Source organism: Arthrobacter sp. NPDC057388, from assembly GCF_042668165.1.
GTDB lineage: Bacteria > Actinomycetota > Actinomycetes > Actinomycetales > Micrococcaceae > Arthrobacter.
In genome coordinates this window covers 1-56,096 of the sequence record NZ_JBHVBL010000005.1, presented here as the reverse complement: position 1 = coordinate 56,096, position 56,096 = coordinate 1, and the positions used below count along the sequence as shown (strand labels likewise).

51 protein-coding genes (1 of these 51 running past the window's edge) are annotated in these 56,096 nt (G+C 67.1%); 29 read left to right on the top strand and 22 right to left on the bottom strand.

Features of this window, described 5'->3' with window-relative positions; genetic code table 11:
- Together ACFUTU_RS03930 and ACFUTU_RS03925 are read left to right on the top strand one after the other, a co-directional pair.
- Positions 1 to 268: the 3' portion of a histidine phosphatase family protein gene (locus ACFUTU_RS03930; RefSeq protein ID WP_377960868.1), read on the top strand. It extends 491 nt beyond the left edge of the window; the window shows 268 of its 759 coding nt (coding positions 492-759); the start codon falls outside the window, past its left edge; the stop codon is at positions 266 to 268.
- Positions 252 to 1,274, top strand: a complete 1,023-nt coding sequence (locus ACFUTU_RS03925) for an NAD(P)H-hydrate dehydratase (protein WP_377960866.1) — start codon at positions 252 to 254, stop codon at positions 1,272 to 1,274. The genes ACFUTU_RS03930 and ACFUTU_RS03925 overlap by 17 nt, the downstream gene beginning before the upstream one ends.
- Before the next feature lie 15 nt (positions 1,275 to 1,289).
- On the opposite strand, the gene ACFUTU_RS03920 is transcribed toward ACFUTU_RS03925, so the two are convergent.
- Positions 1,290 to 2,708, bottom strand: coding sequence for an ABC transporter substrate-binding protein (locus ACFUTU_RS03920; protein WP_377960863.1), 1,419 nt, complete (start codon positions 2,706 to 2,708; stop codon positions 1,290 to 1,292).
- 555 nt (positions 2,709 to 3,263) lie between these two features.
- Between ACFUTU_RS03920 and ACFUTU_RS03915 the strand changes: the two genes are divergently transcribed.
- Positions 3,264 to 3,686, top strand: a complete 423-nt coding sequence (locus tag ACFUTU_RS03915; protein ID WP_377960861.1) for a hypothetical protein — start codon at positions 3,264 to 3,266, stop codon at positions 3,684 to 3,686.
- Positions 3,687 to 3,868: 182 nt separating this feature from the next.
- Entirely contained in the window at positions 3,869 to 4,285 is a 417-nt protein-coding gene (locus ACFUTU_RS03910) for a CBS domain-containing protein (RefSeq protein WP_377960859.1), read from the top strand.
- On the opposite strand, the gene ACFUTU_RS03905 is transcribed toward ACFUTU_RS03910, so the two are convergent.
- Positions 4,272 to 5,159: an FRG domain-containing protein gene (locus ACFUTU_RS03905; RefSeq protein WP_377960856.1), complete on the bottom strand. Its 888-nt coding sequence runs from the start codon at positions 5,157 to 5,159 to the stop codon at positions 4,272 to 4,274. The genes ACFUTU_RS03910 and ACFUTU_RS03905 overlap by 14 nt on opposite strands.
- 108 nt (positions 5,160 to 5,267) lie before the next feature.
- Between ACFUTU_RS03905 and ACFUTU_RS03900 the strand changes: the two genes are divergently transcribed.
- Complete coding sequence (locus ACFUTU_RS03900) at positions 5,268 to 5,630, top strand: LuxR family transcriptional regulator (RefSeq protein ID WP_377960854.1); 363 nt, start codon at positions 5,268 to 5,270, stop codon at positions 5,628 to 5,630.
- 183 nt (positions 5,631 to 5,813) lie between these two features.
- Entirely contained in the window at positions 5,814 to 7,565 is a 1,752-nt protein-coding gene (gene ctaD / locus ACFUTU_RS03895; RefSeq protein WP_377960851.1) for a cytochrome c oxidase subunit I, read from the top strand.
- 71 nt (positions 7,566 to 7,636) lie between these two features.
- Here the strand turns inward: ctaD and ACFUTU_RS03890 are convergent, their stop codons facing one another.
- Positions 7,637 to 7,975 (bottom strand): hypothetical protein, encoded by a 339-nt coding sequence (locus ACFUTU_RS03890; protein ID WP_377960849.1) that lies wholly within the window; start codon positions 7,973 to 7,975, stop codon positions 7,637 to 7,639.
- A gap of 573 nt (positions 7,976 to 8,548) precedes the next feature.
- On the opposite strand from ACFUTU_RS03890, the gene ACFUTU_RS03885 reads away from it, so the two are divergent.
- The 4 genes from ACFUTU_RS03885 to ACFUTU_RS03870 all read left to right on the top strand — a co-directional run bounded on the left by ACFUTU_RS03885 (position 8,549) and on the right by ACFUTU_RS03870 (position 15,284).
- Positions 8,549 to 10,789, top strand: coding sequence for a S9 family peptidase (locus tag ACFUTU_RS03885; RefSeq protein WP_377960846.1), 2,241 nt, complete (start codon positions 8,549 to 8,551; stop codon positions 10,787 to 10,789).
- A 198-nt stretch (positions 10,790 to 10,987) separates the two neighbouring features.
- Positions 10,988 to 11,755, top strand: a complete 768-nt coding sequence (locus tag ACFUTU_RS03880) for a peptidoglycan-binding protein (protein WP_377960844.1) — start codon at positions 10,988 to 10,990, stop codon at positions 11,753 to 11,755.
- A 7-nt stretch (positions 11,756 to 11,762) separates the two neighbouring features.
- Positions 11,763 to 14,270, top strand: coding sequence for a hypothetical protein (locus ACFUTU_RS03875; protein WP_377960842.1), 2,508 nt, complete (start codon positions 11,763 to 11,765; stop codon positions 14,268 to 14,270).
- A gap of 207 nt (positions 14,271 to 14,477) precedes the next feature.
- Positions 14,478 to 15,284 (top strand): methyltransferase domain-containing protein, encoded by an 807-nt coding sequence (locus ACFUTU_RS03870; RefSeq protein ID WP_377961120.1) that lies wholly within the window; start codon positions 14,478 to 14,480, stop codon positions 15,282 to 15,284.
- A gap of 70 nt (positions 15,285 to 15,354) precedes the next feature.
- On the opposite strand, the gene ACFUTU_RS03865 is transcribed toward ACFUTU_RS03870, so the two are convergent.
- Positions 15,355 to 15,729, bottom strand: a complete 375-nt coding sequence (locus ACFUTU_RS03865) for an STAS/SEC14 domain-containing protein (RefSeq protein WP_377960839.1) — start codon at positions 15,727 to 15,729, stop codon at positions 15,355 to 15,357.
- Between the two features lie 135 nt (positions 15,730 to 15,864).
- Between ACFUTU_RS03865 and ACFUTU_RS03860 the strand changes: the two genes are divergently transcribed.
- Positions 15,865 to 17,589: an ATP-binding protein gene (locus ACFUTU_RS03860; protein ID WP_377960836.1), complete on the top strand. Its 1,725-nt coding sequence runs from the start codon at positions 15,865 to 15,867 to the stop codon at positions 17,587 to 17,589.
- A gap of 130 nt (positions 17,590 to 17,719) precedes the next feature.
- Here the strand turns inward: ACFUTU_RS03860 and ACFUTU_RS03855 are convergent, their stop codons facing one another.
- Entirely contained in the window at positions 17,720 to 17,872 is a 153-nt protein-coding gene (locus tag ACFUTU_RS03855; RefSeq protein ID WP_377960834.1) for a hypothetical protein, read from the bottom strand.
- Between the two features lie 212 nt (positions 17,873 to 18,084).
- Here ACFUTU_RS03855 and ACFUTU_RS03850 point away from each other — a divergent pair, with 212 nt between their 5' ends.
- From ACFUTU_RS03850 to ACFUTU_RS03840, 3 genes are read left to right on the top strand one after another with little or no spacing between them, the layout of a single operon-like run.
- Positions 18,085 to 19,152 carry a tol-pal system YbgF family protein gene (locus ACFUTU_RS03850; RefSeq protein WP_377960832.1) on the top strand — a complete coding sequence of 356 codons (1,068 nt, stop codon included), beginning with the start codon at positions 18,085 to 18,087 and terminating at the stop codon, positions 19,150 to 19,152.
- Positions 19,153 to 19,584 carry a hypothetical protein gene (locus ACFUTU_RS03845; RefSeq protein WP_377960829.1) on the top strand — a complete coding sequence of 144 codons (432 nt, stop codon included), beginning with the start codon at positions 19,153 to 19,155 and terminating at the stop codon, positions 19,582 to 19,584.
- Positions 19,574 to 21,109 carry a putative bifunctional diguanylate cyclase/phosphodiesterase gene (locus ACFUTU_RS03840; protein WP_377961117.1) on the top strand — a complete coding sequence of 512 codons (1,536 nt, stop codon included), beginning with the start codon at positions 19,574 to 19,576 and terminating at the stop codon, positions 21,107 to 21,109. The genes ACFUTU_RS03845 and ACFUTU_RS03840 overlap by 11 nt, the downstream gene beginning before the upstream one ends.
- 69 nt (positions 21,110 to 21,178) lie before the next feature.
- Here ACFUTU_RS03840 and ACFUTU_RS03835 read toward each other — a convergent pair whose 3' ends face one another.
- Both ACFUTU_RS03835 and pta read right to left on the bottom strand, forming a co-directional pair.
- Positions 21,179 to 22,330, bottom strand: a complete 1,152-nt coding sequence (locus ACFUTU_RS03835) for an acetate kinase (RefSeq protein ID WP_377960827.1) — start codon at positions 22,328 to 22,330, stop codon at positions 21,179 to 21,181.
- 8 nt (positions 22,331 to 22,338) lie between these two features.
- Complete coding sequence (gene pta / locus ACFUTU_RS03830; RefSeq protein ID WP_377960825.1) at positions 22,339 to 24,462, bottom strand: phosphate acetyltransferase; 2,124 nt, start codon at positions 24,460 to 24,462, stop codon at positions 22,339 to 22,341.
- A gap of 337 nt (positions 24,463 to 24,799) precedes the next feature.
- Here pta and ACFUTU_RS03825 point away from each other — a divergent pair, with 337 nt between their 5' ends.
- From ACFUTU_RS03825 to paaK, 4 genes are read left to right on the top strand one after another with little or no spacing between them, the layout of a single operon-like run.
- Entirely contained in the window at positions 24,800 to 25,567 is a 768-nt protein-coding gene (locus ACFUTU_RS03825) for a CPBP family intramembrane glutamic endopeptidase (RefSeq protein WP_377960823.1), read from the top strand.
- Positions 25,545 to 26,537, top strand: a complete 993-nt coding sequence (locus tag ACFUTU_RS03820; RefSeq protein ID WP_377960821.1) for a CPBP family intramembrane glutamic endopeptidase — start codon at positions 25,545 to 25,547, stop codon at positions 26,535 to 26,537. Before ACFUTU_RS03825 ends, ACFUTU_RS03820 begins: the two co-directional genes overlap by 23 nt.
- Before the next feature lie 36 nt (positions 26,538 to 26,573).
- On the top strand, positions 26,574 to 27,029 hold the full coding sequence (locus ACFUTU_RS03815) for a hotdog fold thioesterase (RefSeq protein WP_377960818.1): 456 nt from the start codon (positions 26,574 to 26,576) through the stop codon (positions 27,027 to 27,029).
- A 10-nt stretch (positions 27,030 to 27,039) separates the two neighbouring features.
- Positions 27,040 to 28,413: a phenylacetate--CoA ligase PaaK gene (paaK, locus tag ACFUTU_RS03810; RefSeq protein ID WP_377960816.1), complete on the top strand. Its 1,374-nt coding sequence runs from the start codon at positions 27,040 to 27,042 to the stop codon at positions 28,411 to 28,413.
- A 26-nt stretch (positions 28,414 to 28,439) separates the two neighbouring features.
- Here paaK and ACFUTU_RS03805 read toward each other — a convergent pair whose 3' ends face one another.
- On the bottom strand, positions 28,440 to 30,629 hold the full coding sequence (locus tag ACFUTU_RS03805; protein ID WP_377960813.1) for a multicopper oxidase family protein: 2,190 nt from the start codon (positions 30,627 to 30,629) through the stop codon (positions 28,440 to 28,442).
- A gap of 256 nt (positions 30,630 to 30,885) precedes the next feature.
- Between ACFUTU_RS03805 and ACFUTU_RS03800 the strand changes: the two genes are divergently transcribed.
- Together ACFUTU_RS03800 and ACFUTU_RS03795 are read left to right on the top strand one after the other, a co-directional pair.
- Complete coding sequence (locus ACFUTU_RS03800; RefSeq protein ID WP_377960810.1) at positions 30,886 to 31,503, top strand: TetR/AcrR family transcriptional regulator; 618 nt, start codon at positions 30,886 to 30,888, stop codon at positions 31,501 to 31,503.
- Between the two features lie 54 nt (positions 31,504 to 31,557).
- On the top strand, positions 31,558 to 32,394 hold the full coding sequence (locus ACFUTU_RS03795; protein ID WP_377960808.1) for a DUF427 domain-containing protein: 837 nt from the start codon (positions 31,558 to 31,560) through the stop codon (positions 32,392 to 32,394).
- Between the two features lie 308 nt (positions 32,395 to 32,702).
- On the opposite strand, the gene ACFUTU_RS03790 is transcribed toward ACFUTU_RS03795, so the two are convergent.
- A complete protein-coding gene (locus ACFUTU_RS03790; RefSeq protein ID WP_377960805.1) occupies positions 32,703 to 33,110 on the bottom strand; it encodes a VOC family protein in 408 nt (135 codons plus the stop codon).
- Between the two features lie 315 nt (positions 33,111 to 33,425).
- Complete coding sequence (gene paaZ / locus ACFUTU_RS03785; RefSeq protein ID WP_377960803.1) at positions 33,426 to 35,537, bottom strand: phenylacetic acid degradation bifunctional protein PaaZ; 2,112 nt, start codon at positions 35,535 to 35,537, stop codon at positions 33,426 to 33,428.
- 285 nt (positions 35,538 to 35,822) lie between these two features.
- Here paaZ and ACFUTU_RS03780 point away from each other — a divergent pair, with 285 nt between their 5' ends.
- The 4 genes from ACFUTU_RS03780 to ACFUTU_RS03765 all read left to right on the top strand — a co-directional run bounded on the left by ACFUTU_RS03780 (position 35,823) and on the right by ACFUTU_RS03765 (position 38,875).
- On the top strand, positions 35,823 to 36,176 hold the full coding sequence (locus ACFUTU_RS03780; protein WP_377961115.1) for a PaaI family thioesterase: 354 nt from the start codon (positions 35,823 to 35,825) through the stop codon (positions 36,174 to 36,176).
- A 108-nt stretch (positions 36,177 to 36,284) separates the two neighbouring features.
- Positions 36,285 to 37,034 carry an ABC transporter permease gene (locus ACFUTU_RS03775; RefSeq protein WP_377960800.1) on the top strand — a complete coding sequence of 250 codons (750 nt, stop codon included), beginning with the start codon at positions 36,285 to 36,287 and terminating at the stop codon, positions 37,032 to 37,034.
- A gap of 134 nt (positions 37,035 to 37,168) precedes the next feature.
- On the top strand, positions 37,169 to 38,494 hold the full coding sequence (locus tag ACFUTU_RS03770; RefSeq protein WP_377960798.1) for a hypothetical protein: 1,326 nt from the start codon (positions 37,169 to 37,171) through the stop codon (positions 38,492 to 38,494).
- 84 nt (positions 38,495 to 38,578) lie between these two features.
- Positions 38,579 to 38,875 carry an antibiotic biosynthesis monooxygenase family protein gene (locus ACFUTU_RS03765; RefSeq protein WP_377960795.1) on the top strand — a complete coding sequence of 99 codons (297 nt, stop codon included), beginning with the start codon at positions 38,579 to 38,581 and terminating at the stop codon, positions 38,873 to 38,875.
- Positions 38,876 to 38,920: 45 nt separating this feature from the next.
- Here ACFUTU_RS03765 and ACFUTU_RS03760 read toward each other — a convergent pair whose 3' ends face one another.
- Both ACFUTU_RS03760 and ACFUTU_RS03755 read right to left on the bottom strand, forming a co-directional pair.
- The gene (locus tag ACFUTU_RS03760) at positions 38,921 to 41,152 is read right to left on the bottom strand and encodes a S1 family peptidase (RefSeq protein ID WP_377960793.1); all 2,232 of its coding nucleotides are present in this window, start codon (positions 41,150 to 41,152) and stop codon (positions 38,921 to 38,923) included.
- Entirely contained in the window at positions 41,149 to 41,874 is a 726-nt protein-coding gene (locus ACFUTU_RS03755) for a tyrosine-protein phosphatase (RefSeq protein WP_377960790.1), read from the bottom strand. Before ACFUTU_RS03755 ends, ACFUTU_RS03760 begins: the two co-directional genes overlap by 4 nt.
- Positions 41,875 to 42,133: 259 nt before the next feature.
- On the opposite strand from ACFUTU_RS03755, the gene ACFUTU_RS03750 reads away from it, so the two are divergent.
- The 3 genes from ACFUTU_RS03750 (at position 42,134) to ACFUTU_RS03740 (ending at position 43,786) form a co-directional block, all read left to right on the top strand.
- Positions 42,134 to 43,003 (top strand): GDSL-type esterase/lipase family protein, encoded by an 870-nt coding sequence (locus ACFUTU_RS03750; protein ID WP_377960788.1) that lies wholly within the window; start codon positions 42,134 to 42,136, stop codon positions 43,001 to 43,003.
- 92 nt (positions 43,004 to 43,095) lie between these two features.
- Positions 43,096 to 43,527 carry an SRPBCC family protein gene (locus ACFUTU_RS03745; protein ID WP_377960786.1) on the top strand — a complete coding sequence of 144 codons (432 nt, stop codon included), beginning with the start codon at positions 43,096 to 43,098 and terminating at the stop codon, positions 43,525 to 43,527.
- A 28-nt stretch (positions 43,528 to 43,555) separates the two neighbouring features.
- Positions 43,556 to 43,786 (top strand): DUF6480 family protein, encoded by a 231-nt coding sequence (locus ACFUTU_RS03740; protein ID WP_377960784.1) that lies wholly within the window; start codon positions 43,556 to 43,558, stop codon positions 43,784 to 43,786.
- Positions 43,787 to 43,811: 25 nt separating this feature from the next.
- Here ACFUTU_RS03740 and ACFUTU_RS03735 read toward each other — a convergent pair whose 3' ends face one another.
- From ACFUTU_RS03735 to ACFUTU_RS03705, 7 genes are all read right to left on the bottom strand, one after another.
- Positions 43,812 to 44,666, bottom strand: a complete 855-nt coding sequence (locus ACFUTU_RS03735; protein WP_377960781.1) for a 3-hydroxyacyl-CoA dehydrogenase family protein — start codon at positions 44,664 to 44,666, stop codon at positions 43,812 to 43,814.
- Positions 44,663 to 45,541 (bottom strand): enoyl-CoA hydratase/isomerase family protein, encoded by an 879-nt coding sequence (locus ACFUTU_RS03730; RefSeq protein WP_377961112.1) that lies wholly within the window; start codon positions 45,539 to 45,541, stop codon positions 44,663 to 44,665. Before ACFUTU_RS03730 ends, ACFUTU_RS03735 begins: the two co-directional genes overlap by 4 nt.
- A gap of 17 nt (positions 45,542 to 45,558) precedes the next feature.
- Positions 45,559 to 46,770, bottom strand: coding sequence for a thiolase family protein (locus ACFUTU_RS03725; protein WP_377960778.1), 1,212 nt, complete (start codon positions 46,768 to 46,770; stop codon positions 45,559 to 45,561).
- A gap of 189 nt (positions 46,771 to 46,959) precedes the next feature.
- On the bottom strand, positions 46,960 to 47,418 hold the full coding sequence (locus ACFUTU_RS03720; protein ID WP_377960776.1) for a ribose-5-phosphate isomerase: 459 nt from the start codon (positions 47,416 to 47,418) through the stop codon (positions 46,960 to 46,962).
- A gap of 35 nt (positions 47,419 to 47,453) precedes the next feature.
- Entirely contained in the window at positions 47,454 to 49,178 is a 1,725-nt protein-coding gene (locus ACFUTU_RS03715) for a dihydroxyacetone kinase family protein (RefSeq protein WP_377960773.1), read from the bottom strand.
- 33 nt (positions 49,179 to 49,211) lie between these two features.
- Positions 49,212 to 50,516 carry an RbtT/DalT/CsbX family MFS transporter gene (locus ACFUTU_RS03710; protein WP_377960771.1) on the bottom strand — a complete coding sequence of 435 codons (1,305 nt, stop codon included), beginning with the start codon at positions 50,514 to 50,516 and terminating at the stop codon, positions 49,212 to 49,214.
- A gap of 37 nt (positions 50,517 to 50,553) precedes the next feature.
- Positions 50,554 to 51,681 (bottom strand): zinc-binding dehydrogenase, encoded by a 1,128-nt coding sequence (locus ACFUTU_RS03705; protein ID WP_377960769.1) that lies wholly within the window; start codon positions 51,679 to 51,681, stop codon positions 50,554 to 50,556.
- Between the two features lie 160 nt (positions 51,682 to 51,841).
- On the opposite strand from ACFUTU_RS03705, the gene ACFUTU_RS03700 reads away from it, so the two are divergent.
- Positions 51,842 to 52,807: a sugar-binding transcriptional regulator gene (locus tag ACFUTU_RS03700; RefSeq protein WP_377960766.1), complete on the top strand. Its 966-nt coding sequence runs from the start codon at positions 51,842 to 51,844 to the stop codon at positions 52,805 to 52,807.
- A gap of 26 nt (positions 52,808 to 52,833) precedes the next feature.
- Here the strand turns inward: ACFUTU_RS03700 and ACFUTU_RS03695 are convergent, their stop codons facing one another.
- From ACFUTU_RS03695 to ACFUTU_RS03685, 3 genes are all read right to left on the bottom strand, one after another.
- A complete protein-coding gene (locus ACFUTU_RS03695; RefSeq protein WP_377960764.1) occupies positions 52,834 to 54,330 on the bottom strand; it encodes an FGGY-family carbohydrate kinase in 1,497 nt (498 codons plus the stop codon).
- A 215-nt stretch (positions 54,331 to 54,545) separates the two neighbouring features.
- Complete coding sequence (locus ACFUTU_RS03690) at positions 54,546 to 55,235, bottom strand: pentapeptide repeat-containing protein (RefSeq protein ID WP_377960761.1); 690 nt, start codon at positions 55,233 to 55,235, stop codon at positions 54,546 to 54,548.
- Positions 55,235 to 55,693 carry an SRPBCC family protein gene (locus ACFUTU_RS03685; protein WP_377960759.1) on the bottom strand — a complete coding sequence of 153 codons (459 nt, stop codon included), beginning with the start codon at positions 55,691 to 55,693 and terminating at the stop codon, positions 55,235 to 55,237. The genes ACFUTU_RS03690 and ACFUTU_RS03685 overlap by 1 nt, the downstream gene beginning before the upstream one ends.
- Positions 55,694 to 55,878: 185 nt before the next feature.
- Between ACFUTU_RS03685 and ACFUTU_RS03680 the strand changes: the two genes are divergently transcribed.
- Positions 55,879 to 56,055 (top strand): CsbD family protein, encoded by a 177-nt coding sequence (locus tag ACFUTU_RS03680; protein WP_377957539.1) that lies wholly within the window; start codon positions 55,879 to 55,881, stop codon positions 56,053 to 56,055.
- The last annotated feature ends 41 nt before the right edge of the window (positions 56,056 to 56,096 follow it).

Sequence of the window (56,096 nt, the reverse complement as noted above, 5' to 3'; positions counted from 1 at the left end):
TGCGCTGGGCAGCGGCCACCGGGTCATGCTGGTGTGCCATGACGCCGTCGTCATGCTGTTCCGGTACATCCTGGAGGGCATGTCCGAGCGGGAGCTCCTCGACGTGGCTGTCAGCAACCCGGTCCTGAACGCCTCCCTGACCCGTTATGTGCGGCCGGAGGGCGTCGGACCGTGGACACTGGAAAGCTTCAATGTGGCCGACCACCTCATGAAGCAGGGCGTCGAAGTGACCGAACACGCCGGGGACGCCGATGTCCACCCGCGCTGAGTCCTCCGGCACTGCCGCCAGGAAGTCCGCTGCCAACGCCGGCACGCTGATCACTCCGACGCTCCTGCGGAACTGGCCGCTGCCTTCGGCCGGCGCGGACAAGTACTCCCGCGGCGCGGTCCTGGTGGTCGGCGGCGGCCGGCGTACCCCGGGGGCGGTTTTGCTCGCCGGGACGGCCGCCCTTCGCGCCGGGGCGGGCCGGGTGACCTTGGCGGTGGCGGAATCGGTGGCGGTGCAGCTGGCCGTCACGCTGCCCGAGGCCGGGGTGATCGGCCTGCCCGAAGCAGCGGGCGGCTCGGTGGGCGACGCCGGGCTCAAGGACCTGCTCGAGGATTATGATTCTGCGGATGTGGTGCTGATCGGCCCGGGGCTGGATGACATCGGGCAGACCGAGGCGCTGCTCCGGGGTCTGCTGAAGCATGACGCCTCCCGCGAGTCCGGTGATGCTCCTACCCTGGTGCTCGATGCCTACGCCCTGGGTGCCCTCCCCCGGCTGGCCGATAAGCTCAGCCCGTGGGCCGGCCGGCTGATCCTCACGCCGAACCCCACCGAAGCGGGAATCCTGCTGGACCACAGTGCCGACGATTTGGCGGCCGACACCCTCGAAATCGCCGGAAAGTACGGGGCGGTGGTCAGCTGCCAAGGCGTCATCGCTTCGCCATCCGCGGCCGGCACGTCCGGTGCCGGAAATTCCGACGGCGGCCCTTCCGACGGCGGCACCCCGGACGGTGCCTCCCTGGACGGCGCCTCCCCCACCACCGGGGAGCACTGGGAAATCACCACCGGCTACGGCGGGTTGGGGACTTCCGGCAGCGGCGACATCCTGGCCGGTGCTATCGCCGGGCTCCGGGCGAGGGGAACCAGCAACGCGCAGGCTGCCTGCTGGGGCACCCACCTGCACGCGGCGGCAGGCGACAGGCTGGCCAGCCGCGTGGGCAGCCTCGGTTATCTGGCGAGGGAACTTGCCGACGAACTGCCGGCGCTCATGATGGAACTGGCCACGTAAGAAGAACGACCAGCGTTACTTCATCGACTTCAGGATGGACCGCAGTGCGGCGGCGGCCCTGGTGGCTGCGGCCTGCGGCTCGGCGCGGCCCGCTGCGACGTCGCTGACAGCCTTGGCTATCGGCAGCTCGGCCATCGCGGCGCCGGCGAGTTCGCTGTGCCCCTGGACGATCCCCCAGTGCTTCAGGTCGCCGGACCCCTGCAGCAGGGTGGAGAGAACGTCCTGGGCATAGACGCTGTTGAACCGTTCGGAGCGGCCGGCTGTCACGGGAGTGGACATCCAGGCATCGGCGTATTCAGTGGGCTTTGCGGTGCTGCCCCTGCGCACCGGAACGCGCTCCTCCGGGGCAACGGCGAGCCAGTTGGCGTAGCCGTCGGAAAGGAAGTACTCCACGAAGCGGCGGGCCGGTTCGCTGTCCGAATCAGCCGTCACGGTCCACGAGATCACGTCGCCGAAGTGGGCCGGCAGTTGCCCGTCCGGGCCCTGAAGACCGGCCACCACTCCGGTGTTCCGCGCCAGGAACAGAGGGTCCTTGATGCATTCGGGGCAGCTGGGACGGGCATCGGTCCGCGTCCCGGCCAGCTCATCCAGCATGTGGGTCGGCCAGATGGCCATGGCGGCTTTGCCGGCGAAATAGGCGGACCGGACTGAGTCAACGTCCTGGATGCCTGGCACGGAATAGTTCCTGAGCACGTCGCGGTAGAAGCCGAGGGCCGCAACGCACGGGGGACTGTCGAACGTGATGCTTCCCTTGCCATCCACCATCTCGCAGCCGTTGGCCAAGGCAATGTCCTCAAAGGACTGCTGCGTGAAAGCCTGGCCCGTCTTGTTGGCCGCGACGATTCCTGCTCTGCCCGGGGAATCCAGCTTCCTCGCCGCGGCAACGATGTCCGCGTACGTCCGGGGCGCCGCTAGCCCGGCCGTTGCGAAGAGGTCCTTGCGGTAATAGACCAGCTGATGCCAGGCGGCCCCCGGAATGGCCAACTGCTGGCCGTTGTCACGCGTCAGCTCGAGCGCCCTGGCTTCCCACGTCTGCTCACCAAGGCTTTGCACTATGGCCGCGTTGGTCTTGTAGTCGATATGGCCGGATGCCGCCAGGGTCCGGACCTGTCCCAACGTCAGGGCGTTCATCACGTCCGGAAGGTCGCCGGAGGCGGCCGAAGAAGTCAGCACCTGGCTGAAACGGTGCGGCGGAACACCCACAAGGTCGGCCTTCACGCCGGTGGCAGCAGTGAAATTCTCCATGACGACGCGAAGCTTGGCCATGCGGTCCGGGAGCGTCTCGGTGGTCCAGACGGTGATGTTGTGGTGGTCGACGTCGGGGGCGGCCGCGGGAGGCTGGCCGCTGCCGGGCGTGCATCCCGCCAGCAAAGCCGCCGCCATGGCAACTACCGCGAGGACGCCCGCCCTGACCTGGCCTCTGGTCCCGTTCACCTGGCGCTCCTGCCATGCCTTGTCCGCAACACGGACCACGCAGGACGCAAACCCTGCGCACACCTGGGAGACCTGTGTTATTAGCGTAGCCACTTGGTGCCCGGCTGTCAGCACGCCTCGGCCCCAGCACATGGGGGCACAATGAAGGGACGGCCCCCGCTCACTGAGCAGGAGGCCGTCCGCGGAAGGATCCGGATGCTGCTGCCGTGCGCTGACTGGCGCGGTGGCGTGCTCCCGGGCTAACCGCCCCTTCTGGCAGCCATATTGAAGCCCCGGGTCCTCCCGTTTCCCGCCAGCCGCATCGGCTGGCTGTAGATGTTTTATAGCACCGGACCCACCCCGCCACAAGGGTCCCGCCGCGGGCATTTTCCGCTCGGAAAGCGGCGCCGTTTTAGCAGGAAAACAGGGCGCACGACGGCGGGGCGGCCGGCTGCTCCGGCGGCTTCCCCGCCAGCTGGGGGTGCTATTGCTAGGCCCGTCAGGCCGGGAGTATTTTAAGCGTGGGATTGAGCTCAAGCAGCAGGGCGCCGATGCCCCCTAACCAGGAGCGCGTCAATGACGACTATCTTCAACGCCCACCTGCCCGGCGAAGCGCAGCGGCCCTCCGGCGATCCCCTGTGGTGCTCCCAGTGCCAGACGGATGAACACCTGATCGTCGAATCGATTGAAGCCCTCCATCCCCCTCAGGACGGCATGGTCGACGTGTCCTATACCTGCATCGAATGCGACAACTTCTACGCCCACCCCGCCGGCGTCCATGATGTGGCAGGTGTGCTGAACCGCCACGGCCAAATGATGGGCGTGCTGCAGTTCGGCGGCGAGTACTTCCACTGCGGAACCCCGATGGCTTCACTCAGCGTCGGTACCAGCAGCATCTACGGCTCCGAGGCCGGCCGCTTCCCCACCATCCACGACGTGCACCTGCCCACCCGGCTGCTCCGCTGCGTCTGCGGGTTCCAAATGGAAGTGCCGGACTGACCCCGAAACCCCCGAGTTTTTGTACAGATAATGGGCGCTGAAGGGCACTTTGGGGCCATTATCTGTACAAAAACTCGGGAGGGAAGGGCCGACCGGCTGGGAGCGGCGGCAGCCCGCCGTCGTACATGAACCACAAGCGCATGAACCACAAGCGCACACGAACCAACGTGAGGAGAACACCGATGTCCATCCTGGCACGCGACATTATGACGGGTGGGGCCGAATGCATCGGCGTCAACGAGACTCTTGAACAGGCGGCCAGGAAGATGAAGGACCTGGACGTCGGATCCCTCCCGATCTGCGGCGAGGACAACCGGCTCAAGGGGATGCTCACGGATCGTGACATCGTGATCCGCTGCCTTGCCGACGGCGGCGACCCCAGAAGCACCACGGCGGGCGAGCTGGCCGAAGGGAAGCCGGTGACCATCGGCGCCGACGACACGATTGAGGAAGCCATCAGGACCATGCAGCAGCACCAGGTCCGCAGGCTGCCCGTGATCGACGGACACGATCTGATCGGGATGCTCAGCCAGGCCGACATTGCCAGGAACTACCCGGAGGACCGGGTGGGCGAACTCGTGGAGTTCATTTCCTACTGATGCGTTCCGGCGGAGACTCGGGTTCAGCCGGCTCCGTGGGCGAAATCTGGGCATCGGGATACACCTGCTCCGGGCGGTCGCCGTAATAGCGGGCCAGCCAGCGGCAGAGTCCGTCCAAGCCCGGAAACAGCACGCGTTCGGTGACGTTCGCCTGGTCCAGATGGTTGCGGATGGCCCACTTCAGCTCCGCCGGGAACACCACTTTCCGGTACAGCTCGGGATGCTCCGCCAGCCAGTCCGCAAGCGACGCCTCCGGATCCGTCATGATCGAGAACACGGCCGACTGGTTGACGATCCGGTCGTCCAGCGAAGGCGGTTCGAAGAACAGCGGAACTCCGCCGCCGTCGTCGGACCGGTACTCATCAAAGCCTTCCAGCGTCCCTGCGGCGGCCGTGAGGATTTCGGTGGTGAACAGGCCATGGCCGAGCGGCTCCACGTGCGTCCGCAGGCCGGACGGGAGCAGCTCGTGCGCCGCCACGTAGTCGACGCACCAGACCACGCCGGGACGGCCGTAGCCCCGCGGGTTCGAGGTGGCAAAGTGCAGCGCGACGTACGGGGAAAACGTCCAGTCGAGCAGGCGTGTGGGCAGCCCGTGATGCTGCGCCACGCTCAGCCAGTTCCACAGCGAATCCCCCGGGGTGGCGTTGCGGTGGGCGTACTTCTTGAAGTTGCGCAGCAGATGCTGCTCCAGCCCGCTGGCGGCTTCGGCCTGCAGCCGGGCCAGGCCGGTTTCCAGGGGATAGTCGTCAGATGAGAGGCCGCGGTACGCGATGTTAATGCGGTACTTCGCCTCAGAGGGCTGCCACTGGTCCTGCGTCAGGGCATAGATCAGCTCCTGGAGATCTCCAACCTGGACTTCCTGCCCGTTTGCCATGGGACCGCCTCTTGGACCGGCATCAACAAATAGCTAAGGATACTTATCTTTCGATACTAATCATGCTTACTATATTCATGCCAGCACGGGACAACCGCAGGAGAACCTATGCGCAGACTGCTTGCTACTCTCACCGCACTAATCGCCCTCGCCGGCGCCGGGCTTTCCCTCGCCGTGCCGTCATTCGCGTACCCGCCGGCTTCATCGGCAGCGTCCGCCGGCCCTGCAGTCAGCCGCGTGCCGGTGCAGGCCGGCGCGTCCGTTGCGGCCGGAACGCCCGCGCCCACCGGCACGTCGTCCCCGTCCGCCACCCCGTCCGAGCCTCCCGCCAACCCAGGCACGGGAGAACCGGAAGAGTCGGAGACCAACCGCCTCGAGTACGCCCCGTACGTTATCGCGGCGGTCCTGATCATCACTCTCCTCATCGTTTTCATCTGGCGACGCCGCCGCGGCAACAAGACCGTGGTCTGAGCGCCTCCGGAAACGCCTAGAGGAGGATCCACGGCCCCGCCAAGGGCCATTAGCCGGCAAACCTTTTGCGGGGGTGCCGCAGGCGCTATCCTGATGCCGTCGGTTCTGTGAACCGCTCACGGTCCGGCCGGCACCCTCGCCCCAACAGGGGCGTCGAAGCGCGATGCCGGGGAGTGGCAGACGATGACCGCATATCAGCAGCCCACAAGCACCACCGCCACCGAGGTTCCAACGGTGGTGCCCCACCGTAAGGGCAACATGGTGGTCAGGTGGGTCACCACCACGGACCACAAAACCATCGGGTACCTGTACCTGATCACCTCCTTCATCTTCTTCTGCTTCGGCGGCGTGATGGCCCTGCTCATCCGCGCCGAACTTTTTGAGCCGGGCATGCAGGTCCTGGTGACAAAAGAGCAGTACAACCAGATGTTCACCATGCATGGCACCGTCATGCTGCTGATGTTTGCCACCCCCCTGTTCGCCGGATTCACCAACGTGATCATGCCGCTGCAGATCGGCGCACCGGACGTGGCGTTTCCCCGACTAAACGCGCTGGCCTACTGGTTCTTCCTGTTCGGCTCCACCATCGCCGTTTCCGGCTTCATCACGCCGCAGGGATCCGCCTCCTTCGGCTGGACCGTGTACGCGCCCCTCAACAACACCACGTTCACACCGGGCATCGGCGGTGACCTATGGGTCTTCGGCCTTGCGCTCTCCGGCTTTGGTACCATCCTGGGCGCGGTCAACTTCATCACCACCATCATCTGCATGCGTGCGCCCGGAATGACCATGTGGCGCATGCCGATCTTCACCTGGAACACCCTCATCACCTCGGTGCTGGTGCTGATGGCTTTCCCGCCGCTGGCCGCCGCGCTGTTTGCTGTCGGCGCTGACCGGCGATTCGGTGCCCACATCTACGATCCCGAGAACGGCGGGGCACTGCTGTTCCAGCATCTGTTCTGGTTCTTCGGCCACCCCGAGGTGTACATCATCGCCCTGCCGTTCTTCGGCATCGTGTCCGAGATCTTCCCGGTCTTCAGCCGCAAGCCGATCTTTGGCTACAAGGGCCTGGTGTACGCGACCATCGCGATTGCCGCCCTGTCGGCCACAGTCTGGGCGCACCACATGTACGTGACCGGATCGGTCCTGCTTCCATTCTTCGCACTCATGACCATGTTCATCGCGGTCCCCACCGGCGTGAAATTCTTCAACTGGATCGGCACCATGTGGGGCGGCTCGCTCACCTTTGAAACCCCCATGCTGTGGAGCATCGGCTTCCTCATCACGTTCCTCTTCGGCGGCCTGACCGGCATCATCCTGGCCTCCCCGCCGCTGGACTTCCACGTCTCCGACTCCTACTTCGTGGTGGCCCACTTCCACTACGTGGTGTTCGGCACCGTGGTGTTTGCGATGTTCGCCGGCTTCTACTTCTGGTGGCCGAAGTGGACCGGCAAGATGCTCAACGAGCGCCTCGGCAAGATCCACTTCTGGATGCTGCTCGTCGGCTTCCACGGCACCTTCCTGATCCAGCACTGGCTCGGCGTTGAAGGCATGCCCCGCCGCTACGCCGACTACATGCCGCAGGACAACTTCACGGCCATGAACCAGTTCTCCACCTTTGGCTCCTTCCTGCTGGGCGCCTCACTGATTCCGTTCTTCTGGAACGTCTTCATCACAGCCCGCAGCAAGCAGAAAGTGGAGGTGGACGACCCCTGGGGCTTTGGGGCTTCCCTCGAATGGGCCACGTCCTGTCCGCCGCCGCGGCACAACTTCACCTCCCTGCCGCGGATCCGCTCGGAACGCCCCGCACTGGATCTGCACCATCCCGAGCTGCGAGTCCGCGAACACGACGCGGTGCATACCCCGGCTGCCGACGTTCTGGGCGCGGCGGACATCGGCGAGCGCGACGTCAGGAACCCGAACCCGGACGAGTAACGGAAACCCTGCACACACTAAAGGCCCCGGACTCCAGTGGAGTCCAGGGCCTTTAGTGTTGTGTCTGGTCCCTAGGCAGCCGCGGCGACCGCGAAGCGGCCCGCCTTGGCAGCCATTCCGGCGTCGGCCGGAGCCAGGACGCGGACGTTGCATTCAGACTGCTGCGGATCGATGGAACGCGGCAGGTGGTGGGTTTTGGAGCATTCCCGCAGCTGTTCAAGTGCGACGGGCTCCACGCGGGCGTGGCTGACATCGACGACGAGCTGCAGACCCTGACGGAGGTGGTTCGCGCGCTTCATAACGACGTAAAGAGCCTGGATGCTTTGGGCGGTTACGTGACCCTGGGCGGCGACCTGTGCCTCACCGCAGTCGAGGTCAACGCGGACCAGTACCTTGAGCTTCTGGTTCAAAAAACTTCTCCCCTCTGGCGCGGCCGCGACGCTGCGACCAGATACAACCCTAGCGTGCATGTGACTCAGGTAACAGGAAAATTCCAAATGTTGCAGAAATGGGACTTTCACAACTCCAGCAGCCCGGGCGGGGACGTACTCTTTGGTGCGCAGGCACGCAAATGGTCCCGGGACGCGCGGATGAGGGCGTCCCGGGACCATTTGCGCGTCCTTGAAATTAACTCCTGGTCGGGTCAGGACGCAGCGGTTCGGGGCCGGGGTCAGGGACCGGCAGCGGGCCCGGCGGTTCCGGCGCGGGAACAGGGTTCGGCGGTGCGGGGCGGGACGGGTCCGGCCGCATGGGGTCAGGACCGGGTTCCGGCGGGAACGGCTCTGGTTCGTGGACTGGCGGGATGGTCATGCTTCCCCCTCGAAGGCTCTTGTGGGTTCCTTATTGCTGACGCGTGTTCAGGATACGCCCGGCGCCGGAGCGGGGACAGGGCTCCGCCAGCGGTCCATGAAGCGTCAAAAGGCGGCTCTCCCCCGGTAGCGAACGGCGGCCCAAATGTCAGGGCGGCTCTATATATTGAGGGAATGAGCCACACTCCCCTGCAGCAAGCCGCAAGCCCCTCCGCCGCTTCCACGCCCGTGCCGCCCGCCGCCAAGCGGGTGCCCACCGAGCGCACGCACCACGGGGACACCTTCGTGGATCCTTACGAATGGCTGCGGGACAAGGAGTCCGAGGAGGTCGTGGCGCACCTGAAGGCAGAAAACGCCTACCAGGAGGCCCTCACCGCGCACCAGGAACCGCTGCGCGAGGCCATCTTCCAGGAGATCAAGGGCCGGACCAAGGAAACAGACCTGTCCGTCCCCAACCGCAAGGACGGCTGGTGGTACTTCAGCCGGTCCGTGGAAGGCAAGGAGTACGGCATCCAGTGCCGGGTCCGCGCCCGGAACACAGGCGACCCGGTGGCTGACTGGACGCCGCCGGCCGTCGAGGCCGGCGTCGAAATCCCGGGCGAGGAAGTCCTGCTGGACGGCAACGTCGAGGCCGAAGGCAAGCCCTTCTTCTCGGTGGGCGGCACGGCCGTCACCATCGATGGAAACCTCTACGCCTATGCCGTGGACAACGCGGGCGACGAACGCTTCACGCTGCGGATCAAGGACCTGCGGACCGGCGAACTGCTGCCGGACGTCATCGAGAACATCTTCTACGGGGTGTCCTTCTCCCCCGACGGCACCCGCATTTTCTATACGGTGGTGGACGACTCCTGGCGGCCCTACCAGGTCAAGTCCCATGTCCTGGGCACTCCGGTAGCCGAGGATGTGGTGATTTACCAGGAGGACGACGCCGCCATGTGGCTGGGCTTTGAGCTCTCCGCGGACCGGCGCCACCTCGTGCTGGGCATCGGCTGCTCCGAGTACAGCGAAACGCGCCTGATGCGGTTTGATGACCCCGAAGGCGCCCTGACCACGGTCGTTTCCCGCAACGAACGCGTGCTCTATGAGGCCGAACCCTTCCTGCTCGAGGGCCCGGACGGGCAGAAAACCGAACGCATCCTCATCACCCACAACCGGAACGCCGTGAACTCAATGGTCTCGCTGGTGGACCCGGCCGAGCTGGCCAAGCCGCTGTCCGAGCAGCACTGGACCACCGTCGTCGCGCATTCCGACGACGTCCGGGTCAACGGCGCGGGGGTCACCGCCACCCACCTCGTGGTCTCCATCCGGAAGGACACCATCGAGCGCGTCCAGGTGATGTCGCTGTCCGGGCTGGGAACCGCTTCGCAGCAGGCTCCCGTGGAACCGGCGTTTGACGAGGAGCTGTATACCGCTGGCGTTGGCGGTTCCGACCATGAGGCTCCCGTGATCCGGCTGGGCTACACGTCCTACTTCACGCCGTCGCGCGTGTACGACTTTGTCCTGCCCACCGCGGAGCAGCCGGCCGGTGAACTGCTGCTCCGCAAGGAAAGCCCCGTCCTGGGCGGCTACGACTCCGCGGACTACGTGGCCACCCGCGAATGGGCCATGGCACCAGACGGCACCCGTGTCCCCCTGTCGGTCTTGCGGCACAGGTCCGTCAGCCGGGACTCGACGGCGGCCGGCCTGGTCTACGGCTACGGGTCGTACGAGCTCAGCATGGACCCGGGCTTCGGGATCGCCCGGCTGTCGCTGCTGGACCGCGGAATCGTGTTCGTCATTGCCCACATCCGGGGCGGCGGCGAGCTCGGCCGGCACTGGTACGAGGACGGCAAGAAGCTCAGCAAGAAAAACACGTTCACGGACTTCATCGCAGCCACCGACTGGCTGGCGCAGTCCGGGTGGGTGGCGCCGGACCGGATTGCCGCGCTGGGCGGGTCCGCCGGCGGGCTGCTCATGGGCGCCGTGGCCAACCTCGCCCCGGAGAAGTATGCCGCCGTGGTGGCCCAGGTTCCGTTCGTGGACCCGCTCACCAGCATCCTGGACCCGGAGCTGCCGCTGTCCGCCCTCGAATGGGAGGAATGGGGCAACCCGATCACCGACCCCGAGGTGTACCGCTACATGAAGTCGTACACGCCCTACGAGAACGTCCGAGAGGTGGCCTACCCGAAAATCGCTGCGGTCACGTCCTTCAACGACACCCGGGTGCTCTACGTGGAGCCGGCCAAGTGGGTGCAGGAGCTGCGCAACAAGACCACCGGCAGCGAGCCCATCCTCATGAAGATCGAGATGGACGGCGGCCACGGCGGCGCCTCGGGCCGGTACGTGCAGTGGCGGGAGCGGGCCTGGGACTACGGTTTCATCGCGGATGCGTTGGGTGCCACGGAACTCCTGCCCGGCGCCGGGCTCAAATAACCCATCGGTTGCTCCGTAAGTGCCCTTTTGAGGGCCCAGAAAGGCATCTACGGAGCAATGGATGAGGATTTCGCGGCCGTTCACCTGCACGTCAGTGTTTTCAGAAAATAGTAATCCTGCTTACTATTATCGGGCGTAAGGGCTCGGTGCACCTGTCCGCTGGGGGTGGGGAATCCGGGGCCGGAACTGGAGCACAGCGTGAGCAATGAACAGGGATTGACGCCGCTTTCCGACGACGAACTGAACGCCCAGGCGGGGACCGCCCTGCCGGACAAGGAAGTCGCGTCGGTACTGGACCTGAACGCAGACCTCGACCTGGACATCGGAGCGGCGGCCCCGATCGACCTGGCCGTCGCAGCCAATGCGAACGTGGCCGCCCCGATCGATGCGGCGGCGTCCGCGAACATTCTGTCCGCGGGTTCCGAGTCGCAGGCGCTGGCGGACCAGGGCGTCATCATTGAGCAGGGAATCACCGCCGACGCCGCCGCAGACTCCGCCCAGGACAGCACCATCACGCAGGGTGCCGAGGCAGACGGCGGAACTGTCGACGGCGGCACGCCGGATGGCACGTCGGGCTCCGTTGTCGACGGCGGCACGACCGAGGGCGGCACGCTTCCGGATGGAACGCTCCCGGACGGCACGCTCCCGGACGGCACGCTCTCGGACGGAACGCTCCCGGACGCGGGAGTAGGCGCCCTTCCTGTGGACCCGGCCGCGGCCCTCGATGGCGATCTCCTCAACGTGAACGTGGACCTCAATGCCGACGCCGACATCGCCGCCCCGATCAACGGCGCCGTGGCCGCAAACGCCAACGTTGCCGCACCCATCGACGCTGCAGTTGCGGCCAACATCGCCTCGATCGACAGCGATGCCACCGCCGTGGCCCAGCAGGACGCCATCATCACCCAGAACATCGATGGCGAGGCGACCGCGTCGGCCGACCAGCAGTCCGATCTGCAGCAGTAGTACCTGAATGAGTGCCAAACACAGCGGGCCGTCCGCCATGGACGGCCCGCCGGTCTCCCGCACGGCCGGTGGCGGCCCCAGGGCGGCCGGGGCGTCCCCGGCCCGAGGCGCCAGCGCCGCCGTCGTAATGCGCCAGGCCGGCATGGATCCGGCCGGGAAAAACCAACTCGAGGTGCCGGTAAGGGCGGACGGTGTTCTGCTGATCGGGGAAGCCAAGGGATCCGGATACCGGGAAGCGCCCTCGCTGGTGCGCCGCGGGGACGGCCAGACCATCCAGCTCACGCGGCTGCTTTATCAGGTGCTGGATGCCGTTGACGGTGTCCGGGATATCGGTGAGGTGGCGGAAGAGGCGAGCGCACAGTCGGGCCGTCTCATCACGGCGGACAATGTCAGGACGCTGATCTCGGGGCAGCTCCTGCCGCTCGGTCTGCTGCAACTGGCGGACGGGTCGCAGCCTGCGGTCCGCAAATCGGATCCGCTGCTGGGCATGCGCCTGCGGTACACCGTCACGGACCCCGAACGCACCCGGAAGCTGACAGCCCCGTTCAGCGTGCTGTTCAACCCGCTGATCGCGGCAGCCGTGACAGCGGCTTTCCTGGCGTCCTGCTGGTGGGTGCTCATGGTCAAGGGCCTGGCCTCGGCCACCCATGACGCATTCGCCAACCCGTGGCTGCTGCTGCTGATTTTCGCTGTCACCGTTCTGTCGGCGGGCTTCCACGAATTCGGCCATGCCGCGGCCGCACGGCGCGGCGGCGCAACCCCCGGCGCGATGGGCGCCGGACTCTATCTGGTCTGGCCGGCCTTCTACACGGATGTCACCGATTCCTACCGGCTGGGACGGGGCGGCCGGCTGCGCACAGACACCGGCGGGCTGTACTTCAATGCCATCTTTGCCGTTGCCACGATGGGCGTCTGGTGGGCCTCAGGTTTCGATGCTCTGCTCCTGGTGGTGCTGACGCAGATCGTGCAGATGGTGCGCCAGCTCCTTCCCCTGGTCCGCTTCGACGGCTATCACATCCTGGCCGACGCCATTGGCGTGCCGGACCTGTTCCAGCGGATCCGTCCCACCCTGCTCGGGCTCCTGCCGTGGCGCTGGGGCAAACCTGAGCCCGAGGCGCAGGCCCTCAAACCGTGGGCGCGCGCCGTCATCACGGCCTGGGTTCTGGTAACCGTCCCCCTGCTGCTGGTCAGCGTGGTGCTGATGGTGGCCACGTTCCCCAGGGTCCTGGGCACGGCATGGGAGAGTCTGCAGCACCAGCAGGCCCTGCTCACCAGCAGCCTCGCGGATGGCGACTTCCCCGGCGGTGCGGTACGGGTCCTGGCGATTGCCGCCGTCGTCCTTCCGGTGCTGGGCATTCTGTACATGCTTCTCAGGCTGGGCCGCCAGCTCCTCGGCGGACTCTGGACCAAGACCCGCGACAAACCGCTGCCGCGGGCAACCGCAATCGTTGTCACAGGGGCCGTCGCCGCGGGACTGGCCTGGGCCTGGTGGCCGGCGCCTGAGAGCTACCGCCCGGTGCAGCCATACGAACGCGGGACACTGCCCGACGCGACGGCGGCTATCTACCCTTCGCTCGCACGGGCCGACCGCACCTTGCGCGCAGGCCGGACCGGCAAGACCGTGGCACTGTGGCCGGACGGGACGGCGCTGCCTACCCGGGAACAGCCGCAGCTGAGCATGGTTCTGGTGCCAGGGCAGGGGTCGACTCCTGCTCCGGGGCCGGCCACTTCTGGCCAATCCCAGGGTCCCGGGCCGGCCAACGGCAGGGCCGCCGCGCCGTCGTGGGTCTTTCCCTTCGACAAGCCCCCGGCGCCGGAGCCCGACGGCAACCAGGCACTCGCTGTGAACGTGACGGACGGCTCCGTCACTTACGACGTCGCGTTCGCGCTCGTGTGGGCCGAGGACGGACCGGTGGACACGCGCAACGAAGCCTACGCATTCGCCAGCTGTGCGGACTGTGCCGCGGTGGCCGTCGGGTTCCAGGTGGTGATGATCGTGGGGCAGGCCGATGTTGTGGTGCCCGAGAACCTCTCTGCCGCGGCCAACTACAACTGCGTGCGGTGCTTGACTTACGCTCTGGCCAGCCAGCTGGTGCTCACGCTGGACGGGCCGCTCAGCGAAGGCGGCATGGCCCGGTTGAATGCGCTGTGGCAGGAGATCGCCGAGTTCGGACGGACACTGCGGGACGTCCCTCTCTCCGAGATCGAGGAACGGTTGAGCGCCTACAAGGAAGAACTCACGGAGATCGTCCGCACCGATGCCAGCGCCAGGCCAGGGAACGGCACCAATTCCGGTCCGGCACCGGGTTCCTCGCCGTCCCCAAGTGCCACGGACGGCACGGACGCAGGACCCGGTTCCCAGCCAGCCACGCCCCCGCCGGCCGCCCCGTCGCCCGCAACGACGCCGGCTCCCGCGGTTCCTGCACCAGGCACGGAGCCGACCCCCGTCCCTGCCGTCCCGGTCCCGGCAACTTCGGATGCGGTGCCGACGCCCGCGGCCACGGCCCCCGGCTAGGCAAGGCCCTGCGGCAAGGCCATGCGCCAGCAATGGCACTGCGCCGTCGACCCCCAGGCCGTCGTTTTGCCAAAAGTGGCCGCCTGGACATCCCCCCGGGCGGCCACTTTTGGCAAACTGCCCACTGGCGGGCCTCATCGACGGCGGCGGGCCGTCACGCTGCCGGCCCGGAACCGGAGTGTGCTCCGGGCAACATATATTTGGATGATGCTCCCGGCGCTCAAAAAATACCTGCTGCTCCCGAAACTGGTGAAGCTTTCCTCCGGCGCACCCAAAGATCCGGGCGTGGCCTGGGACCAGTACTGGGGCAGGGTGGAAGCGACCGGTGCCCGCGGCGACGTGCTCTGGGACTCGGGCAGCGACCATGAGCTGCAGGGCTACCTGGAGCATCTCACGCGGCAGCTGGATCCCAGCCTTCCGCTCGTGGACGTCGGATGCGGCAGCGGCGTCTTCAGCCGTGCGCTGGCCCCCTACTTTCCGCATGTCCTGGGCGTGGACGTGTCAGCCAACGCCGTGGCCCGCGCCGCCGCCGAGTCGGCAGGAGTGGAGCGGGTCTCCTACCTCGCGGCCGACATGACAGCGCCCGCCGGTATCGGCGCCGTGGCCGAGGCCCTGGCCGTGGCCGGGTTCCCGGGTGAAGCCAACGTCTTCATCCGGGGCGTCCTGCATGTTCTCAAGCGGCCCGCGCAGTCAGCCCTGGCAGGGCAGCTGCACCGGCTCGTGGGCAAGCAGGGGCGCGTGTTCCTGGCCGAGACCGACTTCCGCGGGAACCCAATCCAGTACGTCAGCCACCTCGGAGCCACGCCGCACTTCATCCCGGAGCCGCTGGAGAAGGCCATCCGTGCGCTGCCGGTTCCCGGCCGTTTCGGCGCCCAGCAGCGCAGGCGGGCGTTTTCCGAGGCCAGCTGGGATGTGGTGGAAGACGGGCCGGTGACCATTGAAACCCGGCCCCTCACATCCCCCGACCGCCCGGAACAGATCCCGGGCTACTTCGCGGTGCTCCAGGCCCGCTGAATGCAGGGACCCGCCGAGTCCCAGGCCCGCCGGGTCAAAGGGCATCCGGGTCAAAGGGCACCCGGTGAGGCTACCGGACCCCAAGCCAGGAAAGGGCGTCGGCTTCGGAGGTGAAAAATTTCGTGGGGCACGGGAGCTTGTTGAGGCCGAGGAAGAAGTTGGCAAGCACCCGGTCCACCGGCGACGCCCCGAGCAGCGCGATCCGCGAGGCCTGGCACGGGCGGCCGAACACGCCGCGGGCTCCTCGGCTAACATCAGAGGTGGTTGCCATATCCACCAGCATGGGGTGCCGGCTCTCGCCGCAGAGCACGTTGACCTGCTCCATGGCCGCCTCGGCATCAGCCTCTGTGATGCTGGCATCCCTGGCCCAGGTCAGCCGCAACAGGCCTTCGCTGTCCAGGTCCAGGTCGAACACCGTATTCCGTCCCGTGCTGTTGGAATTCAATTCAAACCTCCGCGCTGGCTAATGTGGACAAGTAACAAGCTACATCCCTCCGGGACGCGGCCCGCGGCCCACCTACTGATAATGTGAGTCCAAAATCACGGTAGCCTCAACAGGCACTCGCAACACAGGGGGCATATGGTCCAGGCACCGGCGGAGTATCCCTCCGCACCTCGCGAGGCGGTGGTCGCGCTAACGGAAACGGCCCGCCTGGATTCCGTGGCAGCTGTCCTCACCGAGGCCGGTTTCACCGTCCGCAAGGCGCCCGACGCCGAAACCCTCGCCGGGGAACTGGAAGGCGACAGGGCCGGCGTCGTCCTTCTTGATACAGCCCTGACAGACGACTACCGGTGGGAAGGCACCCCGGTACTGCTCCTGGTGGACCTCGCCGGCGACTTCGACCTTGCCCGTCTTGAGCTCTGGGGCATCGCCGATTACATCTCCCGTGATGCGCCGGCCCGGGAACTGACCCGCCGCGTGGAAACCCTGATCGGCCGGGCGAGGGAACGGCGACGCATCCGGGGCGAAGCCGAGTTCCTGCGCGAAAGCCTGCGCAATGTCTCCGCCGCCATCCGCGGCACCAACAGCCCCCAGCAGATGGCAGGCCACTTGGTGCGCGGCTTTGGCGAATCCCTGGGCGTTGACCACGTCTGGTTCACCACGTTCCAGGATTCCCGCGTCCCCCGGATCAGCGCGCAGTGGTCACTGCCCGGCCATCCCGAGCTGCCGGACACACTCGGTACCTTCGAGGACGCGGCCCGGGAACAGACCACGTCGCTGTGGTCGGCCGCCGAGGCACTCGCAGTTCCCGACCACCAGACCGATCACCAGCCGGAGCAGCCGGCCGCCCTGGCGGAGGGGCTGCGGAAATGGTCCGGCCTGGGTTCCGTCCGCGCCTCGGTCGCCTTGCCGGTGGGCGAGGGCGAATCGGCGCTGGGAATCATCTGGATCGCGCAGCTGGGGAAGGCGCGCGACTGGACCCGGGCCGAGATCGCCCTCATCCAGCACGTCGCCGGAAACCTCGCCCACAGCCTCATCCAGGGCCACCTGATCAGCGCGCAGCTTCAGGTGCTGCAGCAGCTCCGCGAGCTGGACCGGGCCAAGACGGATTTCCTGGCAACGGTCAACCATGAGCTGCGCACGCCCCTGACGTCCATCACTGCCTACCTCGACATGATCCGAGACGGCGCAGGGGGGCCCGTTCCCCAGGGCATCGAATCGATGATGGACGTCATCTCCCGCAACTCGGACCGGCTCCGGAGGCTCATCGAGGACATGCTCACGGTCTCCCAGCAGGACACATCCGGCAACCTCAACCTCAGGCAGGTGGAGCTCGGCCAGGTCCTGCGCATCGTGGTGGCCGCATTGCGCCCGCTCGCCGAGTCCCGGAACGTCACCATCACCGGAGCCGACTCGCATGAGGATGTGAAAGTACTGGCCGACGAGGCGCAGCTGGAACAGGTCTTTACCAACATCGTCGCCAACGCGATCAAGTTCACCCCGCACGCCGGCCGGATCAGCATCAGCTTCATGACCGCCGCCTCCGGGACGGCCAGCCCGAGCGCCGTCGTCAAGGTCACGGACACCGGGGTAGGGATCCCGGAGCAGGAAATCGCGCAGGTGTTCACCCGTTTCTACCGGGCGTCCAACGCTTCCTCCGCGGCCATTCCGGGGAGCGGGCTCGGCCTGGCCATCGCCCACGACATCGTCCGGCGCCACGGCGGTTCACTGAACCTGTCGTCCGTGCTGGGCGAGGGAACCACGGTCTCGGTGCAGCTCCCCGTGGACGGTCCGCCGGCGGATGTGGCGGACGACGACGACGCCGACGGCGACGAGGCGGCCAGCTCACCGCAAACCGACTGACCGGCGCCGTCCGGCCTGCCGCGCCGATGGGAGAACCGCTGCCGGCCCCCGCCCGCTCGTGCCCAAAGAAAACCGCCCCGAACCTGCAGGTCCGGGGCGGTCACCAAATTCGGCTTGGCTACTGCAGGCCTTAGTTGGGCCACCAGCCGACGGTAGCGTAGTTGGTGTCGGCCTTCGAAGATGTGGACGTGTTGGTGTCCTTCGGCGCCGCGTTCGCAGGAGCAGCGAAACCTGCCACTGCAAGGATGCCGGTCATAACAAGTGTTGCGGCAAGTTTCTTCATCCGCTGTCCCTTTCGTCGTATGTGGCTGTGAAGCGAATTTCATATTACGGGCGACAGTATACGGTCACCGGATCAAGGTTTGGTCAAGTCATTTCCTGTCAATTCCGCAGGATTGGCGCTGTTTTTCCGCGGGTGTATTGCATTCGCGGTAATACAGGGCGTTGTGCCTCCGTCGGAACCGCCGGCGGGCAGGATTATGGATAATTGGGAGCATGCCAATGCAGCGTGACCTGTCCCCCTTCGTGATTGCAGAGTTGGCCGCGCGAGAAAGCTGGAAACGGCGGGACTACGCCGCGGGGTTTGCCGAAGCCGGGCACGCCGCGGACCTGGCCCGGGAAGCCGGCGATGAGCTGCGCTGGTGGAAAATGGTCCTGCTGCAGGCAGAATGCCTGCGCGACCAGGGCTCCATGCAGGAATGCCAGGAACTCGCCGCCAAACTGTCCGCCCACGCCGTTGCGGATTCCGCTCCCGATCTTGGCGCCCGGGCGGCCATCCTGCTGGCCCACTCGCTGCAGGGCCTCGGCCGGCTCCCCGAAGCGGTGGATGCCGCCACCACCGCTGCCCGGTTGGTCGCCGGAGACTTTGAAAACGTCTATCTTCACATCCAGGCCCAGCAGGCGCTCATTGCCGCACTCGCCGAAAGCGGCCGCCACGATGATGCTTGGCAGGAGTGCCTGGAACTGGAGTCCCTGCTCACCGACCACGTGGATGAGGACACGGCCGGCAAAGCCTACTGGGTGATCGGCAACGTAGCGTTCCTCAGCAACCGGGTCACCGAGGGCGGCCACTACCACGACCTCGCCGCGGGCAAGCTCTCCCCTTCCCAGGACGTCGACCTGTGGGCGCGCTTCAACCGTGCTTCCGCCGAAATGCGCCTCCAGGCCAAGCTCGCTGACGCGGCAACGCTGCGCTGCATCGAACGGGCGGAGCTGGCAACGGAGGTGGTGGGCGGAAGTGACAGGGACATTCTGGAGATGTCGCTGGTCCGCGCCCACTGGCTGTACCTCACCGGGGACATGGAGACGGCCATCAGCCTCCTGACCCCGCTCAGGGCACAGTTCCCGATCCTCGCCACCCAGACCGCGGCAGAGGCCACCTTCATCCTGGGCAAGGCGCTGATGGCGCAGGGACACGCGACGGAATCGCTGCAGATGCTTGACGAGGCCGTTACGCTGTTCGATACAGCTGCTGCACCGGAGCGTAGCGCCACCGTCCGTGGTTTCATTGCCTCGGCGGAGTCTTCGGACCGGCGCCAACAGCAATTTCTCCAGGGGGGGTAAATGCCAGAAGCGACAGTGTTTCCCGGTGCCGCACCGCTGCAGCCGGCGGCCACAGCGTGCCCGGCTCCCGCGCCCGTTGTTTCGTTCACTGTGCTGCCGGATCTCGCGGTCAAGGCGGTCCTTCCGCGCGGCGCCGACCTGAACGAGACCGCAGCCGCCCAACTGTACAACCGCCTGGGTGAGCTGGCCGGAGACCGGAGGGTCGCCGTCGTACTTGAACTGACCGGGGTGCAGTCCGTGAACCGTGCGGCGCGGGCCGCCTACGCGGCGATCCCCTCGGTGTCTGCCTGGGCGATCCTGGGCGAATCCCCGGTGGACAGGCTCCTGGGACACTTCCTGCTGGGCGGCGAATTCAGCTCGGTCCCGGCCCAGTATTTCACTGCCGAAGAAGATGCCCTCGACTGGTTAAGCCACCTTGACGATGTTCTCTAACGACGATCCCCGGCTCGGGAAGCTCCTCGACGGCATTGTCCGCCTCGCCGCCGGGGAACTCCACTCGCGCATCGAAATGTCCGAGGCCAGGGACGAGCTGGACGCGGTGATCATGGGCACCAACCTGCTCGCCGAGGACCTGCAGATTATTTACCAGGAGCTCGAGGAACGCGTGGAAACGCGCACGCGCCTGCTCAACGAGGCGCACAAAGAGCTGCAGCAGATGGCGCTCACCGATTCCCTGACGGGCCTCTACAACCGCTCGGCCCTGGTCAGCGCCGTCAACTCGGCCCAGGCGGAGGCGTCCGACGGCGGGCTGCCGCCGGCACTGCTGCTGCTCGACCTGGACGCCTTCAAGAGCATCAACGACTCCTACGGCCACTCCATGGGCGACCAGGTGCTGGCCACGGTGGGGGCGCGGATCCGCTCCAGTGTCCGCGACGGCGACATGGTGGCCCGGCTCGGCGGTGATGAGTTCGCCGTTCTGCTGCCAGCCACCACGCCGGCCAAGGCGGCCGCCGTCGGTAACCGGATACTGGACGCGCTCAACGGAATCCTGGAAGTGGACGGCAAGACCATCCGCTGCGGTGCCAGCCTCGGCTTGCGGATTGCCGATCCCGGCGAAACGTCCGAGGAGCTGCTCATGGAGGCGGACATCGCGATGTACGCTTCCAAGGCCGACGGCCGCAACAAGCTGCGCGTCTTCGAACCGGCCATGCTGCACGCCCGGCAGCTTCGCAACCAGCTGGTCGGGGAACTCCGTGAGGCCATTGCCACCTCGCAGCTGGTGCTGTACTACCAGCCGGTCATCGAGCTGGCCTCCGGGAAAATCGAGGGCGTGGAGGCCCTCGTCCGCTGGAAGCACCCCAAACGCGGCCTGATCATGCCGGATGAATTCATCCCGATCGCCGAGGAGACAGGACTCATCTCGGAGCTCGGCAACTGGGTGCTCAGGAATTCCGTGGAGCAGCTCAGGCTCTGGCGGAGCTCCCCGGAGACCGCCCGCCACAACTTCGACATGCGCATCAACGTCTCGGCCGCGGACCTGCAGCGGCTGGAGTTCATCGAGGACGTCCGGGACGCGCTCACGGCCGCGAACCTCGAGCCGTCGCTGCTGGTGCTCGAGCTGACGGAGAGCGACATCATCAAGGGCAACGAGCTCGACCGGTACACGCTCGCCAGCCTGCGGAAGCTCGGTGTGGGCCTCGAGATCGACGACTTCGGCACCGGGTACTCCTCAATCAGCTACCTGCGGCGCCTGCCCGTGGACCGCGTCAAGGTGGACCGGACTCTGCTCACCGCCCTCGGCAGCGACCCCGCGCAGCCTGCCCTGATCGCGGCCATCCTTCAGCTCATCCGTGCCTGCGGGCTCGAGGCCGTGTGGGAGGGCGTCGAAAACGCCGAGCAGGCCGAGCACCTGCGGAACACGGGCTGCGTCAGCGGGCAGGGCTACTACTTCAGCCGCCCACTCCCCGCGGACGACTTCACGGAACGCCTCGCCAGCCAGGACGTCTGGCCGGGCTGATTCCCATCGGCTGCTCCGTGGATGCCCTTTTCCGGGCTCAAAAGGGCATCTACGGAGCACTCGACGGGATTAACCGACGACGGCGGCTGTTGCCTCCGCGATGGCGCGCTCCTCGTCCGTTGGCACCACCAACACGGGGATGGCGGAAGCCCCGGTGGAGATCACCCGGGGTTCCTTCGACCGTTCACTGTTCAGGCCGGCGTCGAGCTCGATGCCCAGCGCTCCCAGGCGCTCCCCCACAAGGGACCGGAACTGGTGTGAGTTCTCGCCGATCCCCGCCGTGAACACCAGCGCCCTCGCCCCGCCAACGGCCACGTGGTAGCCGCCGATGTACTTGGCCAGCCGGTAGGACGTGACCGCGAGGGCCATGGCCGCCCGGGAGTCCCCGGACTCAGCTGCCTCCACCACGGAGCGCATGTCGTTGTTGCCGGCGAGCGCCTTGAGCCCGGACTCGCGGTTAAGCATGGAGTCGACGTCCTCGGCGTTCCAGCCGGTCCTGGCCAGGAACACGAGGATGGACGGGTCGAGGTCGCCGGAGCGGGTGCCCATGACCAGGCCCTCCAGCGGCGTGAAGCCCATCGACGTGTCCACGGATTTGCCGCCGCGGATGGCCGTGACGGAGGCGCCGTTGCCGAGGTGCGCGATCACGCCGTCGAACTCCTCCACGGGGATGTCCAGCAGCGCGGCAGCCTGGCTGGTGACATATTCGTGCGAGGTCCCGTGGAAGCCGTACCGGCGGATGCCATGGTTGGTGTAGAGCTCGTCGGGAACGGCGTAGCGCCAGGCGTGCTCGGGCAGGCTGCGGTGGAAGGCCGTGTCGAACACGGCCACCTGCGGCATGTCCGGCCACTTCTTCGTGATGGCACGGATGCCCAGCACGTTGGCGGGGTTGTGCAGCGGCGCGAGCGGGTTGAGCCGTTCGATGGCACGGGTGATCTCGTTGTCGATCAGGACGGGCTCGCCGAACCGCTCACCGCCATGCACCACCCGGTGGCCCACGGCGTCGAGCTGCCGGTCGCCCAGTACCTCATGGATAGCCGCGTCCACCTGCTCGAGGGCTTCGGCATGGTCCGCCGGCCCCACCACCTCGCCGTCGCCCTGGCCGCCGTTGGACACGCCGATCCGCTCGATCAGCCCTTCGGTAAGGACGCTGCCCTCGGCGACATCGCGCACCTGGTACTTGAGCGAGGACGAGCCGGAGTTGATGACGAGCACGAGCATGGGGCCTCCTAAGCCTTGGCTGCTGCGGACGGGACTGGTTCTGTGGTGCTGGGTTCGGCGGCAGGCGTTTGCGCCTGGATGGCCGTGATGGCCACCGTGTTCACGATGTCCTCCACCGTGCAGCCGCGCGAGAGGTCGTTGACGGGCTTGCGCAGCCCCTGCAGGACGGGCCCGACGGCGACCGCTCCGGAACTCTGCTGCACCGCCTTGTACGTGTTGTTGCCCGTGTTCAGGTCGGGGAAGATGAACACGGTCGCCTGCCCTGCCACGGAGGAGCCGGGCATCTTGGACTCGGCGATGGACGCGTCCACGGCGGCGTCGTACTGGATGGGGCCTTCGACGGCGAGGTCCGGGCGGCGTTCCCGGACCAGGTCGGTGGCCTGCCGGACTTCCTCCACCGCCTCGCCTGAGCCGGAGCCGCCGGTGGAGTAGGAGAGCATGGCAACCCGTGGTTCCACGCCGAACTGCCCCGCGGTTTCGGCCGAGGCCAGGGCGATGTCCGCGAGCTGCTCCACGTTGGGGTCCGGGTTCACGGCGCAGTCGCCGTATACGAGCACGCGGTCCGGCATGAGCATGAGGAACACCGAGGAAACGATTTTCACGCCCTCCCGGGTCTTCACGAACTCCAGGGCCGGGCGGATGGTGTGGGCGGTCGTGTGCGCGGCGCCGGAGACCATGCCGTCCACCACACCCAGCTGGACCATCATGGTGCCGAAGTAGCTCTCGTCCTGCATGACCTCCAACGCCCGGGCCAGGTCCACGCCCTTGTGCGCCCGGAGCTCCGCGTACCTGGCAGCGAAGTCCTGGCGCAGCGGCGAGGTGGCGGGATCCACAATGTTGATGCCGGACAGGTCGATGCCCCGGCTGGCGGCGAGCTCCCGGACGTCGGCCTCGCGGCCCAGCAGCGTCAGGTCGCAGACGTCCCGGCGGTGCAGGATCTCGGCCGCCTTCAGGATCCGGATGTCCTTGCCCTCCGGCAGCACGATATGGCGGCGCTGCGAGCGGGCACGCTCGATGAGGTCATGCAGGAACCGCAGCGGGGTCATCCGCTCGGCGCGCGGCAGATGCAGGCGCTCGAGCATCTCGGCCTCGTCCACCTGCCGGGACCACAGTCCCAGTGCAGACGCCACCTTCCGCCGGTGGCCGCTCCAGATTTCACTGCGCACCTCCGAGACCCGCCGGGCCGTGGTGTAGGTGTCATCCTCCGTGGCGAACACCGGAAACGGCGCGGAGGCCAGGAGCGGGTAGATGTTCGCATCCGGGGCGAGGCCGCCGGTGAGGATCAGCCCGGACGGCACCGGGAACTCCGGCGAGAACGACGACGCCAGGCAGGCCACCATCACATCCGCCCGGTCGCCCGGCACGATCACCAGCGCGCCGTCGTCGAGCACGTTCAAAAAGTTGCCCACATTCATGGCGGCGACTTTGACGTCCCGGACGTCCCGCTCCATGTCCGCGCGGCCGGCGATCTGCCGCAGCACCAGCGCCGCGCCCACCTCGCCCGTGGTGGGCCGGGCGATGTCCTCCAGTTCCGGGAAGACGTACACCGGCCGGCCGGACGCGCCGGGCTTCACGGCCGCAATGATTGCGTCCACGTCCTCCGGGTCGGCCCGGTTCACCATCATGGCCAGCAGCGAGCACTTCTCCGCGGCCAGTTCCTTGCGGGCAACGTCGACGGCGGCCGCGGCCTCGGCCACGCTGCGCCCCTTGGCACCCACCACGGCCACGACGGGCGCAGCCAGGTTGTTGGCCAGGCGGGCGTTGAGGTCGAATTCGACGGCGGCGTCATGGCCGGTGAGGTCCGTCCCCTCCACAATGATCACATCGCAGTGCCGGCCCATCTCGGCGAAGATCTCCACGCAGCGGGAGTCAATGTCCTCGCGCCGGCCCTCGGCAAGCAGGCCGCGGACCTCGGTGAACGTCAGCCCGCCGCGGCAGCGCGAATCGTCCAGGTCGAAGCGGGACTTCATCAGCGCCACCATCGGATCCGCCCCGGCGTCGTCACCGTGCACCACGGGCTTGAAGAAACCGATCCGGTCCGCGTGCCGGTGGAGCGTGTCCGCCAGGCCCAGCGCTATGAGCGACTTCCCCGATCCCGGAGTGGTCGCGCTGACATATATCCCTTTGGCCATGTTCTGTCCTCTGGTTGGAAGCTCCTGCATGGAACGTACTGCATTGGACGCGCCGGTCTACTGGCTGGGTGGGCCGAAGCCCGCCCTCCCCCATACTTTCACTTGTTGCCGCGCTTCCGGGAGCAGACAATGGTGTTGATCGCCACGTCGGCTTATTTCGCCGTCCCGGACCCGGAGTGGGCCAGCGCCCCGGGACCGCCCATCCACAGCAGCGTCCTTACCTGCAGCATCCTGAACGATGGTGGTACCGATGAAACCCGCTGGCCGCGCCTCCGCCCCATCCGTCCCTCCCCTGCGCCGGCGCATCGCTGCCCGGCCTGTTGCAGCTTTTTTGGTCATGGCCATCGCACTGAGCTGGGTGGCCCTGGTACTGTCCATCGAGCTGCTCGGCAATGCGCTCCCCGGCATCCTCGCCGAGCTGCTCATCCTGCTGGGAACGGCCGTCCTGGTTACGGCGGCAGCCGACGGCCGGTCCGGCGTCCGGGCCCTGTTCCGGCAGGCGGTGCACTGGCGTGTCGGAGCCGGTTGGTACGTGGCGGCTGTCCTGGCCCTGCCCGCGCTGACCGTCCTCGTCGCCGCGGCCACCGGAACCCTCCACCAGCCCACGGATGATTGGGCATCCGTGGCAGGCGCCTACATGCTGAACACAGTGATCATCGGTGCCCTGCTGGGAAATATCTGGGAGGAGCTGGCCTGGACCGGCCTGGTCCAGCGCCGGCTGATGGAGCGCCACGGCATGGTCGGGGGCAGCCTCCTTACCGCCGTTCCCTTCGCGCTCATCCACCTTCCGCTGGCCTTCGCAGGAAAGGGTTTCACCGGCATACCGTGGCCTGACGTGGCCCTGGCATGGGGCGTGCTCCTGGTCTTCGCCCCGATCTTCCGGCTGCTCGTGGGCATCGCCTACCTTGGAACGGGACAGAGCCTGCTGATCGTGGCCCTCCTCCACGCCTCGTTCAATGCCTCGGAGCAGACCAAGCTTCCCGTGTTCGACGGCGCGTGGCAGCAGATTGCCGCGGCCACCCTTTTGCTGGCGGTCCTGGTGCTGCTGCGGAAATTCCGTGCCCTGGCAGCCGAGGCGGATCATGGTGCAGCCGTCGCCGGCTGAGCAGCCTGGGCCCGCCGGACCGCCCCTACCCGCCGCGGGCGGGGGCCGCCGTCGGGCCCGGAAGGAAGCGGGGCGCCGCGGAACGGTGCAGCGGCGCGGAACGGTGCAGCGCCGCGGAACGGTGCAGCGGCGCGGAACGGTGCAGCGCCGCGGAACGGTGCAGCGCCGCGGAACCGCAGCCTGGCCGGCGCGCCACCGGCTGGCGCTGTTCTTCGCCCTGGCCTTCGCCATTTCCTGGCTGGCGTGGCCGCTGACCCTCCTCAACCCGGACAGCTCGCCGCTAATCCCGTTCGGACCTGCCGTGGCCGCGGTCATCACCGCCGTCCTCGCCGGCGGCAAGGCCGAGCTGATGCAGCTGCTCAGGCAACTGACCCGCTGGCGCGTGCCGGGCATCTGGTACGTTTTCGCAGCAGGTCTGCCGTGCCTGCTGGTGGCGGTGTCTGCCGGGCTCACGGTCTCCGGCGGTGCGCCCGCACCGGAGCTCGGCCCCAACCCGGGCTGGTTCATGCTGCTGGGCACCTTTGCGTTCACGCTGGTGATCGTGGGCATCTTCGAGGAGCTTGGGTGGCGCGGCTACGCCCTTCCGCTCCTGCAGCAGAACCGCCCGGCACTGTCCGCGGCGCTGCTCCTGGGGCTGGCGTGGGCGGGCTGGCATTTGCCTGAGCTGGTCTCGGATCCCACCGGGCAACGGCCGCCGCTTCCGTTCCTGCTCATGATCCTGGCCCAGTCCGTGCTGCTGGCCTGGCTCTACAACAGCAGCGGGAGTGTCCCTGTCTGCATGGTCTTCCACGCCGCCTTCAACACCGCAGGCGCACTGGTGTTCCCTTCGATGTTCGGGCCCGACTACCTCACGCTCTGGTGGACCGTGGCGCTCCTGCATGTCCTGGCTGCGCTGGTGGTGATCGCCGTCGCCGGACCCCTCCGGCTGGCCCGCACCCTTGACACGGACCCCCCTCATGGGATTACCTAATGAACATTCGGTAAATAAAGCTGGAGGCAATGACGCATGGCTGAAACGGCAATTCCGGGTGTGGCCCACCCCATCCTTGAGAACGACTACGCCTCGGAATGGATGGGCCTGGAGGTCCTCGCTCTCAGCGACGGCCACGCAACCGTCCGGATGACCCTCCGGCAGGAAATGCTCAACGGCTTCGGCATGGCGCACGGCGGAATGATCTTCGCCTTTGCGGACTCCGCTTTTGCCCTCGCCTGCAACCCCGCGTCGCCTGCCGACCCTGACAGCATCACCGTTGCTGCCGGCGTCGACATCAACTTCCTCAAGCCGGCCTACCAGGGCCAGGTGATCACCGCCGTCGCCGACCGCCGCTCCAGCGCCGGCCGCAGCGGCCTGTACGACATCCAGATCTTCGCTGCCGATCCCGGGACCGGGCCCACTTCGGGCAATCCCGGGGAACTCATTGCCGAGTTCCGCGGACGCAGCCGCACCATCCCCAAGAAGTAGGAAGCAGACCATGACCCTCCACGCCCCCGAACCCACCGTCACCGCGCCCGCAGCCACCGCGCCTGCAGCCACCGACGCCGTCCTCGACCCCGAGGAGACCATGTCCCGGGACGAGCTGGAGTCGCTCCAGCTTAAGCGGCTGCAGCACACGGTCGCGTACGCCTACGACCGCGTTCCGCTGTACAAGCGCAAGTTCGACGACGCCGGCATCCACCCCTCGGACCTCCGCGAACTCGCCGACCTCGGCAACTTCCCCTTCACCACCAAGGAGGACCTGCGCCAGGAGTACCCGTTCGGGATGTTCGCCGTGCCGCAGAGCGAAGTGGCCCGCGTGCACGCCAGCTCCGGCACCACGGGCCGGCCGACCGTCGTCGGCTACACCAAACAGGACCTGGCCGACTGGGCCAAACTGGTGGCCCGCTGCCTCCGCGCCTCGGGCGTCCGCCCCGGGATGAAGGTGCACAACGCCTACGGCTACGGCCTGTTCACCGGCGGGCTGGGCGCCCATGCCGGCGCCGAAGCCCTCGGCTGCACCGTGATTCCGATGTCCGGCGGCCAGACTGAGCGCCAGATCCAGCTGATCCAGGACTTCGAACCGGACGTCATCCTGGCCACCCCCACCTACCTGCTCACCATCGCCGACGCCATGGCGCACATGGGGATCGACCCCACGTCCACCTCGCTGAAGTACGCGGTGCTGGGCGCGGAGCCGTGGACGCAGGAGATGCGGCACGAGCTTGAGGTCACCCTGAACATCAAGGCGTGCGACATCTACGGACTCTCCGAGGTCATGGGCCCCGGCGTCGCCGGCGAATGCGTGGAAACCCAGGACGGCAGCCACATCTGGGAGGACCACTTCCGCCCCGAAATCATCGACCCCTTCAACCCGGCCCCGGGCAAGGAAAACGTGCTGGGCGACGGTGAACACGGCGAGCTGGTCTTCACCTCGCTCACCAAGGAAGCCCTGCCGATCATCCGCTACCGGACCAAGGACCTCACCCGGCTGCTGCCCGGCACCGCCCGGCCCGCACACCGCCGGATGGGCCGCATCACCGGCCGCAGCGACGACATGATCATCCTGCGCGGCGTGAACCTCTTCCCCTCCCAGATCGAGGAAATCGCCCTGCGCATTCCCGAGCTCAGCCCGCACTTCCAGCTCGAACTGACCCGGCCCGAGGGCCAGCGCATGGACCAGCTGACGGTGAAGATCGAGCGCCGGGACAATGTCACCACCGAGGACAGCACGACGGCGGGACGCACCCTCCGCGAGCAGATCAAGATCCACGTTGGTTCTTCATGCACCGTGAACGTGGTGGAGCCCGGATCGCTCGAACGCTCCAACGGCAAGCTGCGCCGGATCTACGACCTGCGCCCGAAGGGGTAGCCCTCCGGGCGCAGGCCGTCCGGCCGTCACGGCGTGATCGACCAGCCGAACATCATGGCGTGGTCCTCGTGGGCCAGGTTGTGGCAGTGCGCCACGTAGGGGCCCACAAAGTCCCGGAAGCCGCGGTAAATGACCACCGACTCGCCGGGATCCAGGGCCACCAGGTCCTCCTTCGACACGTCGTCCGGATGCCCCGCATCTCCCCCACGCGTCACATCCTTGCCATTGCGCATAACGGTCCGGTGTTCCTCCATGTGCAGGTGGAACGGGTGCACCCAGCCGCCACCTCCGTTGCGGACCTCCCAGAGGTTGAAACTGCCTTTCCTTTGCTGGGCCAGGGGCGTGCGCCCGGCGGGGTTCCTCAGGCTCGCGGCCACCGCCTCGGGGTCGAAGGGCTTGCCGTTGATGAGCCACTCGGTCTCGCCTCCGAGGGTGCCGCGCTTCACCTCGAAGATCATGCGGTTGGCCATCATGGTCTGCCAGTTACTCGGCAGCGGCGGAAGCGGCCGGAGTGCCGTGGGGATGCGGCTGTCATCCGGTGCGGCGTCTCCGATGACGAACTTGAGCACCGGCACCTTGTACTTCGGGTCCGGGAGGAAGCGGGACGAGTTGGTCCACATCCGGCCGTTGGGCATCTTCATCACGTTGGTCAGGTAGATGACGTCGCCCTTGGTCGTGGGAGTGCCGTCCTGGTACCGGGTGAAGTCGATGATGACTTCACGGCGCTTCGCGGGCCACAGTTCAAAGGAGTCTCGCCTCAGCGGCACTGGCAGCAGCCCGCCGTCGGACGCTATCTGGATGAACTGCATGCACTGCTGCCCGTCCGGGATGCGGTACTGGCCCTCCAGTTCGTCATCGACGTAGCCCAGTGAGGCCGACGACTTCGGCCCCAGCGTCGAGCTCATCAGCTTGAACTCGTAAATCCTCGAGACGGATGCGTCGAGGAACCGGAAGCGGTACTTCCGCCGCTTCACCTCCATCACCGGGTAGGCGGTGCCGTTGACGGCGAAGATGTCGCCCACGAAGCCGTGGTTGGGGAAGTGCTTGTAGAACATCCTGCCCCACCATTCCGGGTGTTCGGCCGGGTTCTTCGCTGCCGGGAACTCGCCCTGCACGTCGTGGATGTCCTTGTGGATGGTCACACCGTCGTCGAGGCGGAGGTCGGAGAAGGCCAGCGGAACATCGTATTTGACGTCGAAGGATCCGTCCGGGTTATTGGTGCGGACTCCGGGCAGCCTAAGGCCCTGCCGCTCATCGCCCATATCCGTGCCGTTCTTCGGATCATAGATGGGGTACAGGCCAACCATCCCCTTGTACACGTTCGAGCCGGTGTGATCCATCGTGTGGTCGTGGAACCAGAAAAAGCTCTGCTTCTCCCGGTCGTCGTTGCCCGCGGGCCAGTTCAGGTACAGGTTGTCCACGAACATCTTCGGCATGAAACCCGGACTCTTCGGCCCGGCAATCATCGAGTAATGGGGGTTGCCGTCGCTTTCCGGCGCGGTGTGGCCGTTGTGCAGGTGGGTCAGGAAGGACCAGTTCGGGGAGCCAAAGTCCTGGCGGTCCAGGTTCAGCGGATTCTCGTCGAGGTGGTTCTCGAACCGGACCAGGACAGGCCTGCCGTACTCGGCGTTGATCATGGGCCCGGGGAAGATCCCGTTGAACCCGTAGATGGTGCTCGGCGGAAGGTACCGCTTGATCCCGGCTGCGTACTTTCTGCGGTTCGCATCGAAGGATTCCGTGGGCTCGCCGTCGTCGTCGATCGGCAGAACCTGGGAGGTGGTGAATGCGTGCGTCCGGACCATCACGTCGATCTTGTAGACGATCGGATCCGGGTAGCCGATCCGGTTTGGCCACAGCTGGTGCTGCTCGTTGCCGAGCGAGTTCTGCTGTCCCGGCCCGGGTCCGGGCGGCTTGCTCCAGGTATCCACCACCGATTTCGGCACCGGGGCCAGCGCCTTCGGGATCGGCAGCAGGTCTTTGAACGGCGAGATGATCAGCGGGCTCGTCGGGTACTTTTCAATGTAGAACAGGGTGTCACTGAGCGCTGTCGACGTGGCGGCGAACGCGCCGTCTGCCGAAAGCAGTCCCCGCTGGGCCAGCAGCGGCGCTGCCCAGGCCTGGGCGGCCGCAACCGCCGCACCGGCACCCCCGGCCGCACCCAGGCGCAGCAGTGTGCGGCGTGCGAGTCCGCTGGTGCTTGAAGGTTCCTCTGACATCGTCCGCGCCTCCTGGCATCGGGGGCGCAAGCCAACTCAACCGCCCCGGTGAACACATAGATGGTTCCGAGACCGGTCGGAGACCGGGGACCTCCTTGTCCCGCGGTGTCAGCTTTTTTCCGCGAATACTCCCCGGCGATTAATGTGGGGTTCACACCTTGGGAAAAGACTGACGGTTTCCGGCCGGGACCCTCAAATTTGGGGTTGCCAAATCCTGATACCGGGATTACCGAACGTTCATGAGAAAATGGCCGGTATGCCCAGCACAGCAGAAAGTACAGCAGCCCCCACCAAGCGCGGCCGCCCCGGCTACGACCAGCAGTCCGTGCTGCTGATCGCCGTCGATGTTTTCAACCGCCACGGCTACGATGCCACCTCCATGGGCATCCTCGCCGAGAACCTGGGGATCTCGAAGTCTGCGATCTACCATCACGTGCCGTCCAAGGGGGACCTGCTCAAGCTCGCCCTGGACCACGCACTGGGCGGCCTCGAGGCCATCCTCGACCAGCCGGGTGCCACCTCCGGGGCTGCCGACGCGCGCCTTGAGTTCGTGCTGCGGCAGACCATCGCCGTACTGGTGGAACGGCTGCCCTTCGTCACGCTGCTGCTGCGGCTGCGCGGCAACACGGACATCGAACGCAACGCCATGGAGCGCCGTCGCGCCTTCGACCACAAGGTGGCAGAGCTTATCTCCGCTGCCCGTGACGAGGGATCGCTGCGCCAGGACATCGACCCCCGCACCGTCACCCGACTCCTGTTCGGCACCATCAACTCGATTGTTGAATGGTACAAGCCCGGCGGCTCCCTCTCACCGGAAAAACTGGCCGACGACGTCATCACCATGGCGTTTGACGGCCTGCACGCCAAGCCCTGACAGGGCCGGAAAAAAGGCGTTGACGCCGGCCTCCGCGGTGCCCACGCTGAATGCATGGCCACGAAACTGTCGGATCTTCTGCTCGGTGCATTTCCCGACCTCCGCTACCAGCCCACGTCCAAAAGGGTCCGGGCGGGGATCGACGGAAGTCCCGTCGTCGACACCGAGGAGGCGCTCCTGGTCTGGGAGCCGAAGCGCGTCACCCCCGTATACGCCGTTCCGGAGAATGATCTGCTGGCCAGGCTCGAGCCTCCCTCGGCAGAGGCGGACGGCGGGAGTGCGGACGAGTACCCGGTCCGCCTGATGGCGGACACGCCGCCGGCGCTGGATCCGCGAACCGGATTCAGACGGCACACGGCGGAGGGTGAGGAGCTCGACGTCGTGGCTTCCGCGTTCCACGTTCCGCGGGCAGCCTTCCGGCTGTCGGATCCGGACCTCGAGGGGTACGTTGTGCTCGATTTCGGCGCATTCCACTGGCTTGAGGACCACGAAGAAATCATCGGCCACCCGCGGGACCCGTTCCACCGGGTGGATATCCGCGCCACGCTGCGGCGCATTGAGGTGAAGCTCGACGGCGTGACGCTCGCCGATACTGTGGGCGCCCAGCTGCTGTACGAGACGATGCTTCCCGTGCGGTACTACATCCCGTCCGGGGACGTCCGGCTGGACCTGCTCGAGGCCAGCCCGCACCGGACCGTCTGCCCCTACAAGGGCGAGGCAAGGTACTGGAGCTATCCGGAGTCAGCCCGGGGCAGGAACATCGCCTGGGCCTACGATTCGCGGTTCATCGACGCCCGGCAGATCCACGGCCTGGTCTGCTTCTTCAACGAGCGCGCCGACGTCTACGTGGACGGCGAGCCCCAGGGCCACCGGGTCACGCCCTGGTCCTGACCCTTCCTCACCTTTCGCCGGGTTTTCCCGGACGCGTCCTCACATCCTGCCGGGTTCATCCGGACCCTTCCTCACGTCCTGCCGGGTTTTTCCGGACCCTTCCTCACGTCCTGCCGGGTTTTTCCGGACCCTTCCTCACATCCTGCAGGGTTCACCCAGCGCGTCCTCACGTCCTGCCGGGTTTTTCCGGACCCTTCCTCACATCCTGCCGGGTCCGCTCAGACGCGTCCTCACCATTCGCCGCACAAAACCAAACCCTCCCTCAGCTAGGCGAGGAAGGGCTTGGGGGCCTGCGGCGGCGCGGCGGATCAGAGCTGGTATTCAGCCTGTGTTCCCAGCCTCTCGTGAACGCAGAGGATGTTGTTTTCGGTGTCCATGAACCAGGCGCATTTCTCGGCGTCGGTGGTACAGATGTGGTGATCGGTCTTCAAATCGGGGAGGTCGTAGTCCTGGAACCGGACACCCCGCGACTCCATGTCCTGGACGGTCCGTTCGATGTCGGTGACTTCGAAACTCAAAGTGGTGTGCTCGGAGTGCTTTCCGTCTTTCACAGGCATCAGCTGCAGCATCGGGCCGTCAGCGTTGCCGAATAAATCGCTTCCATCCTCAGCCTTGCCACGGTGTGGGAGGCCCAACGTTTCCGCGTAGAATCCGCGGGCGCGGTCCGGATCATCGACAGGCAGGATGGTTGTGGCTGTTCTTAGTGCTAGGGTCATTTCGCCACCTCCTACGGGGGTCATTTTACGCCCGGAAATCCCCGAAAGATCGGGGAAAATTCCACCCGGCGGGCACCGCGTCCCCAAATACCCGACGGGACATGAGGAAGGGTTTCAGGAAACCCGACAGGAGGTGAGGACGCGTCCAGAAACACCCGACACGACGTGAGGAAGGGTTTCAGGAAACCCGACAGAAGGTGAGGACGCGTCCGGGTTAACCCGACAGAAGGTGAGGACGCGTCCGGAAACACCCGACAGAAGGTGAGGACGCGTCCGGAAAGACCCGACAGGAGGTGAGGACGCGTCCGGAGGGGGTTACTTCTCCACGAGGGTGAGGACGTCGTAGGTGGCCACGATTTCGTCGTTCTGGTTGGTCAGGACGGCGTCCCAGGCCACCTCGCCATACTCGTCGGTCTCACGCGGGGTGATCTTCTTGGCGGTCAGCGTCACCCGGATGGAGTCCCCCGCAGCCACGGGCGTAATGAAGCGCAGGTTCTCCAGGCCGTAGTTCGCCAGGACCGGGCCCGGTGCGGGCTCCACGAACAGCCCGGCGGCCCAGCTCAGCAGCAGGTAGCCGTGGGCCACGATGCCCGGGAAAAACGGGTTGGCCTCCGCGGCTTCCTGGTTGGTGTGGGCGTAGAAGGTGTCGCCGGTCGAGTTGGCGAAGGCGGAGATGTCCTCCAGCGAGACCTGGCGCAGCTCGGAACGGACGGCGTCCCCGATATGCAGCGTCTCCAGCGACTTCCGGAAGGGATGCGTGCCCTCGGTCTCCAAGGTGAAGTTGCGGTCGGCTCCGGTGTGCCAGATCCCCGTCACGGCCGTCAGCATGTTGGGCGAGCCCTGGATGGCGGTCCGCTGCATATGGTGCATCACCGACCGGATGCCGCCCAGTTCCTCGCCGCCGCCGGCACGACCCGGCCCGCCGTGGACCAGGTGCGGAACCGGGGAGCCGTGGCCGGTGGAGGTGCGGGCATCCTCGCGGTTGAGCATTAGCACACGGCCGTGGTGGGCCGCGATCCCCGTGACCAGTTCCCGGGCTACGGACGCATCGTTGGTGCAGACCGAGGCCACGAGCGATCCGCCGCCGCGGGCGGCGAGCCGGACGGCGTCGGGAAGGTCCTTGTACCCGATCACGGAGGACACGGGCCCGAAGGCCTCCAGCGAGTGGACCGGCTCCGCCTCGGCGTCGGCCCAGCTCAGCACCACGGGTGACATGAACGCACCGCCTTCGACGACGCCGGTGGCGCCGTCCGCGCTGGTGACCGACGGCGAATCGAGCGTTCCGTACGCCAGCTCACCGCCGGCGTCGAGCATGGACTGCACGGCAGCCCGGACGTCGGCGAGCTGCTCCAGCGAGGCGAGCGCACCCATGGTGACTCCGTCGGCGCGCGGATCGCCGAGCACCACGCGCTGCTCCACCCGGGCGCCGATCGCGGAAACGACGGCGGGCACCATGTCCTGCGGCACGATGGCGCGGCGGATGGCCGTGCACTTCTGCCCGGCCTTGACGGTCATCTCGGTGACCACTGACTTGATGAACGCATCGAACTCCGGTGTGCCTTCCACGGCGTCCGGGCCCAGGATGGCGGCGTTCAGCGAGTCGGTCTCGGAGGTGAACCGCACGCCGCCCAGCACCACATTCGGGTGCGACTTCAGGGACTGCGCGGTGGACGCCGAACCCGTGAACGCCACGAGGTCACGGTAGTCCAGCACGTCGAGCAGCCCCCGGGCCGAGCCGGAAATGAGCTGCAGCGACCCCTTGGGCAGGATGTTGGATTCGATGATGGCCTTCACCACGGCCGCCGCAACGTAACCTGTGGGCGTGGCCGGCTTGACGATCGTTGGCACACCGGCGATGAAGGCCGGGGCCAGCTTCTCCAGCATTCCCCAGACCGGGAAGTTGAACGCGTTGATCTGAACGGCGACGCCAGGAATGCGCGTGTAGATATGCTCGCCGGCAAAAGAGCCGTCCTTGGACAGCACCTCCATGGGCCCGTCCACCACCACCTGCGCGTTGGGCAGCTCGCGCCGGCCCTTGGAGCCGAACGTAAAAAGCACGCCGATGCCGCCGTCAATATCGATCATTGAGTCGATCTTGGTGGCGCCGGTCTGGGCGGAGAAGGCATAGAAGTGCTCGCGGCGGGCGTTCAGGTACTGCGCCAGCTCCTTGAGCTTGAGGGCGCGCTGGTGGAAGGTCAGTGCGCCAAGTTCCGTTTGGCCGGTGGTGCGGCCGTAATCAACGACGGCGGCCAGGTCCAGTCCGTCGGTGCTCACCTTGGCCAGGATTTCCCCGGTGCTGGCGTCCCGCACCGCGACGGCGGAAGCTGCCGAGCCGGCGTCGGGAGTCCACCAGGAATCCTGCACGAAACTGGGAACGGTTTCCACGGTGTCCAGGGTGGCTTCGGGAGCGGCGGCGGTAGTGGTCATCGTTGACGGGTCCTTCCAACGGGGGACAAATCTGATCCGGCCAGAACATTACTGACCGTCCGTTCGGTAATATGTCTACAGTACATGAATGTGCCCCGCTGCACACTAGTGGCGGCTGATACCGTATCGCCCGCCAATGCCACCACCTACGGAGGAGAGCACGTGACGCCGGAAGCCCGTGACACCGAACTGGCTGCAGAAGCACCTGCGGGGCCGACCCCCGCTCCCACCGGGCCGACGCCAGGGGAACTGTGGAAGATCACTCTTGGTGAGCTCGACGAGAAGATGGGCGTGAGGATCGTGGAGGAATCCGTCGAGCGGGTCGTGGCGACCATGCCCGTGGAGGGCAACCGGCAGTCGTTCGGCCTGCTGCACGGCGGGGCCTCGCTGGCCGTGGGTGAGGCCGTCGGGTCATGGGCTGCGGTGATCCACGCCAGCACGCTGGGCAAGACCGCGGTCGGGGTGGACGTCTCCGCCACGCACCACCGGTCTGCCCGGACCGGCCTCATCACCATTACCGCCACCCCCATCCACCTCGGCGGCACCCTGACCACGCACGAGGTTCTCATCACCAACGAGGCCGGCCAGCGGCTCTGCACCCTGCGGATCACCAACCTGCTGCTTGCCCCGAGGGCCTGAAGCAGACAGCTGCCTCGACCGCCGTCGAGGGAGCCGCCCGGGGGGCAGCCGGCACCGGGCAGCCGCGCCTGCCGCCGCCGACGGGGCCGCCCCGGTTAGGCTGATCTGGTGACCGAGCCTGGCAGCCTGACACCCACCCTGATCGCGGTTGGCCTCCTGATGGCATTGACGGCCGGCGCGCTCAGCGCTTTCCGGGTTCCGCATGCCTTCGCGCCGGCTCTTGCCATCCTCCGCGGTGCCGCACAGCTGGCAGCCGTGAGCCTGATCCTCGGCGCCGTGATCGCCAGCCCGGAGTGGGTGGCCGTGGCGCTGGGTGTAATGTTCACCGTCGCCGCCGTTACCGCGGCGCGGCGCCTCGGCTGGTCCTGGCGCCGCCTGGGCATCGTGGCCGGTTCGATGGCAGCCGGAGTCCTCGCGTCGCTGGTCGTTGTGTTCGGTACCGGCGCCATAGGGTTCACGTCCCGGTATGCCCTGGCGATCGGCGGGATCGTCGTGGGCAACTCCATGGCGATTGCAGCGCTTGCCGGCCGCAGGTTCAACGAAGCCGTCATCGACCGCTGGGACCAGGTGGAGGGCTGGCTCGCCCTGGGGGCCACCGCCCGGCAGGCAACCCGTGAGATGGCCCGCAGCGCTGTGTACTCCGCGCTGATTCCGACGGTAGACCAGACCAAAACCACGGGCCTGGTCACGCTGCCAGGCGCCTTCGTCGGGGCGATCTTCGGCGGGCTTTCGCCGCTGGAGGCAGGCCGGTTCCAGATCGTGGTTCTCGCCTCGATCATGGCCGCCGGGTCCGTCACCGCCATCCTGCTGATCAGCCTGCTGGCACCGGTCCGGGTGCGGCCCGCGCCGCTCGTGTAAAGGCAGCAGCCCTGCGCTTGCCAGGGCTGCACGGGCCGTTGACATAGCAGCGGCCCCTTTATACTCTGGCCGCTCCGGGCCAGAGACAGCGGCACTGTTGGACCGGACCTTGCCTCCTTCCCAGCAGGTGCACAATGAGCACATATTCCACCCGGGCCGCGGCCTCTTTGCTGGCCGTCCTCCTGGCGGCCCTGCTGGTGGGCTGTATCTCGACAACCCCTTCCGGTCCGTCCACGCACTACTACGTGAGCGCGGCGGGCAATGACACCAATTCGGGGACATCCCCGGATTCGCCCTGGCAGACGCTGCAGAAAGTCAATGACACGGCGTTCAGGGCCGGCGACTCCATCAGCTTCCGAAAGGGTGACGAGTGGACCGGCGGTGTGGTCCTGAACGAAAGCGGAACACCGGCGTCGGCCATCAGAGTGAACAGCTACGGCAACGGGCAGGTGCCAACAATAGCCGGCGGGGAGGGCGGAAACTGCTTCCGGCTGAACGGCAGCTACATCGAGGTGGACGGCCTGCGGGCCAGGGATTGCGGGTACGCCGGCTTCAATGTCAGCGGCGATCACGTGGCGGTGAAGAATTCCAAGGCCTCCGGCAACAGCGCCGGAATCAGGGTGGACACGGGCTCCGACTTCGGGAACTACTCCGACAACGTCCTGACGAACAACAACATCATGAACGAGAACACCCGGGGCAAGCGGTGCGGCACCCGGCAGGAGGTCAACTGCAGCGACGATTCGGGGGCGTTCGGCGTGCTGATCAACGGCAATGACAACGAGTTCTCGGGCAACACCGTCACAGGTTCCACAGCCTTCTCCTACGACTTCGGCCGGGATGGCAGCGCATTCGAGATCTATAACGGCAGCCGCAACAACATCCACCACAACAAGGCCATCGACAACCACGTCTTTTCCGAGGTGGGCCGCTCCGACGGCGCAGCCGACGGCAACATCTTCCGCTACAACCTCATCACTTCCTCGTGCGGCAAAAGATGCGCAGGGGACGCGGGGCTGATCATCCGCGGGCCCGGCACCCAGTACGGCCCCACCAACAGCACCACCTTCGAATTCAACACCGTGTGGCTGAACGGCAGCCGTTCCCGCGGTGTGGTCTGCCACGCCTCGTGCCCGTCCTCGACCGTCATCCGGGCCAACATCCTCGTGGCTGTGCGTGACGCGCTCTGGATGGACGGATCCGGCTGGACGGAACAGTCAAACGTGGTCAACGGCCCCAGCAACGTACGGCTGGACGGCAGTTCCACCACCGCCCCCGCAAAGTTCGTTGATGCCCCCAAGGACCTGCATCTCACCCGCGGCAGCCCGGCGATAGACCGCGCGGGCGGCAGCCCGCCCGGCGTGGGCCTGGACCACTCGGCAGCACCGCAGGGCGGTCAATGTCCCGGGTCCGGGCAGGCCGACGCCGGCGCTTACGAATACACGCCAGGCACCTGCTAGCTCTGGCCAAGTGGGTTCTTCCGCCCGCTGCGCCGCCGGACGATAATCAGATATCCGCTCTGCACACCAATGGAGGTGGTGGATGTGTCTGCGTACACGTTGGGAATCTGGCTGGTCAAGCCCGGCCACGAGGACGACTTCGTGAAGGCCTGGAAAGACATGGCGGACCAAACCCACAAGGAGTATCCGGGCGGGCACGGCCTGCTGATGCGTGACCGCGACGTGCCCAACCGGTTCATCAGTACGGGGCCGTGGGCGTCGCTTGAGCAGATCGAGAAGTGGCGGGCGTCGGCGACGTTCACCGAGGGCCTCGCGTCGATCCGCGACATCATCGAACATTTCGAGCCGCACACGCTGGACGAAGCCGCCGTCATCGGCTGAAGCTGCGGCGGTCCGAGCGACGGTCCGAGCGGCTTAGCGCCCGGCTTAGCGTCTGGCCCGGCGCCGCACGATCACCAGCAGCACGCCGCCGAGCAGCAGGGCCGCGCCGGCCCCGGCGGCGGCGAGTGTCAGGCCCGAGACGCCGGTGTCGGCGAGAACCACCGGGGGCGTATCGCTGTCCGGGCTGGCCGCAACAGCCGGCCCGGCAGCGGGATGCGCGGCCACCACTGTGGGCTGGGGCGCGGGAACCAGCACGGCAGGGTCGCCGCCCTGCTGCGCCGCCGGCGGCGCAGCAGGCGGGGAAGCGGCCGGGGACCCGCCGCCTGGCCCCCCTGCGCCTGGCGCGCCCGGACCGCCCGGGTCCGGCACGGGCTCCGGTGCGACGGTGAAGGTGCTCAGCCCCGAACGGCTGAAGCCGTTCATCGCCTCGGCGGTGAAGCCGTCTGCTGCTGCCGGCGCGCTGAAGGTCCAGTTTCCCCGGGCGTCCACGTCCACATCGAACGGTTCCCTGCCGGGGAAGGTGACCCGGACCCGGGTTCCCGCAGGAACGTCAGTGGCCGGGGCCGCGGCCAGCCGCCCTGCAATCCGCTGGCCGGCCGCGATCTGTCCGGCGGGCAGGGATCCGGACAGGACCGGCTTGTTCAGGAACACCCTCAGCTGCACGCCGGGGAGGATCGACATAGAGTCCTGGAACGTGGCCGCGACGGCGTAGTTCTCCGGCGAGTCGCTGGGGTTTCCCGCCGAATGCGTGCCCACGGCGTAGTTCCCGCTGATCCACGGACCGCCGGAGTCACCGCCGCTGGATTCCACCGATCTGGAAAGGAAGCCGCTGAAGGAACGGAGGTCGGCCGGGTCGCCGGAGCCCCCGCCGACGACATAAATCCCCACCTCGTCCACGGTCCCGCATGACCATCCCCCTGTCCGCCCGGACCGGCAGACGGCCTGTCCCACGAACGGCGGGGCCATGCCCACAATCTTCACGGCGCCGGTGCCGGGGCTTGTTCCGTCCGCCCAGGTGGTGGCCGCCGGAAGCGGGTCCAGATCCTGGCGGATGGATTCGATGACCGCGATGTCGTGCCCCGGTATGCCGGGGCTCTCCGCATCCGCCACCCACGAGTTTCCTGGACCGCCGAACTGGCTGAAGCCGAACGTTCCGAGCTTCCCGGTGACCGCGTAGTCCGCCAGGAATCCGCCCGCCGGGTCCCCTGCCGGCAGCGTCGCTTCCGCCAGCCGCGCGGCGCCGTCTTCGGCGCAGTGGCCGGCTGTCAGCACCAGAGGCGCGCCTTCGGGGCTATACGCGGCGAAGCCGGCCGAGCAGACCACGTCGCCGTCGATCCGGTACCCCTGCCCGCCAAAGAAGTCCTCTTCCGGCGCCAGGGGTTCGCCGCTTTCCAGGACCACGTTGGCGTACTGCCCCACAAATTCCGACGGCGACAGTCGCCCGCCGCCCGTTATGTCACCGGACGCTGAATCCGGGGATGCCGGCACACCGTCAGCCGTTCCGGCTGCGGGCTGCGGCTCCGCCTGGGGCTCGTTCACGCCGCCCGTGCGGATGATGAACCTGCCGGCCACTTCGGCCACGGCCTGGAGTCCCGCCGGTCCCACCTCGCGGAGGTATGACCGGTAGAGCTGCCCGACGCTTGCGGCATGCAGGTCGGTCCCGGCCTGGCCGGGGGCGGCGTCGCCGGGGGCGGCCTGGCTGGGCGCGGCCTTGCCGTCCGTGGTCTTGCCGCGCGTGGACTTGCCGGACGGGGCCGCCTCCGGAGCGGCCGTTTCCTGGGTGCCTGTTTCCTGGGCGGCTGAGTCCGACGCAGGCTTGAGCACGAATTCGGCCCGGGCGCCCGGGGCTGCCTGGTTGAGCCCATCCAGGGCCTTGGCCAGGGCAGGTCCGGTTCCCTCGACAATGGTTTTCGCACCGTCGAGCCTGAGCGATTCGAAGCCGGCCACCCTGCGGAGCGTGCTGAGGGCCTCCGCGGCGCGCTTGCCCTGCTCCCCCGCGGCGTTGAATTCCGCAAGCGTCATGTCCAGGTCGCGCAGTACCGCTCCAGCCAGGCCCGCCTGCGGAATCCCGGCCGGATCTGCAGGAGGGGAAACGTCGGCATTGGTGAAAGCCGGGGACGGCACCGTCGGTGCGTTTTGCCCGCCGCCGGCAGCCGCCGTCGTCGTACCTTCAGAGCCGGCGTAGGCAGGCAATGGGGAGAGGGAGGCGCCCAGCGCCACCGCGGCCGAAAGGGCGAGCGTTCGCCACGGCGCGGTGCCACACGCGGGTGACGTCACAGGGCAACCCTTGCGCCGAGGGCTGCGAGCACTGCCTCCAACTCGGACCCGGTGACGCCGTTCCGCAGCAAGAAGTCCCGGGTGTTGAGCCCGCGCACGAAGTCCACGACCCGGGCGCCGCGGGTTTCCAGGAGCGGGGCGAGGGTTTCCTCGTCGAGGTAGCGCTCGTGCGGGTGCGGCGGCCACATGGTCCGGTGGCGCTCGTTGATGCTGCGCATGGCGGCCTGGTAGCTGGCCATGATCTCGGCATCGCCGGCGCCGGCAAGGTCCTGGAGCATGGCGGCGATCATGCCGCTGCGGTCCCTGCCGGCGGAACAGTGGATCACGACGCCTCCGGACGCGGCCGCCACGGCTTTGAACACGGCGGCGAGCCGGTCCGGAAAGAGGCGGGCGTTGGCCGCGTAGTGCGCGGGGTCGTTCAGGTAGGGATCACACAGGGCCTTGAACTCGGGGTTTTCAGGGTCCTCAGTCGGTGCAAGGACCACATCGAAGGCCGCGAGCGCCTCGCCTACGTCCGGGTCGGTGGGCCGGCGCTGCCGTTCGCCCGGGTTCCGAAGGTCGATGATCGTGCGGATCCCGTCCCGGTGGGCTTCCTGCCAGCCGGCCGCCGTGACCCATTCCCGCCGCCCCATCCGGTAGACGGAGCCAGCCACACGCCAGGCGTTCACCGCCCCGTCCCAGCCGATCTGTCCCCTCACGTTCACGGAGCCAGCTAACCACATCTGTCCCAGGGGACGCACCGATTTTGGACGGATTGTGCAGGGCTGAGGCAAGTGGTGCCTGATGACACGGCAGAAAAACGAGTACCGGGTACGGGTTTTTATGTCGGCAGGTGGGCGTACCCTAGGGCGATGAGCGCCATCTTGCGCCTTCACTTTCCATGCCTGCCGCGCTTGGCAGGCACGGCTCATCGCTTGCCGATTTTCCGCAACATTCCTTGCGTCTGCTTCCGTGGTTTTCCCTGAATGAGGGGGTTTCATCGTGTTGACCAATGAATTGCTCCGCCGTCACGCTGCCCGCCTGGCCGGCGCTTTGGCTGCCTTGGCACTCACAGCCGGCCTGACCGCTGCTCCGGCGTCAGCCGCAGATCAGCCACCCATCTACATCGGGCTGGGCGACTCCTATGCAGCAGGAATCGGCGGCGGGCCCTATCAGGCGGCGCCGGTAGGGTTTCCGGAGGACTGTGTCCAGACAGTGAAGGCATACCCGACCATTCTTGGCGGCAAAAACTTTGGTTGCCCGGGAGCCACCACATTAGATGTGTCTGCCAGAGTGACCGCTGCAGCGCTGAACGAGGTCACGCGGACGTACTTTGCGAAGGCCTCAGTCATCACCGTCACCATAGGCGGCAACGACATCGACGCGCCGGCCGCAGCTGCGGCGTGTGCGGCTTCCAGCTCCACAGCAGCCTGCAAGGCCGCCCTGTTCAATTCCTTAGCCGTCAAGCTCCCCCAGCTACCCAGCAAAATCAAGGCCATGGTTGCGGTGATCAAGCAGAACGCCCCCCGGGCCAGGATCGTGCTGACCGGATACCCACGGCTGTTCACGGCTAACGCGCTGATGTCCGAAGGAGAGAAAACCACTGTCCGCACGTTGAACTCCGCTGCTGACCTCCTCAATGGCACCATTGCAATTTCGGCGCTGGTCAGCGGGGCGAGATACGTCAGCGTTACGAACCAGTTCACCAACCATGGAGTCGGATCGGCCGATCCTTGGATCGTCGGACCGGCGCCGGTCTGCAAACTGTCCTACACCTGCGCCCCGGACGGGCAGCCGGGGGACGTGTTCCACCCGACGGCGACAGGCTATGACAGCGGTTACGCGGCCGCCCTCGCCGGGCTGGTGCCTTAGGGCGGGTGCAACAGCGCTGGGCGCTTGGACCGGCGAGGCCCGCTCGCCACGGCGCCGGTGTGCTTGGCGCCGCGCGTGGCTAGGCTGGTGACATGATCACAGTGTCGGGCACTGTAGCTTCATCCCTGCCGGCGCGGACGGCGTTCGCCTACCTGTCGGCATTCGAACACACCAGCGAGTGGGATCCGAACACGGCGGTAATGGAGAAGCTGACGGAGGGACCCGTCGCCGTCGGCCACCGCTACCATGCAGAGGCGCTGTTCCGGGGTAAGCGCCAGCCCCTCGAGTACGAGGTCATCGAACTGTTCGACAACCACATCAAGCTCCGGGGTGAACACCGGAACCTCGTGGCCTTCGACTCGATCGACGTGCGCTCGCTCAGCTCCGGCTCCGAGGTGGTGTACACCGCCCAGTTCAGCATCAACTGGCCCTACAAACTGCTGCAGCCGTTCCTCACGCCGCTGTTCATGAAGCTGCGGGACCCGGCCCTGAACGGGCTGCGGCAGAAACTCGAATCCCTCTAGCCGTCCGCAAACCAGTACAGGAGGACCCATGAGCAGCCAGAACCCCGACCCCGTTGAGGACCACCTCACCGGACTGGAGCCGGGCGGCGGAGTGCCGCCCGGCGAAACACCGCCCGCCGAAGCCTCCACCGGCGGGCCGCAGGGGCACGACGAGGGAGGACCGCCCCGCGGAAGCCAGGTGGCCGTCCTAGTGGCGATTGGCATCGTGGTGCTGCTGTGCGTGCTGTTCTTCGTCGGCTACATCGTCGGACTGCTGTAAACGCCGGCGCTTCCCCGGACGGCAGTCAGTCAGCCCAGTCGAAGAAGCCCTTGCCGGTCTTGCGTCCCAGTTCGCCGCGGGCCACCTTGTCCCGCAGGATCTGCGGCGGGGCGAAGCGCTCCCCCAGCGTCGAATGCAGGTACTCGGCGATGCCCAGGCGGACATCCAGGCCCACGATGTCGGTGGTCTTCAGCGGTCCGGTGGGATGCTTGTAGCCGAGCACCATGGCGGCATCGATGTCCTCTGCGGAGGCCACCCCTTCCTCCACCATGCGCATCGCCTCCAGCGCGATCGCCACACCCAGCCGCGAGGATGCAAAGCCGGGAGCATCATTAACGACGACGGCGGTCTTGCCCAGCGCTTCCGTCCAGCCTTTCGCCTGGGCCGCCAGCTCGGGCGACGTCTCCTGGGCCACGACCACCTCAATCAGGGTGGAGGCGGGCACGGGGTTGAAGAAGTGCAGCCCCACGAAGTTGGCCGGCCGCTGCAGTTGGGCGGCCAGATCGGTGACCGAGAGCGACGACGTGTTCGAAGCCAGGAAAGCATGGGCTGACAACTGTTCCTCCACGGCCTTCAGGGCACTGACCTTCAGCTCGAAATCCTCCGGAACTGCCTCCACCACCAGGCCGCAGCCGCCGAAGGCGGCGTAATCCGTGGACGTGCTGAACCGGGCCAGCACCTCCTCCTGGGTCCCCTCCAGGACGCCGCGGGCAGCTGACTTGGCCACGGCGTCGGTGACCCGGGCACGGGCGCCGGCGGCAGCATCGTCGTCGCGCTCCACCACCACCACGGTGGCGCCCTTGATGAGGAAGGCGTGGGCAATGCCGGCGCCCATACGGCCTCCGCCGAGGACGCCGACGTGCTGGGGAATGGCGGTCATGGCTTGGTCCCGTCTGTGGTGCTGCTCAATCTGTCGGTGTATTTGGTGTCGGTGCTTTTGGTGTCCGTGCTTTTCCGGTCAGTGCTTTTCCTGTCCAGGAAAGCCTGCATCCGGTCGAACTTGGCCTGCGACTCGAACAAGATGCCCTGCGCCAGCTGGTCGATGACGGGGTGCGCCTCGGCCGGCGCGTGGAACACCGACTTGGTGATCCGGACGGCCAGCGGGTCCTGCCGGGCGATGCGGTCGGCCAGCCGGTGGGCGGCGTCCATGAGCTCGGCGGGCTCGTGGAGTTCGGTGACCAGGTTGACCCCGAGGGCCTCCTCGGCCTTCAGCACCCGGCCGGCCAGCAGGATCTCCTTGGCAACGGGCTCACCCACGAGTTCCTTCAGCCGCCAGCTGGCACCGGCCGCCGCGAGGATCCCCAGGCCGGTTTCCGGATTGCCGATCCGCACCGCCGGGGTGGCGATCCGGAAATCCGCAGCGTAGGCCAGTTCGGCGCCGCCGCCCAGGCAGTAGCCGTCCAGCGCGGCGATCACCGGCATGGGCAGCTTGGCGATCCGGACGAAGATGGTGGAGTTGATGCCCTGCAGCGCGTCGTCGCGGCGCCGCTCCCGCAGCTGTGCGATGTCCGCGCCCGACGCAAAAACACCTTCGGTGCCGGCGATGATGAGGACTTTGGGGTCCTTTTCCAGTACGGCGCACACGGCATGGAGCTCGTCCACCATCTGCTGGTCGATGGCATTGCGCACGTCCGGGCGGTTGAGGAGCACCACCACGCGGTCCTCGCGTTCTTCGACCAGGAGGGTGCTGAAACCGCGGGTGCTCAAGTGCCCGTTCGCACTGGCTTGTCCGGTCTCGCTGGCCTGGCCGTTCATGCTGTCCGGGCCCGGCACTACACGCGCTCCAGCAGCATGGCCGTGCCCTGGCCCACGCCGATGCACATGGTGGCCAGCCCGATCCGCGCGTCCTCGCGCTCCATCCGGCCCAGCAGGGTGATGGCGATCCGGGAGCCGCTGGAACCCAGCGGGTGCCCCAGAGCGATCGCACCGCCGTCGTTGTTTACGATGTCCGGGTCCAGCCCCAGGCGCCGCACGCTGGCAAGGGATTGGGTGGCAAAGGCCTCATTGAGTTCGACGGCGCCAAGGTCGCCGACGCTGAGCCCGCTCCGCTTGAGCACCTTTTGGGTTGCAGGGACCGGGCCGATACCCATGATTTCCGGCTCGCAGCCCGCTGACGCGCCGTCGATGATGCGGGCCCGGGGCGTGAGCCCCAGCCGCTCGACCGCCGATTCGGAGGCCACGATGATGGCGGAGGCGCCGTCGTTGAGGGAGGACGAATTCCCGGCAGTGACCACCGAGCCGCCGGGCACCACCGGGCGGAGGCCGGCCAGGACGTCCATGGAGGTGCCGGCGCGGGGGCCCTCATCCGTGTCGACGACCGTCTCGGCCTTGCGGGTCTTGACCGTCACCGGGACGATCTCGTCCTTGAAGCGGCCGGCTTCGATGGCCGCGAGTGCCCTTTCATGCGAGCGGACAGCGAAGGCATCGGCGTCCTCGCGGGAGATGTTGTCCACGCGGCCCACTTCCTCGGCGGTTTCCGGCATGGAGAATGTCATCTTGCCGTCGCGGGAGAGTTCGCCCTTCTTGAACAGCGGGTTCACAAAGCGCCAACCGATGGAGGTGTCGAAGATGTCCCCGGGCTTGGCGAACGCGGCCTGCGGCTTCTCCTGGACCCACGGCGCGCGGCTCATGGATTCCACTCCGCCGGCCACCACGATGTCCGCGGCCCCGGCCTTGATCATCTGGCTGGCCATGATGATGGCGCTCAGGCCGGACGAGCACAGCCGGTTCACGGTGATGCCTGGGATGTGCAGCGGGAGGCCGGCCAGGATGGTGGCCATGCGCGCCACGTTGCGGTTCTCCTCGCCGGCTCCGTTGGCGTTGCCCAGGATGACTTCGTCGATGGCGTCCGGATCAACGCCCGTCCTGGCGACGGCCTCGCGGACCACCAGCGCGGCCAGATCGTCGGGCCGGACCGCCGAGAGCGCTCCGCCGTATCGTCCTACCGGGGTGCGGGCACCACCGACCAGAAAAGCCTCGACCATGAGAACATCCTTTTCGCAGAAGCAGGGCCGGAAGCGAATAAATTACCGACCGTTCGTTCTATAAAGATTACACGGTGCGGGCAGCCGGTCAACGGGAGTGGAGTTTTTGTCCACTTGTCGCGAGTTAAAGGGCCTCGAAGTCGTGACACGTGGACAAAAACTTTTCAGCCGGAAGGCGAACGCTCGGAGTCAGGCCTCGTAGCCGCAGATCGCTGCAACCTTGTCCGCCGAGGCGCTGCTGTCGTCGAAGGTGTAGCCCACCCATTCCCTGGCCAGCCGGCGCGCCAGCTCGAGGCCGATCACGCGCTGGCCCATGCACAGGACCTGGGCGTTGTTGCTGAGCACCGCCCGCTCCACAGAGAAGGAGTCGTGGGCGGTCACGGCGCGGACGCCCTTGACCTTGTTGGCGGCAATCGCCACGCCCAGGCCCGTGCCGCACACCAGGAGCGCCCGGTCCGCGGCGCCGCTGGCCACCATGCGCGCGGCCTCAACAGCCACGTGCGGATAGGCGGTGTGGCCGTCCGGGCCCACGCCGACATCGACGACGTCCGCCACCAGGCCGTGTGCGGCCAGATCGTTTTTCAGCGCTTCCTTGTATTCGAAGCCGGCGTCATCGCAGCCGACGACGATTCGAAGTTTTTCTGCCATTTGGGTGGGCCTTTCGGGGGTTGGTCAGCGGTCGGTCAGGAGGCGGGTATCCCGCTGCGCAGACCGGCCAGGTCCCGAACCAGCAGCGCGAACGAGGTGGCGCCCGCATCAGGGGTGCCAACGGATTTTTCTGCCAGCGGGCGGGCACGGCCCAGCTTGGGCCGCAGGGCCGCCGTCGCTTCAGCCTGTTGCACGGCGACCTCGGAAGCCGCCAGCCAGGCGGCAGCGAAGGAGCTGCCCCGGCCGACGCCGTCGGCGAGCTCGCCGACGAACGGCAGGAGAGCGTCCACGAGGGTCTTGTCCCCCACCGCGGCACGGCCCAGGTCCAGGATCGCGCCGGAAAAGGCCTGGACGGCAGCCACGAAGTCGCCGTCCGTGTAGTCCGCCTTCCCGTCGGTGAGGGACTGGCCCGCCGCTTCGAGGGCGGCTCCCCACAGCACTCCGGAGGTGCCGCCGGCATGCTCCGCCCAGCCCTGCCCGGCCGACTGCAACAGATAAGCCGCGCCAGCCCCGCCGTCGTACGCCGCGCGGGCAGCCGTAAGAGCGGCGTCAATGCCTTTGACCATGCCGCGGCCATGGTCGCCGTCGCCCGCCACAGCATCGATCTCGCCCAGGCGCGCTTCATTCGCATGCAGGCATGCGGCCATGCTTTCGAGGGCATTGAGGGCGGTTCCGGCAAGAACGACGGCGGCCGGGCTCGCTTCCGGGATGGCCCGGGCTTCCCGGGCGGCGCCGCCTGTGTCCTGCACGTAGCCGGCCGCAGCCGCGACCGGAGCCCGCTGCTTCCGGAAGGCCGGGGTGTACGCGTCGGCTGTCCAGAACGTCTCGAGCTCGTCATCCAGCCACATCAGCGTCAGCGACACGCCTCCCATGTCCAGGCTCGTGACGAGTTCACCGACTTCGGCGTCCACCACGTCCAGTCCCGCCTCACGCAGCAGCCGCGCCACCGTGCCCCAGAGGAGGAAAAGCTCTTCGTACTTGGTGGTGCCGAGCCCGTTCAGGATGGGTGCCACGCGCCTGCCGGCGCCCTGCGGCGCGGCCTCGAGCAGTGACGTGACCATCAGCTGCGCCAGTTCGGCGGCCGGGGGCATGGCCTGGTCCCGGATGCCCGGTTCCCCATGGATGCCCAGGCCAAGGCCCAACTGCCCCTCCGGCACCGTGAACAGCGGCCGCCCGGCCCCCGGCATGGTGCAGCCGGAGAAGGCGACGCCGATGGTCCGGGTGGCAGCGTTGGCGGCACGCCCGGCCCGCTCAACGCCGTCGATATCCAGCCCGGCCGCCGCTGCGGCGCCGAGCACCTTGAAGACGGAGAAGTCCCCCGCAATGCCCCGCCGCTTGTCCTCCTCGGCGGCGGACGCGACGTCGTCCGTGACCACCACGATCCGGGTATCGATGCCCTCCTTGCGCAGGCGCTCCGCGGCGATGCCGAAGTTCATGTTGTCCCCGGCGTAGTTGCCGAAGGTCAGGATCACTCCCCGTCCCTGGTGGGCGGCCTTCGCGACCGAGTACACCTGCGCTGCCGACGGCGAGGTAAACACGTTTCCCACGACGGCGCCGGTGGCGAATCCGCTGCCCACCAGGCCGGCAAAGGCGGGATAGTGCCCCGAGCCTCCGCCGACGACGACGGCCACCTGCGGTTCGCCGGTGCGCAGCGCCACGGCCCCGCCGGGGACGCCGCGGAGGCGGTCCGCGTAGAGGTCAAGGAAGCCGGCGAACTGGTCTTCGGCGAATTCGGCGGGATCGTTGAAAATCCTGGTCATGGGGAGTGCTCCAAAATCTCGGTACTGGTGGTCTTAGTGGTGGCGCGTGCCGGCGCTGTCCTCTGGCACTTTGAGGAAGGTGGTGAGGGCGAAGGCGACGCCGTAAAGAGCCACGAACGCCCACACCACGCCGGCGTTTCCACCCCAGGGAAGGACAGCCGCGACGACGGCTGCGCCGAGGAACGCCGCTCCGCCCGCAGCCGTGGTGTACATCGCCATGGCCGCACCCTTGTGCTCGGGGGTCAGTGCGGGCATGATCGCGCCCATCGGAACGAAGCCTGCCAGCAGGATTCCAAACACGACGCCGGCCAGGACGGACAGCCAGTAGCCCCAGTCGGAGCCGGGGGCCACCAGGTGCGGGACGTACCACCACGCGAGCAGGCCGGCGGCAGAGCCGACGACGCCGAACCAGCGGACCGTACGCTGCCATCCCCACTTGTCGCCGATGGCGCCGAACACGGCGTTGAAGGAAATGTTGGACGCGTACACGATGACCGTCATCATCAGCCATTGCGTCTGGGACCAGCCGAGTTCGCCGCTGATCACGCCGGGCAGGATCACGAACATGCCGTACTGGGGTGCGGTGTTGATCAGGCGCACGATGAAGCCCGTGAGGATGCGGGGTTCCCGCGCAAGGAGGCGGATGCCGCCTGTCAGGACTGCCGCCGTCGACTCCCCCTCGGGGGCGAGCCGCCGGCTGCCGCGCTCCTCCCGGACACCCAGCCGGGCGATGAGGAAGCCGGCGGTGACCAGGCCGATTGAGGCGGCCATGGTCAGGGACTCGCCGGCATGCCCGCCGCCAAACAGCGGGATGAAGGTCAGCGCGAACAGCGAGCCGAACGTGGGCAGGCCGCCGGTGAACATGACGTAGAACCAGCCGACGGCGGTTCCGTTGCTCTTCCGCGGGGCCACGGTGTTGATCCAGACCAGGAACGCGAAGGCGAACAGCGGATAGCCGAGGCCGCGCAGGAAGTAGCTGGCCATGATGCCGGGTGTGAACCCTGCATCAAGGCTGACCAGGAACAGGATCTCGAACGTGACCCAGGCGGCGAAGCCGAGTGCCATGACGCGGCGGGGTCCCACAAGGTCCGACAGTGCGCCGGAAAGGTAGGAGGCGACCGTCACCGCGACGCCGTACATCGTGATGATGGTGGGGACCAGCATGGCCTGGCTGCCGAGCGCCGCCGCCATGTGCGGGGCGATGAAGTTTGACTCGACGCCGTTGCCGGTCATGAAGACCAGGACACCGAGGAAGCCCCAACGCAGGGAATGCGGAATGCCGAGCCGGTCGAGCAGCCGTTCCCGCGAGGCGGCAGCGGGCGTTGCAATTGTGGTCATGGGAAAACGCCTTTGTTTTTGGGGAGGATGACGGCGGTCAGCGTGCAGCGCCGGGAAGGATCGAAACCTTGACGGAGGCACCGGCGGTGTCGCCCACGAGGTCCAGGGCGTCCTGGAACCTGTCCAGTGGGAACTGGTTGGTGCAGATCTCGTCCATGGGCAGGACGCCCGATTCGATCATCTTGATGGCCGCCGGCCAGCAGTGCGGGCCCAGGTGCGCGCCGCGGACGTCGAGTTCCTTGTCGTCGCTGATGATGGACCAGTCCACCGAAACGTCAGAACCGAAGACCGAGTACTCGACGTACGTGCCCAGCTTGCGCAGCAGGTTCAGCCCTTGGCCAACGGCCGAAGGATGTCCGGTTCCTTCGATGTAGACATCGGCGCCGTAGCCGTCCGTCATGTCCTTGACCACCTGCACGGCGTCCTCGCGCCCGACATTGATGACGACGTCGGCCCCGCACTTGCGGGCAAGGGCCAGTTTGTCGTCCGACATGTCCAGCGCGACCACCTTCAGCGGGCTCTTGGCCTTGGCTCCGGCGATCATGCCGAGCCCGATCGGACCGCAGCCAGCGATCACGACGACGTCGTTGAACTGGATGTTGGCCCGCTCCACGGCGTGCAGCGAGCAGGACAGCGGTTCGGCAAAGGCCGCATGCTGGGGCGCCAGTTCCTTGGAGACCTTGTGCGCACGGGCGTTGGGCGGGACCACCAGGTACTCGGCCATGGCTCCGTTGTAGTTGCGGAAGCCGAACATGTCGTGCGGACCGCACATCCAGTACTGCCCACGCTGGCAGTACCGGCATTCCTCGCACGGCACGATCTGCTCGCAGGCGATGCGGTCGCCAAGTTCCAGCCCGTGCTGGGCCAGGGCAGCCGCCCCGCCGCGCACGATGGTTCCGACGAACTCGTGCCCGGGGGTGACCTCCTTCTGGGCCCAGGCGGGACGGTTCTCGTCGCCCCAGAACTTTGCGGCCCCGTGGTAGCACTTGAGGTCGCTGGCGCAGACACCGACGGCTTCGACCTTCATGAGCAGCTCGTCCTCGGCCGGGACCGGGGTCGGCACCTCTTCGAGCGTGTAGTTCTCCGGCCCGTGGCAGATGACTGCCTGCATTACGGCCGGCACAGCGGTGTCCGTTGCTAGCTGTTCTTCGTACGTGGTTGACATGGTTCCCTCCTTGGAACGTGTGACCTGCGTCAATGAATCCAGTCTGGAATCCGCGTGAACAAATGTCAAGAACAAAATTTCTAACGGCATTTTGATGTGAAATTTTGTTCAGAGATTGGCTATGATGGAGGCATCTGACACGCAATGAGGGGACGGATCCATGCGGGACGCCACGGACGACCCGGCTGGCGCGGGCAGCAAATTTCCGCTGGAGATGCTGTACCAGGCCGCCAGGATGTACTACCTGGACGACGCCAACCAGGTGAAGATCTCCGAGGCACTGGACGTCTCCCGGCCCACCGTCAGCCGCCTCCTGGCGGAGGCGCGGCGGATCGGCCTGGTCAAAATCGAAGTGGTGAACCCGTCCCGGCACGCCTCCGAATCCCTGGGCGGCGAACTTGCCGAGGCCCTGTCGCTTGAGAAGGTCTACCTTGCCGACGGTGACCAGTCACGCCGGCTCCGGGTGGGGCTGCTCCCCCAGGTCTCCGAGGCCGTCGCGGACATGGCGCTGGCCCCAGGCGACATCCTGCTCGCATCTTCGGGCAGGACCATTTATGAACTCAGCCAGGCCGTGCTGCCGAAACTTCCCGGCGTGCTGGTTGCCCCCAGCGTCGGGGGCCAGACCGAGCCAGAACCCTGGTACCAGACCAACGAAATTGCCCGCGCCATGGCAGAGCATGCCGGCGCGCACCCGGCCTTCCTCTGGACACAGGCGCTCCCCTCCCCCGAGATGCACCAGTTCCTGCAGCAGGATCCGGACTTCCGGAGGATCCAGCGGCTCTGGGAGTCGGCGAAGGGCGCACTCCTGGGCGTCGGCGCGCCGCCCACCACCCGGAGCTCCATCTCACGCTTCATCCCAAAGGACGACGATTCCCTGGCCCGCGCCGTGGGAGACATCTGCCTGAACTTCTTTGACGTCCGCGGGGAGCGCGTTGAGTTTCCCGGCAGCGACCGTGTGGTGGCCACTACGCCTGACATTCTGCATGCGATCCCGCACACCGTCGGCGTCGCCGTGGGAACCGAGAAGGCCAGCAGTATAGTCGGCGGGGCGAGGGGCGGTTACTTCCGGAAGCTGGTCACCGATGCGGTGACTGCCAGGGCGGTCCTGGACTACCTGGCGGCCTAGTTCAGCCGCGCCGCCTGAGGCCGGCTTCAGGCCTGCGGTGAACCCGCGGTTCTTTCCTGCATCCGGGCCAGGGCGTGCATGTGCTCGCGGTTGCTCGGATAGAGGCCACAGTAGGTTCCGTACATCTCCTGGTAGATACCAGAAGTTTCCGGCTTGGGCTCCACGTGCCCTGACGCCTGCATCCAGTCGGTGTCTGGCGCCACCGCCCCCGTACCCACAGCAGCCAGCAGGGCGTCCCCGTAGCTGGCCCCGATGGTCACCCGGGGAACCAGCTGCGCCCTGCCGGTCACGTCACTGGCGATCTGGGACCACAGCCTCGCCTGCAGGCCGCCGCCGACGGCCAGCAGCCGGGAAACCGGCTCCCCCGCTTCCTCCACCAGATCCAGCGTCTGCCGCAGGCCCAGGCAGATGCCCTCGAGGGCGGCACGGACGAGGTGGCCGCGCCCGTGCCTCAGTGTCAGGCCCGTGATCATTCCCCGGGCGTCGGGGTCCAGGATGGGGGTCCGTTCACCGGCGAAGTACGGCAGCACCAGCAGGCCTTCGGCGCCGGCGGGCACCCGGGCGGCTTCCTCCAGGAGGTCGGCCATCGGGGTCTCGCCCATGATCTGCTGCAGCCAGGTCAGCAGGGCACCCGAGGTGGCCATTCCGCCGGACAGCGTCATGGAGCCGGGCTCAACGCCGGGAACCGGCCACAGCCGCGGGTGGCTCCTGAACGCTTTGAGCCGCTGCACGAAAAACATGGTGGAGCCATACATGAGCATGGTGTCCCCAGGACGGCGGACGCCTACGCTGTGCGCTTCCACCCAGGCGTCCACGGTTCCCGCGCAGACAGGCGTTCCCGCCGGAATGCCTGTCAGCGCCGAAGCTTCGGCAGTGACGTTGCCCGCTATGTCGGCCGGCCACAGCAGCCGGGGCAGCGGCAGGTGGCCGGCTACGGCGGCAGCCCGGTCTGCGATCCAGTCGAGCCGATGGATGTCATAGAGGGGATCGCACTGGCCGGCCGTGGGGTGGTCCATGACGTATTCGCCGGTGAGCTTTTGCACCAGGAACGAACTGCAGGAGTACCAGTACCGCGCGGCGGCAAAGGTCCGAGGTTCGTTCCTGGCAATCCAGCGCAGCTTTGGCCCCACCGACTGCGACGACAGGGCCTTTCCGCCGTCAGCCTCGATCCGCTCAGCGCCGAATTCGGCGTTGAGTTCGTCAATTTCCCTAACCGCCCTGGTGTCCACGCCGTAGAGGATGGCCGGCCGCAGCGGCACATGGTTCGCGTCCGTAACAACGAGGCAGGGCCCCATTCCGCTGACCGCCACTCCGGCAACCCGGCGCGGGTCCTGCCTGGCGAACAGCTGCCCGCAGAGCTGCCGGACTTCGGCCCACCACGTGTTCTCCGCATCGAATTCCGCCCAGCCCGGCCGGGGTAGGGACGCCGTGTGGTGCACGGTGGCGGAGTCGATGATCGTGCCGTCGGAAGCGGCCAGCACTGCCTTGCTGCTGCCGGTTCCTATGTCGAGTCCGAGGAACAAACCGGCGACCACCTCCCTTGTGGGGCCCGCTGCGGGGCATTGGGGCCATCGTATCCCGCGGCCGGCAGCACCCGCTTCCGGCGAAAGGCGCGCATGGCCGGCCCACGCCCACTGTGGTTTTTGTCCACTTGTCGCGGGTTAAAGAGCCTCGAAGTCGTGACACGTGGACAAAAACTCCTCAGCCGACCGGCTTCGGCTTTCCGGCGCAGCCCGGCTCAGGCCACCACTACGCCCAGATGCGCCGCCAGCAGCGGCGCCAGAAGCCCCAGCTGGTACTCATCGATCACCACGCCGCCCAGGCTGCCCAGCCCGCTGATGCTCCGGAAGCCGCTGCCGCGCAGGTCGAAGTCCTTCAGCTTGGCGCCGGCGAGGTCCAGGCTGCCGATGGTGCAGTTTTTGAGCGCCACCCGGGCCGCGGTGGCGGAGCCCAGGTCCAGTTCGCTGATAATGCAGTCGCTGATCTGCACGTCCGCCAGCCGCGAGCCGCGCAGGTTGAGATAGTCCACCTTCCCGCCGTCGATCCGCACCGACTGCCATCCGCTTTCAAAAAGCTCCGCCGAACCCCACCGGGGGTTGCTGAAGACGACATCGTGCATGGTGGCGCGCGCGGCATTGAAAACGGGGGCGTAGGCCTCCTCGACGATACAGTCCCGGAACGTGGCGCCCCGGAGCTGGGCCTCGTTGAAGGAGACGCCGGCGAATTCGCATTCCGCGAAGGTGACCCCGCTCAGCTCAAGCCCGTCGGCGGCTGCGCGGCTGAACCGCATACCGTCGTACCGCTCGGCCCTCCTGAAGTCCGGCGCGCCATCCTCCCGGAGGCCTTCGAGCCGGACGGGCGCCAGCCGCGGCGCAATTACTTTCGAGCCCGCGCCCTGACGGGCTTTGCCCGGAGCCCTTCCCGCCACTAGAGCTGCTCCGCTTTGGCAGCGATTTCGGCGAGGTCCTTCGCCAGGGCCTTGCGGGTCACATTCATGCCCAGCCGCCCTAACAGGGCAAGCATGAGGCGGCTGAAGACCGTGGGCCGCAGGACCTCCGCGCCGAAGGTCATGGTCAGGTCGGTCCCGCCGCCGCGTTCCTCCAGGGTGAACCGGGAGGTGTAGTCGGCTCCGCCCTGCAGCGCCTTGACCGTGGTGCTGTGCGGCGGATCCGCCTGGGACACCCACATCTCCACGGTCTCGCGGCGGCCCATCATGGACCGCGTTTCCTTCCAGCGCGTGCCTTCGCCGTACGGCCCCTCACTGACCATCTGGATGGATTCGACGCCGGACAGCGTGGCGGCCGATCCCGGAACATCCGAGATCACCGCCCAGACTTTCTCCGGACTGGCGTTCACGTGCTGACTCAGGCTGATGCTGTGATCCATGCCCTCGAGCCTAGCCGCGGGCACGGACAATTGGGCGCCGCACCCGCGCCGCACCCCCAGCGCAGGCACCGCGAACCGCAGCGCACGAGAGGAAATCAGCAAGCGGACTTGAATTAGTAAGCATGCTTCGTGTTAGGCTGAAATGGCTTTGTCAGATCAACCGGCAACGGAAGGTGGTGCCCCTCATGGGTATCGGAGACAAGATCCAGAACGCTGCAGAAGACTTCGGCGGCAAGGCGAAGGAAGCCGCGGGCAACGCGACGGACAATGACCGCCTGAGGGCCGAGGGCCAGAAGGACCAGGTGGTCGCAGACGCCAAGAAGGTCGGCGAAGACGTCAAGGACGAATTCAAGCGGGATTAGTTACCCCGACGCAACGGCGACGCCGGACTCCCTTGGGGGGC

Bases quoted from the DNA above. Each gene is read 5' to 3' on its own strand.
- ACFUTU_RS03925 (WP_377960866.1), top strand. From the start codon at position 252: ATGTCCACCCGCGCTGAGTCCTCCGGCACTGCCGCCAGGAAGTCCGCT.
- ACFUTU_RS03915 (WP_377960861.1), top strand. From the start codon at position 3,264: ATGACGACTATCTTCAACGCCCACCTGCCCGGCGAAGCGCAGCGGCCC.
- ACFUTU_RS03910 (WP_377960859.1), top strand. From the start codon at position 3,869: ATGTCCATCCTGGCACGCGACATTATGACGGGTGGGGCCGAATGCATC.
- ACFUTU_RS03905 (WP_377960856.1), bottom strand. From the start codon at position 5,159: ATGGCAAACGGGCAGGAAGTCCAGGTTGGAGATCTCCAGGAGCTGATC.
- ACFUTU_RS03900 (WP_377960854.1), top strand. From the start codon at position 5,268: ATGCGCAGACTGCTTGCTACTCTCACCGCACTAATCGCCCTCGCCGGC.
- ctaD (WP_377960851.1), top strand. From the start codon at position 5,814: ATGACCGCATATCAGCAGCCCACAAGCACCACCGCCACCGAGGTTCCA.
- ACFUTU_RS03885 (WP_377960846.1), top strand. From the start codon at position 8,549: ATGAGCCACACTCCCCTGCAGCAAGCCGCAAGCCCCTCCGCCGCTTCC.
- ACFUTU_RS03875 (WP_377960842.1), top strand. From the start codon at position 11,763: ATGAGTGCCAAACACAGCGGGCCGTCCGCCATGGACGGCCCGCCGGTC.
- ACFUTU_RS03870 (WP_377961120.1), top strand. From the start codon at position 14,478: ATGCTCCCGGCGCTCAAAAAATACCTGCTGCTCCCGAAACTGGTGAAG.
- ACFUTU_RS03860 (WP_377960836.1), top strand. From the start codon at position 15,865: ATGGTCCAGGCACCGGCGGAGTATCCCTCCGCACCTCGCGAGGCGGTG.
- ACFUTU_RS03855 (WP_377960834.1), bottom strand. From the start codon at position 17,872: ATGAAGAAACTTGCCGCAACACTTGTTATGACCGGCATCCTTGCAGTG.
- ACFUTU_RS03850 (WP_377960832.1), top strand. From the start codon at position 18,085: ATGCCAATGCAGCGTGACCTGTCCCCCTTCGTGATTGCAGAGTTGGCC.
- ACFUTU_RS03845 (WP_377960829.1), top strand. From the start codon at position 19,153: ATGCCAGAAGCGACAGTGTTTCCCGGTGCCGCACCGCTGCAGCCGGCG.
- ACFUTU_RS03840 (WP_377961117.1), top strand. From the start codon at position 19,574: ATGTTCTCTAACGACGATCCCCGGCTCGGGAAGCTCCTCGACGGCATT.
- ACFUTU_RS03835 (WP_377960827.1), bottom strand. From the start codon at position 22,330: ATGCTCGTGCTCGTCATCAACTCCGGCTCGTCCTCGCTCAAGTACCAG.
- pta (WP_377960825.1), bottom strand. From the start codon at position 24,462: ATGGCCAAAGGGATATATGTCAGCGCGACCACTCCGGGATCGGGGAAG.
- ACFUTU_RS03825 (WP_377960823.1), top strand. From the start codon at position 24,800: ATGGCCATCGCACTGAGCTGGGTGGCCCTGGTACTGTCCATCGAGCTG.
- ACFUTU_RS03820 (WP_377960821.1), top strand. From the start codon at position 25,545: ATGGTGCAGCCGTCGCCGGCTGAGCAGCCTGGGCCCGCCGGACCGCCC.
- ACFUTU_RS03815 (WP_377960818.1), top strand. From the start codon at position 26,574: ATGGCTGAAACGGCAATTCCGGGTGTGGCCCACCCCATCCTTGAGAAC.
- paaK (WP_377960816.1), top strand. From the start codon at position 27,040: ATGACCCTCCACGCCCCCGAACCCACCGTCACCGCGCCCGCAGCCACC.
- ACFUTU_RS03805 (WP_377960813.1), bottom strand. From the start codon at position 30,629: ATGTCAGAGGAACCTTCAAGCACCAGCGGACTCGCACGCCGCACACTG.
- ACFUTU_RS03800 (WP_377960810.1), top strand. From the start codon at position 30,886: ATGCCCAGCACAGCAGAAAGTACAGCAGCCCCCACCAAGCGCGGCCGC.
- ACFUTU_RS03795 (WP_377960808.1), top strand. From the start codon at position 31,558: ATGGCCACGAAACTGTCGGATCTTCTGCTCGGTGCATTTCCCGACCTC.
- ACFUTU_RS03790 (WP_377960805.1), bottom strand. From the start codon at position 33,110: ATGACCCTAGCACTAAGAACAGCCACAACCATCCTGCCTGTCGATGAT.
- paaZ (WP_377960803.1), bottom strand. From the start codon at position 35,537: ATGACCACTACCGCCGCCGCTCCCGAAGCCACCCTGGACACCGTGGAA.
- ACFUTU_RS03780 (WP_377961115.1), top strand. From the start codon at position 35,823: ATGGGCGTGAGGATCGTGGAGGAATCCGTCGAGCGGGTCGTGGCGACC.
- ACFUTU_RS03770 (WP_377960798.1), top strand. From the start codon at position 37,169: ATGAGCACATATTCCACCCGGGCCGCGGCCTCTTTGCTGGCCGTCCTC.
- ACFUTU_RS03755 (WP_377960790.1), bottom strand. From the start codon at position 41,874: ATGTGGTTAGCTGGCTCCGTGAACGTGAGGGGACAGATCGGCTGGGAC.
- ACFUTU_RS03745 (WP_377960786.1), top strand. From the start codon at position 43,096: ATGATCACAGTGTCGGGCACTGTAGCTTCATCCCTGCCGGCGCGGACG.
- ACFUTU_RS03740 (WP_377960784.1), top strand. From the start codon at position 43,556: ATGAGCAGCCAGAACCCCGACCCCGTTGAGGACCACCTCACCGGACTG.
- ACFUTU_RS03735 (WP_377960781.1), bottom strand. From the start codon at position 44,666: ATGACCGCCATTCCCCAGCACGTCGGCGTCCTCGGCGGAGGCCGTATG.
- ACFUTU_RS03730 (WP_377961112.1), bottom strand. From the start codon at position 45,541: ATGAACGGCCAGGCCAGCGAGACCGGACAAGCCAGTGCGAACGGGCAC.
- ACFUTU_RS03725 (WP_377960778.1), bottom strand. From the start codon at position 46,770: ATGGTCGAGGCTTTTCTGGTCGGTGGTGCCCGCACCCCGGTAGGACGA.
- ACFUTU_RS03720 (WP_377960776.1), bottom strand. From the start codon at position 47,418: ATGGCAGAAAAACTTCGAATCGTCGTCGGCTGCGATGACGCCGGCTTC.
- ACFUTU_RS03715 (WP_377960773.1), bottom strand. From the start codon at position 49,178: ATGACCAGGATTTTCAACGATCCCGCCGAATTCGCCGAAGACCAGTTC.
- ACFUTU_RS03710 (WP_377960771.1), bottom strand. From the start codon at position 50,516: ATGACCACAATTGCAACGCCCGCTGCCGCCTCGCGGGAACGGCTGCTC.
- ACFUTU_RS03705 (WP_377960769.1), bottom strand. From the start codon at position 51,681: ATGTCAACCACGTACGAAGAACAGCTAGCAACGGACACCGCTGTGCCG.
- ACFUTU_RS03700 (WP_377960766.1), top strand. From the start codon at position 51,842: ATGCGGGACGCCACGGACGACCCGGCTGGCGCGGGCAGCAAATTTCCG.
- ACFUTU_RS03685 (WP_377960759.1), bottom strand. From the start codon at position 55,693: ATGGATCACAGCATCAGCCTGAGTCAGCACGTGAACGCCAGTCCGGAG.
- ACFUTU_RS03680 (WP_377957539.1), top strand. From the start codon at position 55,879: ATGGGTATCGGAGACAAGATCCAGAACGCTGCAGAAGACTTCGGCGGC.